The sequence below is a fragment of the Pseudomonas sp. ICMP22404 genome (assembly GCF_006227205.1).
In the GTDB taxonomy this organism is placed as follows: Bacteria; Pseudomonadota; Gammaproteobacteria; order Pseudomonadales; family Pseudomonadaceae; genus Aquipseudomonas.
On the sequence record NZ_VCNG01000001.1, the window covers coordinates 398,210 to 455,225 of the forward strand.

Below are 57,016 nucleotides of genomic sequence, written 5' to 3' on the forward strand. Positions count from 1 at the left end.
CAACCGCGAAGGCCTGTGCGATCACGACCCGGCCACCGGCCTGGCTCCGCCCAAGGGCGAGCGTCGCCTGCCGAAAACCCTCGACACCGACCGCGCCCTGCAATTACTTGAAGGCGCAGTCGAGGATGATTTCCTGGCGCGACGGGACCAGGCGATTCTCGAACTGTTCTACTCCTCCGGCCTGCGGCTTTCCGAACTGACAGGGTTGAACCTGGATCAACTGGACCTGGCCGACGGCATGGTCCAGGTGCTCGGCAAGGGCAGCAAGACCCGCCTGCTGCCCATTGGCCGCAAGGCCCGGGAAGCACTGGAGCTGTGGCTGCCGTTGCGCGCCCTGAGCAATCCTGCCGATGACGCGGTATTCGTCAGCCAACAGGGGCGGCGCCTCGGTCCGCGGGCGATCCAGGTGCGGGTCAAGGCTGCCGGCGAACGCGAGCTGGGGCAGAACCTGCATCCGCACATGCTCAGGCACTCCTTCGCCAGCCATGTGCTGGAGTCCTCCCAGGACCTGCGCGCCGTGCAAGAGCTGCTGGGCCACTCGGACATCAAGACCACTCAGATCTATACCCATCTGGACTTCCAGCACCTGGCGACGGTCTATGACAGTGCCCATCCCCGGGCCAAACGCATCAAGGGCGACGAATCATGACCATCGAGCTCATCACTTTCGACCTCGACGACACCTTGTGGGACACCGCCCCGGTGATCGCCACGGCCGAAGCCGTTCTCCGCCAGTGGCTGACCGACAACGCACCTAACCTGGGCGGCGTGCCGGTGGAGCATCTGTTTTCGATTCGCGAGCAGGTATTGCGCGAAGAGCCCGGCCTGAAGCATCGCATCAGCGCATTGCGGCGGCGGGTGCTGTTCCGTGCGCTGCAAGAAGCCGGCTATGACCAGTGGCAAGCGTCCGAGCTGGCGGACCAAGGGTTCGAGACGTTCCTGCATGCCCGCCATCAATTGGAGGTGTTTCCCGAGGTGCAGCCCACCCTGGAAATCCTCGCCAACCACTTCGCCCTTGGCGTGGTCACCAATGGCAACGCCGATGTGCGTCGCCTCGGGCTGGCGGATTACTTCAAGTTCGCGTTGTGTGCCGAGGACATCGGCATCGCCAAGCCTGATGCGCGGCTGTTCCACGAGGCCCTGCAACGCGGCGGCGCCACGGCGCAGACCGCCGTGCACGTTGGCGATCATCCCGGTGACGATATTGCCGGCGCCCAACAGGCCGGCCTGCGGGCGGTGTGGTTCAACCCGGCAGGCAAGGCCTGGGATGCCGACCATGTACCGGATGCGGAGATTCGCAGCCTGACCGAGTTGCCGGGGTTGTTGGCGGGATGGCACAGCCAGGGCTGAATCCGAGAACACCACCAAACCCTGTGGCCTGTGGGAGCGAGCCTGCTCGCGATGAGGGCGTCCCAGTGACGCTCATGTAACAGACACACCGCCATCGCGAGCAGGCTCGCTCCCACAAGGGCCGGCGCAACAGTTTTATGCCCACGAAAAAGCCCGCGACGACGGCGGGCTTTTTCGGCAAGCAGGAAGCAGAACTCAGATAGGGCGGCTGCCGTACTTGTTGTCAGGCTTCTTGGGCGGATCGGCGACCACATTGGCCTCCACTTCCTGCACCTTTCCGCCCCTGGCCAGGAATTCTTCCATGGCCTTGGCGAGCGCATCACGCTCCTTGTTCTTGGCCTCAACGCTCGGCAACTCGTCGACCGACACCGCAGCCTTGGCCTTACCCTTGGCGGTCGGGGCCGGTATATCGGCGCCATCGTCGTCGGCAACGTCTTCGGCTGCCGCTTCCAGGCCGTCTTCGGCCTCGTCTTCTTCACCTACTTCGAGGTCGTCGTTTTCCAGATCATCGTCGCTCATGTTCTACCTCATGACTTGCGAAAAGCAGATTAGTTATAGCCCAGCTACGCCATCTGTCGAAGGCTGCCAGAAAAAATTCAACATCCACCGGCAATCGGCGGTCATGCCCCTTCACCGTACAAGGTGGCGAGGACTTTACGAGCACCGCCATGATCACGGTGCTCGCCCAGATAAACACCTTGCCAGGTACCCAGTGCCAGTCGCCCGTCCGTTACCGGAAGGCTGAGCTGACATCCCAGCACGCTGGCCTTGAAGTGCGCCGGGAGGTCGTCCAGGCCTTCGTCGTTGTGCTCATAATCGGCAGTTCCTTGTGGGATCAGCCGATTGAAAAATCGTTCGAAGTCTCGACGTACCGCCGGATCGGCGTTCTCGTTGATGGTCAACGAGGCCGAGGTATGCTGCAGCCACAGATGCAACAGACCGACGCGACACGCCCGTAGTTCAGGCAGGCCGGCGAGCAACTCGTCCGTCACCAGATGAAAGCCCCGGGGCCTTGCCCGCAGGGTAATCAGCGTCTGTTGCCACATACAGTTCTCCGCACGCTCGGCGCGCATTCTAGCGCGCTCAGGAAAAAAACAAAGAGCCTAATATTCCACCTTCGATGTAAGCCTTTGGCGCTGGAAAACCCCTGCCACCCGCCAGACAAAAAGGCCTCGGAAAAACTGGCTCTTCCTGTGAGCGTTGACAAATCGCAGGCAAAAAAATGCCCGGCGAACCGGGCATATTTTTTTGCGTGGATTTACAGATTGTAGCCACGCTCGTTGTGCTGGGCCAGATCCAGGCCAACAGCCTCTTCTTCCTCGGAGACACGCAGACCCATGACGGCGTCCAGGACCTTGAGGATGATGAAGGTGACGATCGCGGTGTAGATCACCGTGAAGCCCACGCCTTTGACTTGAATCCACACTTGCGCACCGATATCGGTCACGGTGCCGAAGCCACCCAGGGCCGGCGCAGCGAACACACCGGTGAGGATCGCGCCGAGGATACCGCCGATGCCGTGCACGCCGAAGGCATCCAGGGAGTCGTCATAGCCGAGTTTGCGTTTGAGGGTGGTTGCGCAGAAGAAGCACACCACGCCCGCCGCCAGGCCAATCACCAGAGCGCCCATCGGGCCCACGGTGCCAGCCGCCGGAGTGATCGCAACCAGACCCGCCACCACGCCCGAGGCGATGCCCAGTGCGCTTGGCTTGCCGTGGGTGATCCATTCGGCAAACATCCAGCCCAATGCTGCGGCAGCGGTAGCAATCTGAGTGACCAGCATGGCCATGCCGGCCGTGCCGTTGGCGGCGACGGCGGAACCGGCGTTGAAGCCGAACCAGCCGACCCACAGCATGGCGGCGCCCATCAGGGTGTAACCCAGGTTATGCGGTGCCATTGGCGTGGTCGGGAAGCCTTTGCGCTTGCCCAGTACCAGGCACGCCACCAGGCCTGCGATACCGGCGTTGATGTGCACCACGGTGCCGCCGGCGAAGTCCAGCACGCCCCAGTCCCACAGCAGGCCACCGTTACCGGACCAGACCATGTGCGCAATCGGCGCATACACCAGGGTGAACCACACGCCCATGAAGATGAGCATGGCGGAGAACTTCATCCGCTCGGCAAAGGCGCCGACGATCAGGGCCGGGGTGATGATGGCGAAGGTCATCTGGAAAGTGACAAACACCGCTTCAGGGAACAGCGCTGTCGGACCGGTGATGCTCGCCGGAGTCACGCCCGCCAGGAACGCCTTGCCCAGGCCACCGACGAAGGAGTTGAAGTTGACGACGCCCTGCTCCATGCCGGTGGTGTCGAACGCAATGCTGTAGCCATAAATGACCCACAGGATGCTGATCAGACCGGTAATGGCGAAACACTGCATCATCACGGAAAGAAGGTTTTTCGAGCGAACCATGCCGCCGTAGAACAGCGCCAGGCCGGGAATGGTCATGAACAGTACAAGAATCGTGGCTGTCAGCATCCAGGCGGTGTCGCCAGAGTTGAGGACAGGGGCTGCCGCTTCTTCTGCCATGGCCAGGCCAGGCATTACGAAGGACAACAGGGCTCCTAGCCCTGCGAATTTACGCAGAGTCATATTGTTTTCTCCTGGGGCGTTGGGTTTGGCGGCTTAGATGGCGTCGGTATCGGTTTCGCCGGTACGGATGCGAATAGCCTGTTCCAGATTGACCACAAAGATCTTTCCGTCACCGATCTTGCCGGTGTTGGCGGCCTTGGTGATTGCCTCGATCACCCGGTCAAGATCCTTGTCGTCAATGGCGACGTCGATCTTCACCTTGGGCAGGAAATCGACCACGTATTCCGCGCCGCGATACAGCTCGGTGTGACCTTTCTGCCGGCCGAAGCCTTTGACCTCAGTGACGGTAATGCCCTGCACGCCGATCTCGGACAACGACTCGCGCACGTCGTCCAACTTGAACGGCTTGATGATGGCAGTGACTAGCTTCATGAAACTTTCTCCCGAATTGGTGGACTTGCCCCAGGAAAACAAACCCGACTCAAGTCTAAGCGCAGTGCCTGGCTTTGTAACGCATCGTCGGCCCAAGTTGCCCGACCAGCGCCAGTCAACCGTGCCAGCCGCAGCTCCCCGCTTCGCCTGGCTGCACTGCATCGTCACAACGACTGCATCAGTGCATGGGTCATGAGCCTCTAAGCAGAAACCTTGCCATCTGCACCAAAACCCCGTGATTTCAACTCTTTAACCGTCGAGCCCACCTCTCTCACGCCACCAACCGCCGCGATACGCACAACAACAGTGCGACAACCTCCAGCTCCGTGCGCGAAAAGCGTGCATCCGATGCATGCGAATTGACTATAGACACTGCGTGATACACTGCCGCCATCGTTTTCAGGATTGCTGCCATGCTCGCCCCCAAAGACCTGCTCGACGCCCTCAGTGGCCACGCCTCCCGCCTCTTGAGCGGCGACACTCCGCTGCCCAAAAGCGAAATCGAAAGCCAGTTCAAGGCACTGCTGCAAAGCGGCTTCAGCAAACTGGACTTGGTGAGCCGGGAAGAATTCGACAGTCAGATGGTCGTGCTGGCCCGCACCCGGGCGCGCCTCGAAAGCCTGGAGGCGAAGGTCGCGGAGTTGGAAGCGCGATTGGCTCCAACCCAGGAATAAGCAGGCTCGGGATACGCCTGGTACTGGCCCAGGCGTAATCACTCCCAGGCGTCAGAGGCGAAAGCGGCCGACCAGGGTATTGAAGGACAGCGCCAGGTTGGACAGTTCCTGGCTCGATGCGTTGGTCTGGTTCGCCCCCGCCGCGGTCTGGGTCGAGAGATCCTGGATATTCACCAGGTTGCGATCCACCTCACGGGCCACGTGGGCCTGCTCCTCGGACGCCGTGGCGATCACCAGGTTGCGGTCGTTGATCTGCGAAATGCCGTCAGCAATCTGCTCCAACGCCTCGCCGGTCGCCCGAGCCAGGCCCTGGGTCTCGGTAACCAGTGCCTGGCTGTTGCTCATCGCATCGACCGCGCTATCGGCACGATCCTGGACCGCGTGGATCATGCTTTCGATTTCGCCGGTAGACGACTGGGTACGCGCCGCCAGTGCGCGAACCTCATCGGCCACCACGGCAAAGCCGCGACCCTGCTCCCCTGCCCGCGCGGCCTCGATCGCTGCGTTGAGCGCCAGCAGGTTGGTTTGCTCGGCGATCCCGCGGATCACATCCACCACCTTACCGATATCCCGGACCTGCCCGGCAAGAACACTGACCAGTTCGGTGGATGAGGTGAGTTCCCGGGTCGCATTGTTGATCGCCTGCACTGCATTGCGAGCCTGATCGCGCCCATTGCTGGCTTGCGAGCTGGTCGCTTGGGACGCCTGCGAGGTGGAAACGGCATTGCGAGCCACCTCCTCCACGGCAGAGGTCATCTCGGTCACAGCCGTGGCCGCCTGTTGGATTTCGTCGTTCTGCCGGATCAGGGCACGACTGCCATCGTCAGTGACCGCGGTGAGCTCCTCGGCGGCGGAAGCCAACTGTTCCGAGGCGCAGGCAATCTGTTGGATGGTGGTTTTCAAGCTGGCTTGCATATCGCCCAGGGACCTGAGCAGTTGACCGGCCTCGTCGCGACTGTTGCTGTTGATGTGCTGGGTCAGGTCACCCTGGGCAATGCGTTGCGCGCAGTCGACCGCCACGGCAATCGGTCGGCTGATCAGGCGGCTGATGAACATGCCCAGCAGCAGCGCCGCAATAAAGGCGATGGCAATGCCGCTGTACAACACCGTCTTGGCCGTCGCTTCCTGAAGCGTGGCAGCCTTGGCGTCTTCGCTGATCTGGCGGTCGTTGGAGTCGATCATGATCGTCAACTGATCCATCACCTTGCGGTAGGCCTTCTGCAAATCCCCCAACAGCAGCGTGCGACCGTTCTCCAAGTCTCCCGCCGCCATCAGTGCCAAGTACTGCTGCACCATCGCCTGGTAGACGGGCCAGTCGCGCGCCATCTGGTCACCGGCCAGGCGCTCGTCCTCAGCCAGGTTCCCCTTGCGGTAATCGGCAAACGCCTTTTCGCTGGCCAACTGGTTGGCTTTCATCGAGGCGAGAAACTCATCCTTCACGCTCTGTGGGGCGTTGCCTGCGGTCGCCACGTACAGCCGGTACATATCGCGGGTCTGTCCGACGGCCTTGGTCTTGGTCTGCGAGGTATTGGCGACCGAGACCAGGTTGTTGTTGAACACTGCCTGCAGGCGGGCCGACAGCGCGGAAACGCCGCTGACGCCCAGCATGCCCACGGCGAGCGTAATCAGGGCGCAGAGGAAAAACGAAATGATCAGTTTGGTCGAAAGTTTTGCGTCATTGAGCCAGTTCATTAGCGGATCCCTACGGAGCAATGGCCCTTCGCCATATCAGCCGGGGAATGCTAATCATGTGAAATATTGATCACAATGCAGGGAGTCGCATGACCGTTTGGATTATTCAACGATAATGCGTCGCTGTCGTCGCTGCTCAACCACCCGCGGCTTGCAGGGACTGCTCCTGATCGAGCGCAATCGGCAGCTCCAACGCAAACAATGCTCCCTGTCCCGGCCCGGCACTCTGTACGGTCAGCTCGCCGCCCATTTCATGAGCCGCCAGGATGCAGCTGTGCAGGCCAAAACCATGGCCGTCGACCCGTGTCGTGAAACCGTGTTCGAACAACCGGGGGAGGTTGTCCATGGCGATACCCTCGCCGTTGTCCTCGACCTCGATCCGTACGCGCTTGTCGTCAATGGCCTTCAGGCGCAGGGTGATCCGGGACGGACGATCCGAGACCGGATCGAGCGCCTGCTTGGCGTTGTTGATCAGGTTGATCAATATCTGCAGCACTTTGTGCTTATCCAGCGCCATGATCGGGATATCGTTGAGCTCCTTGACCACCGTCACCTGATGGCGGGCCAGGGACACATGGCAGATGCGCACCACATCCTCGATCAACTCTCGCAACGAGCCCGGCTCCAGCACGCTGGAATTGCCGGCATAGGACTGCTGGGTAGCGACGATTTCCTTGATATGGTCAATGCTCTTGGTCAACTGCGCCAACTCGTTGATCATGCTCTGCTGCTCGATTGCCAGCGACTCGGCCAGCTTGCCGAGGTAGTCCGGCAATGCGCGACCTTTCGGATTGCTGCTGAAGAAGTCACCGAGATCATCGGAATGCTCCTTCATTAATTGAACAACCTTGGCGACCCCCTGCCCTTTGGACGTATGCACTTTGTCATACAGAACCTGGGCCGACACATTGACGCTATTAAGCACGTTGCCCACATTGTGCAGCACGTTAGTGGCAATTTCCGCCATGCCCGCCCGGCGCGCGGTGGTAACCAGTTCGGCCTGGGCCTCGCGCAATTCGTCGTTGACCCGGGCCAATTGCTGCGGGCTGGGAATCTTCAGGGCCGCGGGCACCAGCCGAACCAGCAGGATGGCGGTAATCACCGAAGCAATCGCGGTGATCACCTTAACCAGCGCCGATAGCCAGTAGTAAGGTTGCCAGATGGTCAGGATTTCCATCACATGGCTGGTCCCGCAGGCCAGGATGAAGACGCCGAAGGCCGCCAGCATCCAGTCGAAAGGCACGTCCTTGCGCTTGTGGATAAAGTAGATGAGCGTGAAGGGAATGGTGACGTAAGAGAACGTGATCAGCCCATCCGCAATCACGTTGGTCCAGAGCAGATCCGGGCGCCACAGATAGCAATGCCCGTGGGGCATGAAGCGGTTATCGGTCAACAGCGCCAGCAGATCGTTCACGACCGCGTCCTCCCTGTGCTATTGGATTGCCACAGATCGCAGTCTAGCAGAGGCCTAATCCCCCACCTCCCAGGCCGCCATTCCACCTGCAACATCCTGCCAAGATTTCGCTCATCATTTGCCACGCCGGTCCCCCTCCCCACGACTAACCTTCAGACACCGCAGGATGCGGTCTTTATATCCCTTTCAAGGAACGATTCATGTCGCTCGCCATTGTCCATAGCCGCGCCCAGGTGGGGGTGGAGGCTCCCGCCGTTACCGTTGAGGTCCATCTTGCCAATGGCTTGCCGTCATTGACGATGGTCGGTTTGCCGGAGGCGGCGGTGAAGGAAAGCAAGGACCGGGTGCGCAGTGCGATTATCAATTCGGGGCTGAACTTCCCGGCGCGGCGTATTACCTTGAACCTGGCACCGGCGGACCTGCCGAAGGACGGCGGGCGGTTCGACCTGGCCATTGCCCTGGGCATCCTGGCGGCCAGCGTGCAGGTGCCGACCCTGACGCTGGACGACGTGGAATGCCTTGGTGAGCTGGCGTTATCCGGCGCCGTGCGACCGGTGCGCGGGGTATTGCCCGCTGCGCTGGCGGCGCGCAAGGCCGGACGCACGCTGGTGGTGCCGCGGGCGAACGCCGAGGAGGCCTGCCTGGCCTCGGGCCTGAGAGTGATCGCCGTGGATCATCTGCTTGAAGTGGTAGCGCATTTCAACGGCCACGCTCCGGTCGAGCCTTTCGTTTCGAACGGACTGCTTTCAGCCAGCAAGCCCTACCCCGACCTGAACGAAGTGCAAGGCCAGGTCGGGGCCAAGCGTGCCTTGCTGATCGCTGCCGCCGGAGCGCACAACCTGCTATTCAGCGGACCACCGGGTACCGGCAAGACATTGCTGGCGAGTCGTTTGCCGGGACTGCTACCGCCACTGGCCGAGAGCGAGGCCCTGGAGGTCGCGGCGATCCAGTCGGTCGCCAGTTGCGTGCCCTTGAGTCATTGGCCACAACGGCCTTTTCGCCAGCCCCATCACTCGGCTTCGGGTCCGGCGCTGGTGGGTGGAGGATCCAAACCGCAGCCAGGCGAGATCACTCTGGCCCACCATGGCGTGTTATTCCTGGATGAATTACCGGAGTTCGACCGCAAGGTACTGGAAGTCCTGCGGGAGCCGCTGGAATCGGGCCACATCGTCGTATCTCGTGCCCGCGACCGCGTGCGCTTTCCGGCGCGCTTCCAGCTAGTGGCGGCGATGAACCCCTGCCCCTGCGGATACCTGGGCGAGCCCAGCGGCCGTTGCTCCTGCACACCCGACATGGTGCAGCGCTACCGCAACAAGCTCTCAGGTCCCTTGTTGGACCGCATCGACCTGCACCTGACGGTCGCACGGGAAGCCACGGCACTGAATCCCCGGCGCGAACCGGGTGAGGACACCGCCACCGTGGCCGAACAAGTGGCCGAAGCCCGTGAACGCCAGCAGACGCGACAAGGCTGTGCCAACGCTTTCCTGGATCTGCCCGGTCTGCGTCGGCACTGCACGTTATCCACAGCCGATGAAACGTGGCTGGAAACGGCCTGCGAGCGACTGACCCTGTCACTGCGGGCCGCCCATCGCTTGCTCAAGGTTGCCCGGACGCTGGCAGACCTAGAGCAAGCTGGCCGTATCAGCCGGGAGCACCTGGCTGAAGCCTTGCAGTATCGCCCTGCGACGGCCTGAACCGGGTCACGGTTTGCTCAGGTCCACCAGCGGCGTATTCCGCACCTCGGTTTTTCGATCGCCCTGGATCTCATCGACCCGTTTGAGCGCTTTATCCACGGCGCCCTTGTCCGCCAGCAGGCTGTAACGGATCTGGAAGTGCTTCTGCTCTTTCGGCGCGATAGTGGGTACCAGGCCCAGTGGCCGCTGGTAATGGCGGTTATAGGAGAAACTGGTGCCAGGCTCCAGCCCGGTCACGTACCCCTGCCCTTGGGTATCGGTGTTTTTCCACAGGGAGAACACGGGAAGCGTTGCCGTGTTGAAGCCCACCGATACACCAAGGCTACCGGCCTTGTTGTGCAGCACGGTGAGCGTGTCACCCTTGGCGTCGGCGTAGGGCACGACGTTATAGACGGTTTCGTCGTAATCCTTGGTGGGAGCCCGGTAGGTTTGCCAATCGGCCAGGTCGCCCTTGGCCTTGTCATTGAATGGCGAGACCTGCTTGACCGGCGCGGCGAAACGGGCGCCCTGCTCCAGGAACGGCGTGCTGAAGTTGCTGTGGTAGAGCGCCTGGTATTCCTTCGGATAGTCGCCGTTGTTGGTCAACGTGTCGTTGAGGGCGAAAGTTACGCTGCCAGGTTCGGTGACCAGCTCGGTCTGCACCGAAAAATCGACCTTCTTGAAAGCCTGCTCTTTCAACTCGCCCCTCAGGGTAATGGCATAAGGGGCTTTTTCATCGATGTGCAGGGTGACCTTGTTGGCCGGGATATTGGCGGCGCGACCGTGCAGCGTCAGCAGTTCGCCATTGTCCATGCCAGGGTGCCCCACCCACTCGTAACCACAACGGGTGACCAGCTCGTTGAAACCTTCGAGCCATCCCAGCCCGCCGCGACCGTTGAGTTCGATGAAGGCCGGATTGACCACTTCCTTGACCGGCGAATCCCAACCCATCCGCGCATTTCCGACCGACGCCTGCAACACGTTCATGCCCCGGGTCGGAACGACCGACAGTTTCATGGTGCCGTTGTCGATGTCGACGATGCTGACGCCTTCCTGGCGACCGCCGTGCAGGGTGCGCATCGTCACGGAAAAGGGTTTGTCGGTCTTCACGCCGAGCTGCTGGCTGGTGATCTGCCAAGGCTGGGCGGCTTTATCGGTGTCGAGCAGGACATAGTCCCAGGCCATGGCATGGGAGGCAGCGCCCAGGGCGCCGAGGGTAGCAAGGAGTTTGAGCGGAGTCATGGACTTGGCCTTTTATTGGAGTTGTGCGGTTTTTATAGACTTGAAGAAACGTTTCAGCAAGCTTAAAAACGGCAATAACTCTAAAAAAAGCAGACCGGAGAAATTAGCGACACAAAGTGTGTGGGAGCCGAGCTTGCTCGCGATGGCATTGGATCGGGCGATATCTCTGTCGCCTGACATGATGCTATCGCGAGCAAGCTCGGCTCCCACAGTGGCCGGGGCAATTAGATATTGGCGGTTGAAGCCATCGCGAGCAGGCTCGCTCCCACAATGATCCGGGGCGAGCCTGCTGCGGTGGTTGTAAGGGACTCAGCGGAACCGATCGACTTCCTGGCGCAGGTCCTGCGCCAGTTTTTCCAGTTCCTTGGCAGTGACCGCCAGGTTCGAGACCACTTCGCGCTGCTCGCTGTTGGCCATGGCGATACTCTGCAGGTTGCTGCTGAGCAGGGTTGCCGTGCTGCTTTGTTCTTGGGTAGCGGTGGTAATTGCCGCGAACTGCTGGCCAGCCGAACGGCTCTGCTCATCGATGCGAGCCAGCGCCGAGGCCACGTTGGCGTTGCGCGACAGGCCTTCTTGCATCAACAGGTTGCCCTGCTCCATCGTACTGATGGCGTTGCCGGTTTCCTGCTGGATGCTGGTGATCATGCTGGAAATCTCGTCAGTGGCCTGACGAGTACGGGAGGCCAGGCTACGGACCTCATCCGCCACCACGGCGAAACCACGCCCCTGCTCACCCGCGCGAGCGGCTTCGATGGCAGCGTTCAGGGCCAGCAGGTTGGTCTGCTCGGCGATCGAGGTGATCACGCCGACGATCCCGCCGATTTCCTGGGAACGCTGACCCAAGGTGTTGATAACCGTGGCAGTGCTGTTCAGTGCGCCGGCGATCTGTTCCAGGGACGAAGAGGCTTCATCCATCGATGTCCGACCGATACGCGTCTGCTGGGCGTTTTCCTGGGCCAGGCGCTCGGTATTGCCCATGTTGTCGGCAATGTTCAACGAGGTAGCGCTGAACTCTTCCACCGCGCCGGCCATGCTGGTGATTTCGCCGGACTGCTGCTCCATCCCCTCATAAGCACCGCTGGACAACCCGGACAGGGCCTGGGCACGACTGCTGACCTCCTGGGAGGCCTTGCGGATATGCTCGACCATGGTCGACAACGCCTGGCTCATCTGATTGAAGGCACGGGACAGTTGGCCGATTTCGTCATGGCTCGACACGCTCAGGCGCACACTCAGGTCACCGGCGCCCAATGCTTCGGCCTGGCGCACCAGATCGCCCAGGGGCGCCAGCTTGCTGCGCAACAGCCACATCGCTGCGCCAACCGCCAGCAGCATTGCCAGCAAGCTGCCAATGGCCAGTTGCGTACCGACGCTCCAGGTCACCTCGCGAATCTCGGCCTTCGGCATGCTCGCCACCACCGCCCACGGCCCGCCCTCGAACGGTACGGCGACGCTATAGAAATCTTCGGCGGTGTCGCTCCAGAACGCGCCCTTGCCCGGTTCTTTCACCAGGCCAACGACGGTCGTGACAGCGGCATCCAGCGCCTGGACGCCGGCCGGCGGTACCAGCCATTTGCTTTGTTCATCCAGCAGGGCCAGCGAGCCGGTCTTGCCAATGCGGAAGCGCTTGAGGTTCTCGAACTGGGCATTCTGCGCATCGGTGTAGTCGAAACCGACGTACAGCGCGGCGATGATCTTGCCACCGCTGTCACGAACCGGGCTGTACTGGGTCATGTAGTAACGGCCAAAGAGCAAGACCCGGCCAATATAGCTCTGCCCACTCATCAAGCGGGCGTAAGCCGGGCTGGCGTGGTCCAGCATGGTGCCAATGGCTCGCGAACCGTCCTGCTTGGCCACCGACGTACTGACGCGGATGAAATCGTCGCCGCTGCGCACGAACACCGTGGCGGTCCCGGCGGTCATCTGCTTGAACTCGTCAACTTCCTTGAAGTTGTTGTTCAGCACTTCGCTACCCAGGCTCAGGCTCGGCGTCTGTATGCCCGCCACCGCAACCGGCTGGTCCGGGTGCACGTTCAGGCCCGCGCTGAAGCGCTTTTCGAACAGGCCAGCCAGGCGCTGGGTGCTCTCGCGCAAGGTGCCGTGGAAGGTATTGAGCTGATCGGCCATCAGACGCGCTTCACTGGCCAGATGCTCTTCACGAGTGGCAAGGTTGGCGGCGTCCAGCGAACGCAAGGCGAAGACGGTACTGCCGGAGATCACGATCGCCAATATCACGGCGAGGGCAAGGCCTAGCTGTGAGGCGATCCGGGCACGGGGTTGAGACATGACGGCTCCTGGCCGAGACACCGGATCATCCTGATCACGTCGCACGCTCGGCATTTTATTCAAGGTAGGTATATGTTTTGCCCTTTCTGAACGAGGGTTCCATGTCACGGGTTCGGCCGCAAAGCGAGATACTTGAGCGGCCAGCAAGGATTAATACAGGCTGCTATCACCCTTACTGCAACGTTTCAGCCAAGACGCTCCACCGCGGGCAATTGCATGGCCTTGACTTCACCTTGCAGAAAATCGCTGAGCCGACGCAAACGTTCACCTCCCGGACGGGTTTTGGGCCAGACCAGGTAATAATGCTCGCCACTGGCGACGGCGGTCGGCCACGGCAGGCTCAAGCGCCCCTGAGCCACATCTTCGGCCACCATCAACAGGTCGCCCATGGAAACACCGTAACCGCGCGCCGCTGCAATCATGCCCAGCTCCAGCGTATCGAACACCTGCCCGCCCTTGAGCGAGACCTTGTCGGACAAGCCCATGCGCTCCAGCCAACTGCGCCAGTCGCGACGGTCTGGCGTGGGATGGAGCAGTTCGGCGTTGGCCAGCCGCTGCACATCCCACGGTTGATCGTTCAACAGGTTCGGCGCGCCCACGGGAATCAGCTCCTCGGGAAACAGGAAACTGGCCTCCCAATCCGCTGGAAAATGTCCATTGCCCAACAACACCGCACAATCGAAAGGCTCGGTGTTGAAGTCCACCGAATCGACGTCCATCCAGGCGCTGGTCAACTGCACCTCATTGCCCGGCTGCAAATGTCGAAAGCGACTCAGGCGCGCCAGCAGCCAACGCATGGTCAGGGTCGAGGGGGCCTTCATGCGCAGGATGCCGTCCTCACCCGACAGCGTATGGCAGGCCCGCTCAAGTGCCATGAACCCATCGCGGATACCTGGCAGCAGCAACCGCGCCGCTTCGGTCAATTGCAGATTGCGACCGCTGCGCCGGAACAGCCGGCAGGCAAAATGCTCCTCGAGCGTGCGGATGTGACGGCTCACCGCACTCTGGGTAATCGATAACTCTTCTGCGGCCCGGGTGAACGAGCTGTAGCGCGCCGCTGCTTCGAATGCCCGCAGCGCATAAAGAGGTGGGAGACGACGCGACATCGGGAAACGCTCCAGTGACGAGGGCCTGGCAGAAAGAACCCTTACATGAGTTTTAATCATATCTGCCATCGTTTTTATCCTTTTGTGCGAAGCGTCGCAAGCACCGAGAATCGACGATTTACAGCCTCGTCTGAACATGGAGCGTGATGATCATGCAGCATCCTGTGCGTACCGAACTCCGGGCCATCCTGCGGCTGGCGGGGCCGTTGATTGCCTCGCAGTTGGCGCACATGTTGATGGTCCTCACCGACACCTTGATGATGGCGCGCCTGAGCCCCGAAGCCCTGGCCGGCGGTGGACTGGGGGCGGCGAGTTATTCGTTCGTGTCGATTTTCTGCATCGGCGTGATCGCGGCAGTGGGTACCCTGGTGGCGATCCGTCACGGTGCCGGCGACATCGAGGGGGCCACCCGTTTGACCCAGGCCGGGTTGTGGCTGGCCTGGCTGATGGCGCTGGCAGCCGGGTTACTGTTATGGAACCTCAAGCCGGTGCTGCTGATGTTCGGCCAGACCGAAACCAACGTGCTGTCCGCCGGACAGTTCCTGCTGGTGTTGCCGTTTGCCCTGCCGGGCTATCTGAGCTTCATGGCCCTGCGCGGCTTTACCAGCGCCATCGGCCGGGCCACGCCGGTCATGGTGATCAGTCTGGGCGGCACGGTGGCCAACTTCCTGCTCAATTACGCGCTTATCACCGGTATGTTCGGGCTGCCGAAACTGGGCTTGATGGGCATCGGCCTGGTTACTGCCATTGTTGCCAGTTGCATGGCCCTGGCGCTGGCCTGGCATATCCACCGGCATCCGGCATACCGCGCGTACCCACTGCTTGAGGGGCTGTTCCGGCCGAATCGCCAGTACCTCAAGGAGCTGTGGCGCCTGGGCCTGCCGATTGGCGGCACCTATGCCGTGGAAGTCGGGCTGTTCGCGTTCGCCGCGCTGTGCATGGGCACCATGGGCAGCACGCCGTTGGCGGCCCATCAGATCGCCCTGCAGATTGTGTCTGTGGCATTCATGGTTCCGGCAGGGATGTCGTACGCCATCACCATGCGCATCGGCCAGCACTACGGCGCCGGACAACTGCTGATGGCCCGACTGTCCGGACGGGTCGGCATTGGCTTCGGCGCTGCGGTGATGCTGGCTTTTGCCATGGTGTTCTGGCTGTTGCCGAATCAGTTGATCGGTTTGTTCCTGGACCACAACGACCCGGCGTTCCGTCCGGTGATCGACCTGGCGGTGAGCCTGCTGGCCGTGGCGGCGTGGTTCGAACTGTTCGACGGCACGCAGACCATCGCCATGGGCTGCATTCGTGGGCTCAAGGACGCCAAGACCACGTTCCTGGTGGGCCTGGGTTGTTATTGGTTGATTGGCGCGCCGGCGGCCTGGTGGATGGCGTTTCACCTGAGCTGGGGACCGACCGGCGTCTGGTGGGGGCTGGCCCTGGGGCTGGCCTGCGCGGCGGTGAGCCTGACGTTGGCGTTCGAAGGGAAGATGAAGCGGATGATCAGGGGCGAGCCGGGACAACAGGGTTTCGAGAACGTCCAGACTGAATGAACCCCCTGTGGGAGCGAGCCTGCTCGCGATAGCGGTGTGTCTGATACATCGATCTGACTGATCGACCGCCATCGCGAGCAGGCTCGCTCCCACCGGGGATTGTGTCAGCCCGCGGGGTGGGGTCAGCCCACCACGTCCCGCGTTGCCTGATGACCATCGAACGTCAGGTATTCCACCAGTTCAGGCAGCGGCAACGGTTTGCTGATCAGGAAGCCCTGCACCTGATCGCAACCGAAACCGCGCAACAGGTCCAACTGCTCGCGGGTTTCCACACCTTCGGCCACCACCTCCAGGTTGAGGTTGTGGGCCAGGTTGATCATCGCGTGCACCAGCTTGCGGTTCTCTTCGCGTTGCTCCATGCCGCCGACGAAGCTCTTGTCGATCTTCAGCAGGGCGATGGGAAGGCTGTTGAGGTGCACGAACGAGGAAAATCCAGTGCCGAAATCGTCCAGGGAGAAACGCACCCCCAACCGGCCGAGGGCATCCATCGTCTGCTTGACCAATTCGCTGCGACGCATGACCGCGGTTTCGGTGAGTTCGAACTCCAGCCATTGGGCTTCGACGCCCCGCTCGCTGATCAACCGACTCAGGGTCGACAGCAACTGGCTGTCCTGGAACTGCCGGAACGACAAGTTGACCGCCATGTGCAGCGGCGCCAACCCGCGCTCGCGCAGGGCCTGCATATCCCGCAGCGCACGGGAAATCACCCAGTAGCCCAGCGGTACGATCAGGCCACTCTGCTCGGCCAGCGGCACGAATTCACTCGGCGGCAGCAGCCCGCGCTCACCGTGACGCCAACGCACCAGGGCTTCGAGGCCGACGATGCGACCGCTTTCGAGGTCCAGGCGGGGCTGGTAGTGCAGCTCCAGTTCATCGCGACGCAGCGCCCGGCGCAGTTCGCTTTCCAGATCGGCGAGACTGCGGGCGTTGCGGTTGATGCGCTCGTTGAAGACATGAAAGGTGCAACCCTGGGTGCTCTTGGCCTGCTGCATGGCGATGTGGGCATGCCACATCAACGGATCGGCACCCGCCTGGGCCCGAGCATGGGCGATGCCCAGGCTGCAGCCGATCAGCAGGCTTTCCCCGTCCACCCAATAGGGCTCGGCCATGGCTTGGGTGATGCGCTCGGCCATCCATTCGGCCCGCTGAGGTGCCCGGCGGGTATCGATCAGCAAGGCGAACTCGTCGCTGCCCAGCCGTGCCAACTGATCGCCGGCTTCGAGCGCCCCCTTGAGACGCGATACCACCTGCAGGATCAAGCGGTCGCCGGCTTGATGCCCGAGGGCGTCGTTGGCGTGACGGAAGTTGTCCAGGTCCAGGTGACCGAGCGCCAGGCCACGGCCTTCGCTTTCAGCCAGGCGCGCCGCCAGCAGGGTCTGGAACCCCTGGCGGTTCGCAATGCCGGTCAACGGGTCCTGTTCGGCGAGACGTTGCAAGGTGTTTTCCAGTACCCCGCGCTCACGTACATGACGCAGGCAACGACGCAGGGTCGCACTGTCGAGCAGATCACGCACCAGCCAGTCGCTGGCGCCGTCGGGCAGCGACGCGGGCTCGTGATCAAGCAGCAGGATGGTCGGCAGAGGGCAGCGGCCGGGCGCTGGTTGCAAGGCCGCGACCGTCAACAGGACCGCGTTGCGGTTGTCTTCGAACAGACTGTTGACCGACTCCCAGCTCGGGGCAATGATCAACACGACCGAGCCCGCCATAGGCGCCAGGCACTCGCGTAATATCGCTGACCACTCAGGCTCTTCGGCCAATAACAGCAAACGCAAGGGTTCGACAGGCGTGGACAAGCTGACTCCGTAGACTCTGCAAGGGGGGGTGCGCTGGGCATTATGACCTGCCGACCGACAATGACCAGTGCCAATAGTTCTCAAAAACGGGCTTCTGGCGATTTTTTTCCATTCCCAGGCCGAACATCAGCGCCAATCCACTCCAAATCCCTGGCTCAAGGCAGCGAAGCCTCGTCATACCGCGTCACAAGTCGGACAGAGCAGCACAATTCTCCAAGCCTGTTAAAATGCCGGCCCATTTTCGCAAACGACTCCCTGACCCTGTCATGTCCCGACTCAATCCCCGGCAGCAAGAAGCCGTGAACTATGTCGGCGGCCCTCTTTTGGTGCTCGCCGGTGCAGGCTCCGGCAAGACCAGCGTGATCACCCGCAAGATCGCGCACCTGATCCAGAACTGCGGCATCCGCGCCCAGTACATCGTCGCCATGACCTTTACCAACAAAGCCGCCCGGGAAATGAAAGAACGGGTCGGCGGCCTGCTGCGCGCCGGCGAAGGCCGTGGCCTGACGGTCTGCACCTTCCACAACCTGGGCCTGAACATCATCCGCAAGGAACACGTGCGACTGGGCTACAAGCCGGGCTTCTCGATTTTCGACGAGACCGACGTGAAGGCCCTGATGACCGACATCATGCAGAAGGAGTACTCGGGCGACGACGGCGTCGACGAGATCAAGAACATGATCGGCGCCTGGAAGAACGACCTGGTGCTGCCCGCCGAAGCCCTGGAAAACGCCCGCAATCCCAAGGAACAGACAGCCGCCATCGTCTACACCCATTACCAGCGCACGCTCAAGGCGTTCAATGCGGTGGACTTCGACGACCTGATCCTGCTGCCGGTCAAGCTGTTCCAGGAACACGCCGACATCCTCGAAAAATGGCAGAACAAGGTTCGCTACCTGCTGGTGGACGAATACCAGGACACCAACGCCAGCCAATACCTGCTGGTGAAGCTGCTCATCGGCAAGCGCAACCAGTTCACCGTGGTGGGCGACGACGACCAGTCGATCTACGCCTGGCGTGGCGCGCGTCCGGAAAACCTGATGCTGCTCAAGGAAGATTATCCGTCGCTCAAAGTGGTGATGCTGGAACAGAACTACCGCTCCACCAGCCGTATCCTGCGCTGCGCCAACGTGCTGATTTCCAACAACCCCCACGAGTTCGAAAAGCAGCTGTGGAGCGAGATGGGTCACGGCGACGAGATCCGCGTGATCCGCTGCCGCAACGAAGACGCCGAAGCCGAGCGCGTGGCCATGGAAATCCTCAGCCTGCACCTGCGCACCGACCGGCCGTACAGCGATTTTGCGATCCTGTACCGCGGCAACTACCAGGCCAAGCTGATCGAGCTGAAGTTGCAGCATCACCAGGTTCCCTATCGCCTGTCGGGGGGCAACAGCTTCTTCGGCCGTCAGGAAGTGAAGGACCTGATGGCCTATTTCCGCCTGATCGTGAACCCGGACGATGACAACGCCTTCCTGCGGGTGATCAACGTCCCGCGTCGGGAAATAGGCTCGACCACGCTGGAAAAGCTCGGTAATTACGCCACCGAGCGCAAGATCTCGATGTACGCCGCCACCGACGAAATCGGCCTCGGCGAACACCTGGACAGCCGCTTCACCGACCGCCTGGCGCGCTTCAAGCGCTTCATGGACCGGGTCCGCGAGCAGTGCGCCGGGGAAGATCCGATCGCGGCACTGCGCAGCATGGTCATGGACATCGACTACGAGAACTGGCTGCGCACCAACAGCTCCAGCGACAAGGCCGCTGACTACCGCATGGGCAACGTCTGGTTCCTGATCGAGGCCCTGAAGAACACCCTGGAAAAAGACGAAGACGGCGAAATGACCGTCGAGGACGCCATCGGCAAGCTCGTGCTGCGGGACATGCTCGAGCGTCAGCAGGAAGAGGAAGACGGTGCCGAAGGCGTGCAAATGATGACGCTGCACGCCTCCAAGGGCCTGGAATTCCCTTACGTGTTCATCATGGGCATGGAAGAAGAAATCCTGCCGCACCGTTCCAGCATCGAGGCCGACACCATCGAAGAAGAACGGCGCCTTGCCTACGTGGGTATTACCCGGGCCCGTCAGACGCTGGCCTTCACCTTCGCCGCCAAGCGCAAGCAATACGGTGAAGTGATCGACTGCGCGCCGAGCCGCTTTCTCGATGAGCTGCCGCCGGACGACCTGGCCTGGGAAGGCAACGACGACACCCCGACTGAAGTAAAAGCCGTTCGCGGCAACAGCGCTTTGGCCGATATACGAGCGATGCTAAAGCGCTAGAATCGACTACTTTTTTCCGCCTTCAGAGCCCTTGAGGCGTTATCAGAGGAGGCTTCATGGAAGCCCTGCACCAGAAAATCCGTGAGCAAGGCATCGTGCTTTCCGATCAGGTCCTGAAAGTCGACGCTTTCCTGAACCACCAGATCGACCCGCAGTTGATGAAACAGATCGGCGATGAATTCGCCGCGCTGTTCAAGGATTCGGGCATCACCAAGATCGTCACCATTGAAGCCTCGGGTATCGCCCCGGCCATCATGACCGGCCTGAACCTTGGCGTGCCGGTGATTTTCGCCCGTAAGCAACAGTCCCTGACCCTGACGGAAAACCTGCTGTCGGCGACCGTGTATTCGTTCACCAAGAAGACCGAGAGCACCGTCGCCATCAGCCCTCGTCACCTGACCAGCAGCGACCGGGTGCTGATCATCGATGACTTCCTGGCCAACGGCAAAGCCTCCCAGGCGCTGATTTCCATCATCAAACAGGCCGGCGCCACCGTGGCCGGACTGGGGATCGTGATCGAGAAGTCGTTCCAGGGTGGCCGCGCGGAACTGGACGCCCAAGGCTATCGTGTCGAGTCCCTGGCGCGGGTGAAATCCCTGGCGGATGGGGTGGTGACCTTCATCGACTGACCGCACAGTTCCCCCTTTGTGGGAGCGAGCCTGCTCGCGATGAGGCCTGCACATCCAACATCAGTGTTGGCAGGTAGTCCGTCATCGCGAGCAGGCTCGCTCCCACAGGAAGGTCAGGTTGATTGTTGTTGCGCCGTGGCTTTGAGACCCGCCAGCAACAAGCGCTGGAACAGATCTTCCTTCAGCCCCTCCGTGCTCGCCAGTTGCATCCGCTCCAGATGCTCGGGGTACAACGAGGGCTCCGGGGCATCCAGCGCAGCCTTGCCCAACTCGAGTATTTCGGTGAGCTTGAACTTGCTCTTGAGCCAGTTCAGCGCCCGCAACAGGTCCCGCTCCACTCCGTCGAAATCAGCACCCAACGGATACTCTGGAAACAGATTCGGATGCCGCGCCTGGATCGCCTGCAAGCGCTCCGATGTGTTGTCGGCGAACCGCGGATCGAGGCGAAAATCCTTCGGTAGCTTTCCGGCATTCTGCGCCTGCTCGATCAACCCCGGTTGGAAGCGTGAATCACTGATGTTCAGCAACGCCTCGATCACCGCGGCATCGGTCTTGCCCCGCAGATCGGCGATGCCGTATTCGGTCACCACAATGTCCCGCAGGTGCCGAGGAATCGTGCAATGGCCATACTCCCAGACAATGTTCGAGCTGATCTCGCCCCCGGACTCCCGCCAACTGCGCAGGAGCAAAATGGAACGCGCACCTTCCAGCGCATGCCCCTGGGCGACGAAGTTGTACTGCCCGCCGACACCGCTGAGCACCCGGCCGTCCTCCAACTGATCGGACACCCCGGCGCCGAGCAGAGTCATGGTGAACACGGTATTGATGAAGCGGGCATCGAGACGCTGCAAGCGCTTGAGGCGCTCCTGGCCATACAACTCGTTGATGTAGCTGATGCGGGTCATGTTGAATTCGAGCCGACGGCTCTGCGGCAACTCGTGCAAGCGCTGGTAAAAACTGCGTGGCCCGAGAAAGAAGCCGCCATGGATACAGACACCGTCGGGCTGGGCCGCCTCGTCGAGCGTGCCCGCGTTGGACTGCTCCTGGGTCGGCTCATCGGGGTAGACCTTGCGCCGGATGATCCCGGCCTCCGCCAGCACCAGCAGACCGTTGACGAACATTTCACTGCAACCGTACAACCCCTTGGCAAATGGCTCGACCCCACCCTCACGCTCGATCAGTTGCGCCCACTGGCTGAGGTTCAGGTCCGCCAGTAACGCCCGATATCCGGCGTTATCCGCCTGACGCGCCAGCAGCGCCGCCGTCAGCGCATCGCCCATGGAACCAATACCGATTTGCAGCGTGCCGCCGTCACGCACCAGGCTGCTTGCGTGCAGGCCGATGAAATGGTCCTGGAACCCCACCGGCATGTTCGGCGTGGAAAACAGCGTGTGGTTGTCCTTCTCGTCGATCAACAGATCGAAAGCGTCGATGCCGATTTCAGCATCCCCCGGCATGTAGGGCAGATCGCTATGAACCTGGCCGACCATGAGGATGGTCTCCCCCGCCGCCCGCCGCTTCTCGATCATTGGCAACAGGTCGAGGGTGATGTCGGGGTTGCAACTCAGGCTCAGGCGATCCGGGTGCTGTGGATCGCTCGCCACCAGTTGCGCGATCAGGTTCAAGCCTGCGGCGTTGATGTCCCGGGCGGCGTGACTGTAGTTGCTGCTGACGTAGTTCTGCTGGGCCGATGCGCTGTGCAGCAGGCTGCCCGGCTGCATGAAGAACTGCTCGACCCGAATGTTGGACGGCAGGCTGTCCCGCTGCAAGTCGGCCAGGTAATCGAGTTCAGGATAGTCGCCGAAAACCCGTTCAATGAAAGGCTCGAGAAAGCGCTTTTGCAAACCGTCGCCCAGGTTCGGCCGACCCAGGCTCAGGGCTGTGTAGACGGTCAGTTGTCGTTCGGGCAGTTGGGCAACGCGCCGGTACAGCGCGTTGGCGAACAGATTGGGTTTGCCCAACCCCAGGGGCATGCCGAGGTGGATATGCGCCGGCAGGCGTTCCAGGACGTCATCCACCGCCTGCTCGATTGAACACAATTGCACCATCCTACCCTCCGGGCCATTCCGTGAATGTGGATTGGACCGAGCTTGCCGGGTCTTGGTTGCGATGAACAGCCCTGAGTGGTCGTTTCCGAGGCGCAAAAAAGCCGCTCGTAAGCGGCTTTTTTGAAGGATGCTGGCTTTATTTCAGGCCGGACATCTTCTGGATGGCGCCTTTGAGCTCTTCATCCGAGCAATCGGCGCAGGTGCCTTTAGGTGGCATGGAATTGATACCAGTAATGGCTTTCGCAAGAATGCCATCCAAACCACCTTGATGGTCAGCGCGCTCTTTCCAGGCTGCTGTATCACCTATTTTTGGAGCGCCCAGCAGGCCGGTGCCATGGCAAGCGTTACAGTGTTTTGCAATCACGTCATCGGGCGTTTTCTTAGCGCCACCACCCGCCGCAACGGCAACTTCCATGCCCTTGCATTCCTTCCCCGCAACGCAAACCTGGCCGACCGGCTCGAGGCGCTTGGCGATTTCGTCGTTGGTCGCCGCTTGGGCACTGACTGCCCAAAGGGCCAATACGGTTGCTGGTGCAGCCAGCATTTTCATAATTAGGTTCACGCGTACACCCTCATGGTGGCTAGTCACGCCTGCGGCCACGGTTGCAGGCGGGCGCAAGTATAGCGGTAAGCCTGTCACACTGAAACAACCCTAAAGTCACAAGGGTCTTGTTTGTTGTGACAGCTTCCCCCCCTGGCCGCCGCTGCCCGTGCGGGCTTGGCGCCTCTTCCTTAGAAATTGGCCGGTGTGGCTGCGCTGATCAGTCGCGCCGGCACATCGAACGGATTACGGAAACGGTGTGGCTTGGTGCTTTCGAAATAGTAGCTGTCCCCGGCTTCGAGCACGAACGTTTCGGCGCCGACGACCAGCTCCAGACGCCCTTCCACCAGAATCCCGGTTTCCTCGCCTTCATGGGTGAGCATCTCGTCACCGGTATCGGCGCCAGGCGGATAGATTTCGTTCAAAAAGGCAATCGCCCGACTCGGGTGTGCCCTGCCCACCAGCTTCATGGTCACGGCGCCGTCGGAGATATCGATCAGTTCGTTGGCTTTGTAGACGATCTGGGTCGGCTTCTCCTGGAGGATTTCTTCGGAGAAAAACTCGACCATGGACATGGGGATGCCGCCAAGGACCTTGCGCAGCGAGCTGATCGAGGGGCTCACGCTGTTTTTCTCGATCATCGAAATGGTGCTGTTGGTGACGCCCGCACGTTTGGCGAGTTCACGCTGGGAAAGGCCTTTGAGTTTACGAATGGCTTGCAGTCGTTCACCGACGTCCAATGCTGGAACCTCCAGGGGATCAGGTTGTGTGGAAAGTGAGCGTTATCATGGCGACAGCGTTCAGTATTTACAACACTTTGACCCGAATCCTGCGCGGTGAAGCGACCTTCGGTCGATCCCGCGTTGCGTCAGCCCCCGGAATAGAGCCGCGGCACCCGCCGCAGGTTGCAGAAAATCTGATAGGGAATGGTGCCGGCAGCCTTCGCCACATCGCTGGCGAGCACATGCTTGCCCCACAACTCGACGGTCGAACCGAGTCCGGCATGGGGGACATTCGTCAGGTCGACACACAGCATGTCCATCGACACGCGTCCGAGCAATTGGCTGCGCTGGCCGTCCACCAGCACCGGAGTACCGCTCGGAGCCTGGCGCGGGTAGCCGTCGGCATAGCCCATGGCGACCACCCCGACCCGGGTCGTCTGGGTGGTCACGTAACGGGCGCCATACCCCACCGGCTCGCCGGCCGGCAGCTCGCGCACGCAGATGATCTTCGACTCCAGGGTCATCACCGGCTGCAGGCGCGAAGCGGTGGCGTTGGCTTCATCGAAAGGCGTCGCGCCATACAGCATGATGCCCGGACGAACCCAGTCACTCGGCATCTGTGGCCAGCCCAAGACTGCCGGGGAGTTGCGCAGGCTGGTCTCGGCCGTCAATCCCTGGCAGGTCGCTTCAAATACTTCCAGTTGCCGGGTGCTGCTAGGATCATGCAGCTCATCGGCACGGGCAAAGTGGCTCATCAGCACGATTTTCGCCACTTTGCCGCTGGCCAGCAGCCGACGATAGGCGGCCTGGTAGTCTTGCGGATGCAGGCCGACCCGGTGCATCCCAGAGTCCAGCTTGAGCCAGACCGTGATCGGCTTGCCCAGCGCCGCTTTTTCAATCGCTTCGAGCTGCCACAACGAATGCACGACGCACCAGAAATCGTGCTCGACGATCAACGACAGCTCATCGGCTTCGAAAAACCCTTCCAGCAGCAACACCGGCGCACGAATACCGCCGGCCCGCAGCTCCAGGGCTTCCTCGATGCATGCCACGGCAAATCCATCCGCAGTGTCCTGCAAGGCTTGGGCGCAACGTACCGCGCCATGCCCGTAGGCATCGGCCTTGATCACTGCAAGGGCCTTGGCCCCCGTGACGTCACGAGCCAATTGGTAGTTGTGGCGCAGGGCTTGAAGATCGATAAGGGCACGGGCAGGACGCATGACGGCACGCTTCTAGGCAAACATGAAAAAAACCGGCGCGGGCTGATGGCGTGAACCACCCACAGCGCCGGGAGAGGGATCGTTTCGACAGCTTTAAGGCAGCGCGGCCACGACTGACAGCTCCACCAGGATTTCCGGCTCGCACAGCTTGGCCTCTACCGTGGCGCGGGCCGGAGCCACCCCCTTGGGCAGCCATTTGTCCCAGACCGAGTTCATGCCTGCAAAGTCGGCCTCGATGTCTTTCAGGTAGATCGTGACCGACAGCAAGCGGCTCTTGTCAGTCCCGGCCAGGTCCAGCAAACGCTCGATATTGGCCAGGGTTTCGCGGGTCTGCTGCTCGATACCGGCGCCCATGTCGTCGCCGACTTGCCCGGCCAGGTAAACGGTGCCGTTGTGCACAACCACCTGGCTCATGCGGTCATTGGTGAGCTGGCGCTGGATTGACATGTTTTGCAGACTCCTGATGTTTGCTGCCATAACGGGAAATATCGAGACCTTCGGCGCTGATCTGCGGCTTTTTCTTCGCCATCAGGTCCGCCAGCAGGCGACCGGAACCACAGGCCATGGTCCAGCCGAGGGTGCCATGGCCAGTGTTCAGGAACAGATTCTTGAACGGGGTGGCGCCGACGATCGGCGTGCCATCGGGCGTGGTCGGGCGCAAGCCGGTCCAGAAACTGGCCTGGGCCAGGTCGCCGCCCAGAGGATAAAGGTCGTTGACGATCATCTCCAGGGTTTCACGGCGACGGGGATTGAGCGACAGGTCAAAACCGGCGATTTCCGCCATGCCACCCACGCGAATACGGTTATCGAAACGGGTGATCGCGACCTTGTAGGTTTCATCGAGAATGGTCGAGGTCGGCGCCATCGCCGGGTTGGTGATCGGCACGGTCAGGGAATAGCCCTTGAGCGGATACACCGGGGCACGGATACCCAGAGGCTTGAGCAATTGCGGGGAATAACTGCCCAGGGCCAGGACGTAGCGGTCGGCGGTTTCCAGCTTGCCGTCGATCCAGACGCCGTTGATACGGTCACCGGCCTGGTCCAGCCGCTGGATATCCTGGCCGAAACGGAACTCCACACCCAACTTCACAGCCATTTCCGCCAAGCGCGTGGTAAACATCTGACAGTCGCCGGTCTGATCGTTGGGCAGACGCAAGGCACCGGCCAGAATGTCGGTGACATTCGCCAACGCCGGCTCGACCCGTGCGATGCCTTCGCGGTCGAGGACTTCGAACGGCACACCCGATTCTTTCAATACGGCGATGTCCTTGGCCGCGCCGTCGAGCTGTGCCTGGGTGCGGAACAATTGTGTGGTTCCCAGGCTACGGCCTTCGTAGGCAATACCGGTTTCGGCGCGCAGTTCGTCGAGGCAGTCGCGGCTGTACTCGGACAGGCGCACCATGCGTTCCTTGTTGATGGCGTAGCGGCTGGCGGTGCAGTTGCGCAGCATCTGCGCCATCCACAGGTACTGGTCGATGTCGGCGGTGGCCTTGATGGCCAGCGGCGCGTGTCGCTGCAAGAGCCATTTGATGGCCTTGAGCGGCACGCCCGGCGCGGCCCACGGCGAGGCATAGCCTGGCGACACCTGGCCGGCGTTGGCGAAACTGGTTTCCATGGCGGGCGCCGGCTGACGGTCGACCACCACCACTTCGAACCCGGCACGGGCCAGATAGTAAGCACTGACGGTACCGATGACGCCGCTACCCAAGACCAGAACGCGCATGTTGTTGCCCTCATCGCGGGTGAACCGCTGACGTTTGTTGTACAGAACCGTAATGAGCGCAGTGTAAAAAAGAATAGGCAGTGCTTTTCACTATATAACTGCCTATATTTGGCGAGAATTCTCGGCAAAAACCCTTTTCACGGAGGCGCATCCCCTGTGCGTACCAATACCCAGACCAAGCGCGAGCTGGACAAGATCGACCGCAACATCCTGCGTATCCTTCAGGCGGACGGGCGGATCTCCTTCACCGAACTGGGGGAAAAGGTCGGTCTCTCGACAACGCCCTGCACCGAGCGGGTACGGCGCCTGGAGCGCGAAGGGATCATCATGGGCTACAACGCCCGGCTCAACCCGCAGCATCTGAAGGGTAGCCTGCTGGTGTTTGTCGAGATCAGTCTCGATTACAAATCCGGCGACACCTTCGAAGAATTCCGACGTGCCGTGCTGAAATTGCCTCACGTGCTGGAATGCCACCTGGTGTCGGGGGACTTCGACTACCTGGTCAAAGCACGGATTTCCGAGATGGCCTCATACCGCAAGCTGTTGGGCGACATTCTGCTCAAACTGCCCCATGTGCGGGAGTCCAAGAGCTATATCGTGATGGAAGAGGTGAAAGAGAGCCTGAACCTGCCGATTCCGGATTGATCGCTCCCGCGCGGAGCGTAGATCGTTCCCACGCTCCGCGTGGGAATGCAGCCAGGGACGCTCCGCGTCCCGAAAAAGCCAAACGCGGAGCGTCCGATGAGGCATTCCCACGCAGAGCGTGGGAACGATCTCGCTAGACCAACACCTGCCGATTGGCAGCCATGTACTCATGAATCTGCTGCTCGACCCGGGGATGGATCAACTCCACCGGTCGCCGCCCATTGGGGCACGGCAGCGTCGCCGTGGTGCCGAACAACCGACAGATCAGCGGCCGCTCGTCATACACGGTGCAGCCGTTCGGCCCCAGGTGCACGCAGTCGAGAGCCTCCAGGGCAGCGTCCTGCTCGGCGCGGGTTTTGCGCGGCAGGCGGGCCATCTCCTCGGGTGACGTGGTCACCGGCCCGCAGCAGTCGTGGCAGCCCGGTACGCACTCGAACGAGGGAATCTGCTGGCGCAGCGTGCGGATTTTCTGACTGTTGCAGCTCATCGAGGCGTCACCTGGTGGGATTGCTCCGGATTCTGCCCTAAAAGCCCTGTACCAGACAGCGCCAGCCGACCACTGTTGCCCACGGAGGAATCCGCGGCTTATGCTCCGTAAAATTTCTCAAACACAATAATCAGGATTACGCACATGAACGCCCGTGTTCAGCAACCTGTCCCGAGCCACGCGCACGCCGCCTCCTACTACGCCGCCAGCAGCCTGCCGCAACCGGACCATCCGTTGCTGCAGGGCGAGCTGGTGGCGGATGTCTGCGTGGTCGGTGGCGGGTTCTCAGGGTTGAACACGGCCATCGAACTGGCCGAACGCGGCATGAGCGTAGTGTTGCTGGAAGCACACCAGATCGGCTGGGGAGCCAGTGGGCGTAACGGCGGCCAGTTGATCCGCGGTGTCGGCCATGGCCTGGATCAATTCGCCCCAGTCATCGGCGCCGAAGGCGTCCGCCAGATGAAGCTCATGGGCCTTGAGGCCGTGGAAATCGTCCGGCAGCGCGTCGAGCGTTTCCAGATCGCCTGCGACCTCACCTGGGGTTACTGCGACCTCGCCAACAAACCCGCCGACCTGGAAGGCTTCGCCGAGGACGCCGAGGAACTGCGCAGCCTGGGCTATCGTCACCCGACCCGGCTGCTGCAAGCCCATGAGATGCACAGCGTGGTGGGCTCGGACCGCTATGTCGGCGGCTTGATCGACATGGGCTCTGGCCATCTGCATCCACTGAACCTGGCTCTGGGCGAAGCCGACGCCGCGCAGCGGCTGGGGGTCAGGCTGTTCGAGCAATCGGCGGTCACCCGGATCGATTACGGCCCTGAAGTGAAGGTGCATACCCGACAAGGCTCGGTTCGCGCCAAGACCCTGGTGCTCGGTTGCAACGCCTATCTCAACGGCCTCAACCAGGAATTGAGCGGCAAGGTACTGCCCGCTGGCAGCTACATTATCGCCACTGAGCCTTTGAGCCAGGCTCAGGCCCAGGCGTTGTTGCCACAGAACATGGCGGTCTGTGACCAGCGGGTGGCTCTGGATTATTACCGGCTTTCGGCGGATCGCCGCTTGCTGTTCGGCGGGGCTTGCCATTATTCGGGCCGCGATCCACAGGACATCGCCGCTTATATGCGTCCGAAAATGCTCAAGGTCTTCCCGCAGTTGGCACACGTGAAGATCGACTATCAATGGGGCGGGATGATCGGCATCGGCGCCAACCGCCTGCCGCAGATCGGCCGCCTCAAGGACCGGCCCAACGTGTATTTCGCTCAGGCCTATTCCGGCCACGGCGTGAACGCCACGCACCTGGCCGGCAAGCTGTTGGCCGAAGCCATCAGTGGGCAGCAAGGCGGTGGGTTCGATCTGTTCGCCCGGGTCCCGCACATCACCTTTCCCGGCGGCAAGCACTTGCGCTCGCCGCTGTTGGCGTTGGGGATGTTGTGGCACAGGTTGAAAGAGCTGGTCTGATCCGAATGACACTGTAGGTAAGCCTGATGCTGTTTTTGTGGCGAGGGGATTTATTCCCTCGCCACCTTTTGGTTGGATCAACCCCGCCAGAACGGCTTGAGGGCCTCCTCCCGCGCCTGCTGCGGATCCATCCCGATATCACGCAACTGTTCGGGTGTCAGCTCCAGCAAGACTCGACGTGTATGCAGACGATGCCAGAACAGGCCCCAGCGGCCCAGGCAGGTCGGAGCATTTCGAAACCTTGCGCCTCGAAGTTCCTTTTCCTGCCCAGCCTCCAGTTCCTGACTGTGTAACGTCAGCCGCACATCGCTCAAGCCGTTCATTTTCATTGCTCCTGTTTACTTGGGTAGCCAGAGGTTTCATGATGCGCGGACGGCCAAAATCGATACAGATTCAACGCCTGTATTTTATTTGCATACAGATAAAGCCTTTTTGCCACTGAATGCTGTTTTTACCGGCCAACTGTATTGGTTACCTGCTTCCCAACTTATCGAGAGCGCGCCATGACCCTCTACGTGAACCTCGCCGAATTGCTCGGCACCCGCATCGAACAGGGTTTCTACCGCCCCGGCGACCGGCTGCCGTCGGTGCGGGCACTGAGCACGGAACATGGGGTCAGCCTGAGCACGGTGCAGCAGGCCTATCGCGTGCTGGAAGACAGTGGGTTGGCGATGCCGAAGCCCAAATCCGGCTATTTCGTCCCGGTCAGTCGCGAATTGCCAGACCTGCCGGCGATAGGCCGTCCGGCCCAACGGCCGGTGGATATCTCACAGTGGGACCAGGTGCTGGAGCTGATACGCGCCGTGCCGCGCAAGGATGTGGTGCAACTGGGACGCGGCATGCCGGACATCCACTCTCCAACCATGAAACCGCTGCTGCGCAGCCTGGCGCAGATCAGCCGTCGGCAGGACATGCCTGGCCTGTACTACGACAATATCCACGGCAACCTTGCGTTGCGCGAACAGATTGCCCGCCTGCTGCTGGATTCGGGCTGTCAGTTGGGGGCCAATGACCTGATTGTCACCACCGGCTGCCACGAAGCGCTGTCGGTCAGCATTCGCGCCACCTGTGAACAAGGCGACATCGTCGCGGTGGACTCGCCCAGCTTCCATGGCGCCATGCAAACCCTCAAGGGTCTGGGCATGAAGGCCATGGAAATCCCTACCGACCCACTCACCGGCATCAGCCTGGAGGCATTGGAACTGGCGTTGGAACAATGGCCGATCAAGGCCATACAGTTGACGCCCAGCTGCAACAACCCCCTGGGCTACATCATGCCGGAAGCGAACAAACGTGCGCTGTTGACCCTGGCACAGCGCTTCGATGTGGCAATTATCGAAGACGATGTGTACGGGGATCTGGCCTACAACTACCCACGACCCCGCACAATCAAATCCTTCGATGAAGATGGCCGCGTCCTGCTGTGCAGTTCGTTTTCCAAGACCCTGGCGCCGGGCCTGCGAGTGGGCTGGGTTGCGCCGGGCCGGTACTTGGAGCGGGCGCTGCACATGAAGTACATCAGCACCGGCTCCACCGCGCCGCAGCCGCAGATCGCCATCGCCGAGTTCCTCAAGAACGGGCATTTCGAACCCCATTTGCGGCGGATGCGCACACAGTACCAGCGTAATCGCGACATGATGATTGACTGGGTCAGCCGCTACTTTCCAGCAGGCACCCGCGCCAGTCGCCCCCGGGGCAGCTTCATGCTGTGGGTCGAATTACCCGAAGGTTTCGATACCCTGAAGCTCAATCGGGTCTTGCACGACCAAGGTGTTCAGGTTGCGGTCGGGAGCATTTTTTCGGCATCGGGCAAGTACCGCAACTGCCTGCGGATGAACTACGCTGCCAAGCCAACGGCACAGATCGAGGACGCCGTGCGCAAGGTCGGGGCAGCCGCTATCGCGCTGTTGAACGAAACCCAGGACGGCGGCGTCTGAATGCTAAGCAGGGAAGCAGCACCCGACAGCCAATCAACGCCAACAAGCGGAACGATCCTACGTGAGATCCAAACCGATCCTGCCTACGCTACTGCTTGTCGCCTCACTGTTGGGAGGCTGTGCCAGCGTTGATATCACCCGCGAGCCTTCCCAGACATTGCCGGCTTCCGAATCGTCATTCGGACGCTCGGTCCAGGCCCAGGCCCTGCCACATGAAGGACGCTCGGGGTTTCGCCTGCTCTCCGACAGCACCGATGCCTTTACTGCCCGGGCCGAGCTGATTCGCAACGCCCAACGCAGCCTGGACTTGCAGTACTACATCGTTCACGACGGCATCAGCACCCGGATGCTGGTGGATGAATTGCTCAAGGCCGCCGACCGGGGCGTGCGCGTGCGGATCCTGCTGGACGACACCACCAGCGATGGCCAGGACCAGATCATTTCGACCCTCGGCGCTCACCCGCAGATCCAGATCCGCCTGTTCAACCCATTGCACCTGGGGCGCGCCACCGGCGTGACCCGCAGTCTCGGCCGGCTGTTCAACCTGTCGCTGCAACACCGGCGGATGCACAACAAGCTATGGCTGGCGGACAACAGCATGGCCATCGTCGGTGGGCGCAACCTGGGAGACGAATACTTCGATGCCGAACCTCACCTGAACTTCACCGATATCGACCTGCTCGGCGTCGGCCCGGTGGCCGAGCAACTGGGACACAGTTTCGACCAGTACTGGAACAGCGCCCTGAGCAAGCCCATTGAACAATTCCTGTCCCATCGGCCCACCGCCAAGGACTTGGCCAACAGCCGCCTGCGCCTGCAAGAGTCCCTGGAACAAACGCAAAAGGAAAACCACGCGCTGTACCAGCAGTTGACCACCTACCGGACCCAACCGCGCCTGGATATCTGGCGCAACGAATTGATCTGGGCCTGGAACCGGGCGCTGTGGGATGCGCCCAGCAAGGTGCTGGCCAAGGACGAGCCGGATCCGCACCTGTTGCTGACCACGCAACTGGGCCCTGAGCTGACGGGGGTCAGCAAGGAGCTGATCATGATTTCGGCTTACTTCGTGCCGGGACAGCCCGGATTGGTGTACCTCACCAGCCGCGCCGATGCCGGCGTGTCGGTCAGCTTGTTGACCAACTCCCTGGAGGCCACCGATGTGCCAGCGGTGCACGGCGGTTACGCGCCCTACCGCAGGGCCCTGCTGGAGCATGGTGTACGGCTGTTCGAGTTGCGGCGCCAGCCCGGGGACACGGGAGGCAGCAGCCCGCACCTGTTCTACAGCAAGTCCTACGGCGAATCGGACTCGAGCCTGCACAGCAAGGCGATCATTTTTGACCGGCAGAAGTCGTTCATCGGCTCATTCAATTTCGACCCGCGCTCAGTGCTGTGGAACACCGAGGTCGGCGTCTTGGTGGACAGTCCCGAACTCGCTGGCCAGGTCCGCGACCTCGCCTTGCAAGGCATGGCACCTGCCCTGAGCTATCACGCGCGACTGGAGGATGGAGCGCTTATCTGGACCACCGAAGACAACGGCAAACTCCACGACCTGGACCGCGAGCCCGGCAGCTGGTGGCGCCGGTTCAATGCCTGGTTTGCGACGACCATCGGGTTGGAAAAAATGTTGTAGGGCTGCCCCGCTCTTGTGGCGAGGGGATTTATCCCCTCGCCACAAGAAGCTCCCTCGCCACAGGTTTTTTCAGGCAGGCTGCGTAGCCCCGAACGCACCCTGGCGCAGCAACAGAATCACCAGCCCAAACGCACCCGCCGCCATGAACAACGGCAGCGCGTGCCCGCTGATCCATTGGCTGCCCGCACCCGCCACCAAGGGGCCGATCAGGCAACCGATTCCCCATAACTGGGCAATATGGGCGTTGGCCCGCACCAGCGCATCGTCGCGGTAACGCTCGCCGATCAGGATCAACGACAAGGTGAACAAGCCACCCGCGCTGGCTCCGAACAGCACCCACAAAGGCCAGATCAGTACGGTATCGATCAGCAACGGAACCGCCAGGCTGGATAAGGTCAGCGCCACCGCGCAGCCCGTGAGCAAGGTTCGCCGAGACAAATGGTCGGCCAAGGCGCCAATGGGCAGTTGCAGCAACGCATCACCGACCACCACGGTGCTGACCATCGCCAGCGCGACGTCGGCACTGAACCCCTGGCGCAGGCAATACACCGGCAGCAACGTCAGGATCATCGCCTCGAAGGCCGCGAACAACGACACCGCCCAGGCGATCGCTGGCAGCCCTCGGCAAAATGCCCACAAATCGCCCAAGGTAACGCTGCCGGCTTCACTGGTCGGCGCGCCGCTGCGACCGAGCAACAGCAGGGGCGCCACCAGTAGCAGGCCGACGCCCACCCAGAATCCGTAGTCGTGAACCGTACCCAGCGCACCGAGCAACAGCGGGCCGGACAACTGGCTGAGGGCATAACTGGCGCCGTACAGCGCCACCAGCCGGCCGCGCCATTGTTCGACGACCAGTTGATTGATCCAGCTCTCACCGAGGATGAACACCAGGGTCAGGACCACCCCGATCACCAGCCGCAGCACCAGCCAGACCGGGTAACTGGGCAACAGCGCCAGCAACCCGATGGACACCGCCCCGCCCCACAGGCACAAGCGCATCAAGGTCGCGGTCCCAAACCGCGCCGCCAGACGGCTGGACACCTTGGCCCCAAGCAACACCCCAACGGCCGGCATGGCCGCCATCACACCAATGGCGAACGAACCATACCCCCAGCCCTCCAGGCGCAGCGACACCAGCGGCATGCTGACCCCCAGGGCAAGGCCGACGCTCAGGACAGAGGCCAACACGGCGAAATAAGTCGCCCAACGCATTTCCACGCTCCTGTGGGTCGTCATCGATTATGGGTATCCCTCAAAACAATGTGGGAGCGAGCCTGCTCGCGAAGCGGCGCAACATTCAACAAAGCTGTCGACTGTCATACCGTTATCGCGAGCAGGCTCGCTCCCACAGGGATCAGCGCTGTGCTGTTACAGCTTGATCCAGGTCGACTTCAGCTCGGTGTATTTGTCGAAGGCATGCAGCGACTTGTCGCGGCCGTTACCCGACTGCTTGAAGCCACCGAACGGCGCGGTCATGTCGCCGCCGTCGTACTGGTTCACCCACACGCTGCCGGCGCGCAAGGCCTTGGCGGTCAGGTGGGCCTTGGAGATGTCCCGGGTCCATACCGCCGCCGCCAGGCCATATGGCGTGTCGTTGGCAATCTGGATGGCTTCTTCGGCGGTATCGAAGGCAATCACCGACAAGACCGGACCGAAAATCTCTTCCTGGGCAATTTTCATGGCATTGCTCACACCGTCGAAAATCGTCGGCTCGACATACGTACCACCGGTTTCCTCGAGGATCCGCTTGCCACCGGCCACCAGCTTGGCGCCGTCGCTGTGACCGGCTTCGATGTAGGACAGCACGGTATTCATCTGCTGTGTGTCCACCAGGGCACCGACATTCGTCGCCGGATCCAGCGGGTTGCCGGGCTTCCAGCCCTTGAGGGCTTCGATCACCAGCGGCAGGAAGGTGTCCTTGATGGAGCGCTCCACCAGCAGTCGCGAGCCGGCGGTGCAGACTTCGCCCTGGTTGAACGCAATGGCGCTGGCCGCGGCTTCGGCGGCGGCTTGCAGGTCCGGGGCGTCGGCGAACACGATGTTCGGGCTCTTGCCGCCGGCTTCCAGCCAGATGCGCTTCATGTTGGATTCGCCGGAGTAGATCATCAGTTGCTTGGCGATCTTGGTGGAACCGGTGAATACCAGCGTGTCGACATCCATGTGCAGGGCCAGGGCCTTGCCGACGGTATGGCCGTAGCCTGGCAACACGTTGAGCACGCCTTTCGGAATCCCGGCTTCGAGGGCCAGTGCGGCGATGCGGATGGCGGTCAGCGGGGATTTTTCCGACGGCTTGAGTACCACCGAGTTACCGGTGGACAGTGCCGGACCGAGCTTCCAGCAGGCCATCAACAGCGGAAAGTTCCACGGTACGATGGCGCCCACCACACCGACCGGCTCGCGGGTGACCAAGCCCAGTTGGTCGTGCGGGGTCGAAGCCACTTCGTCGTAGAGCTTGTCGATCGCTTCGCCGCTCCAGCTCAACGCTTGGGCCGCACCGGGCACATCGATGTTCAGGGAATCGCTGATCGGCTTGCCCATGTCCAGGGTTTCGAGCAGGGCCAGCTCCTCGACGTGCTGCTTGAGCAGGCCGGCGAAACGAATCATGGTGGCTTTGCGCTTGCTCGGCGCCAGGCGCGACCAGGCGCCGGAATTGAAGACCGCGCGAGCGTTTTCGACGGCACGCTGGGCGTCGGCAGCATCGCAGCTGGCGACCTTGCCCAACAGGCGGCCATCGACCGGGCTGAGGCAATCGAAGGTTTCGCCGGACACCGCATCGGTGTATTCGCCGTTGATGAAGGCGCGGCCCTCGATGGTCAGATCGCGAGCGCGTTGTTCCCAGTCGGCACGAGTCAGGGTGGTCATGCGAGTGTCCTCCTCTTATTGGGGTATGAGCGTCGCAGAGGTGCGCCCGCTCAGGAATTCTGCCCGGCCAGCCGGTTTTCGCGCATATTTTCGGCACAGGGCACCCACCACCCTAAACCAGCCGCCCCTCAAGTTTCAATATATTTGACACAAGGCCAGCAAACAGCCTTGCGATGTTCGTTTTAATAAACATAGACTCGAGCCTTCCAAGCAATCACCGGGGGATTACGGAAATGAGCATCCAGGACATCGTCGACTTCAGTCAGGCCAGCACCGTCGCCGATCGCTATCGCCCGGACCCGGCCAAGGTTCTCAAGGGTGATCCCGAACAAGCCGTGTACAACCACTACAACAGCCCCTGCGGACAAATGAATGCCGGCGTCTGGGAAGGCGCGGTCGGCCAGTGGACAGTCAATTACACCGAACATGAATACTGCGAGATCGTCCAGGGTGTCTCCGTGCTGCGGGACAGCGACGGCAATGCCAAGACATTGCGCGCAGGCGACCGCTTTGTGATTCCAGCGGGCTTCAAGGGTACTTGGGAAGTGCTGGAGCCGTGCCGCAAGATCTATGTGGTGTTTGAGCAGAAGGCTTGAGTTTTCATTGGCCGGGGCTGGCCCCATCGCGAGCAGGCTCGCTCCCACAGGGATTGAATCAGGGCTGGAAGCCAGCCACAAAAAAGGCCCGTATCTCGCGATACGGGCCTTTTTTGTAAGAAGGAAAATCAATTACTTGATTTTGCCTTCCTTGTAGATCACGTGCTTGCGAACAACCGGATCATATTTCTTGATCTCGATTTTGTCCGGGGTAGTACGCTTGTTCTTGTCGGTAGTGTAGAAGTGACCAGTACCGGCGCTCGAGATCAAACGAATCAATTCACGCATGATTAGCTCCCTTAAACCTTGCCATCGCGACGAAGTTCGGCCAGCACGACACTGATGCCACGCTTGTCGATGATACGCATGCCCTTGGCAGATACGCGCAGACGCACAAAACGTTTCTCTTCTTCAACCCAGAAGCGGTGATGCTGCAGGTTCGGCAGGAAACGACGACGGGTTTTGTTGTTTGCGTGGGAAATGTTATTCCCAGTCACCGGACCCTTACCGGTAACTTGACAGACTCTAGACATGCCTCAGCCCTCTAAAACCACATGCCCAACCCGGCATGGGTTGGCCGCTTAATCTCTCAGTCATTTGGCGCCAGGCGCCGCGTTTCTTTAAGGGTCTTACCGGCTACACCTACAGTGAAGGAACCGGGCCCCTAGAAAAGAGCGCTGCTTTATACCAGAAAGACCTCGGTGCAACAACAGCCTGTGTGATTTGTCTTTGCTGGGAATCCTCGGGCAGCCGTGCCGAACGGCTGCGGCAAAGGCTGGCGATGGCTGCGACCGCTCGTCGCTGCATCCAGTTTTTTTCAACGCCGACCGCTTCCAGTGCATCGATGCGCGAGCGCAGGGTGCCGGAAAAAGCAAAAAGGGGATAGTCATTTGGCAGCGAGCCCACTAGGGTAGGCCTTTTCCAGACTGCACTCGCAGATGGGCCTTCGACCTGACAAGGAAACCGATCATGCGCCTCGCTGCCCTCTCACTGTTGCTCGCCCCCTTGCTGATCAGCCCATTGGCCCAGGCCGCCGCCCTGAGCGTCTGCACCGAGGCCAGCCCGGAGGGGTTCGATGTCGTCCAATACAATTCGCTGACGACCACCAACGCCTCCGCCGACGTCCTGATGAACCGACTGGTGGAGTTCGACACCGCCAGCGGCAAGGTGGTCCCCAGCCTGGCCGAGCGCTGGGACGTCTCGACCGATGGGCTGACCTACGTGTTCAACCTGCGCCCAAAGGTCAGGTTCCATCAGACCGAATATTTCACGCCCCATCGCGACCTGAGCGCCGAAGACGTGAAGTTCAGCTTCGAACGTATGCTGGACCCTGCCAATCCCTGGCATAAAGTTGCCCAGAGCGGCTTCCCGCATGCCCAATCCATGCAACTGCCGGCGCTGATCAAGAAAATCGATGCACTGGACCCGCTGACCGTGCGTTTCACCCTCGATCACGCGGACTCCACCTTCCTGGCCACCTTGAGCATGGGATTCGCCTCGATCTATTCGGCTGAATACGCCGATCAATTGATGAAGGCCGGCACCCCGGAAAAACTCAACAACCAGCCCATCGGCACCGGCCCGTTCATCTTCAACCGGTTCCAGAAGGACGCCTCGATTCGCTACAAGGCCAACAATGATTACTTCGGCGGCAAGCCCCAGGTAGACCCGCTGATCTTCGCCATCACACCGGATGCAAACGTGCGCCTGCAAAAACTGCGGCGCAACGAATGCCAGATCGCCCTGTCGCCCAAGCCTTTGGACGTGCAGGCCGCCCGGCAGGAAGCGACCCTGAAGGTGGAACAGACCGACGCCTTCATGACCGCCTTCGTGGCAATCAACAGCCAGCATCCGCCCCTGGACAAACCCGAGGTGCGCCAGGCCATCAACCTCGCCTTCGACAAGGCCAGCTACCTCAAGACCGTCTTCGAAGGCACCGCCGAAGCGGCCAACGGCCCCTACCCGCCAAACACCTGGAGCTACGCCAAGAACCTGCCCGGCTATGCCCATGACCCGGCCAAGGCCCGCGACCTGCTGGCCAAGGCCGGCTTGAAAGAGGGTTTCCAGACCACGATCTGGACCCGCCCTTCCGGCAGCCTGCTGAACCCCAACCCCAGCCTCGGCGCACAACTGCTGCAATCCGACCTGGCGGAAATCGGCATCCAGGCCGAAATCCGGGTGATCGAATGGGGGGAGCTGATCCGTCGAGCCAAGGCCGGCGAGCATGACCTGCTGTTCATGGGCTGGGCCGGCGACAACGGCGATCCGGACAACTTCCTGACGCCGCAGTTTTCCTGCGCGGCGGTCAAGTCCGGCACCAACTTCGCCCGTTATTGCAACCAGGACCTGGACAAGCTGATCAGCGCCGGCAAGACCACCGGCGAACAGGGCGTGCGTACCAAGCTCTATGAGCAGGCCCAGGCACAGATCCAGCAACAGGCCCTGTGGCTACCGCTGGCGCACCCGACCGCGTTCGCTCTGGTTCGCAAGGACCTGCAGGGTTATGCGGTCAGCCCGTTTGGGCGCCAGGATTACTCGAAGGTCAGCCTCAAGTAATGCGGTGAACCTTGTGGGAGCGAGCCTGCTCGCGATTGCGGCGTGTCAGAACAGACAATGTCACTGACGAACCGCTATCGCGAGCAGGCTCGCTCCCACAAAGGATTTCTCTGGGCACCAGATTTCGCTCACATCCACCCATACTCCGCCATCGACAGCGGTTCCCCATCGCCAACGATGAAGTGATCGAGCACTCGCACGTCAATCAGCTCCAACGCCTCTTGAAGTCGCTCAGTGAGTAACCGATCGGCCTGGCTGGGCTCGGTGTTGCCGGAAGGATGGTTGTGGCACAGGATCAGCGCGGCGGCGTTGTGGGCCAGGGCGCGCTTGACCACTTGCCGGGGATGAACGCTGGCATTGTCGATGGAGCCGCGAAACAGCGTCTCGAAGCCCAGCACCTGATGCCTGGAATTGAGAAACAGGCAGCCAAACACTTCATGGGGCTCGTGGCGCAGCATCGATTTCAGGTACTCACGGACGATGCCCGGGCTTTCCAATGTCGTTCTTTGCCGCGCCCGTTCGGCCAGATGCCGCCGGCTCATCTCCTGCGCCGCCTGCAACTGCGCGAACTTCGCCGGTCCCAGGCCCATATGGCTGCTGAACGTGATCTGGTCGGCCTCCAGCAGCGCGCGCAGGCTGCCAAATTGAGTCAACAGTTGTCGCGCCAGATCCACCGCGCTTTTCCCCGACACGCCGGTTCGCAAGAAAATCGCCAATAGCTCGGCGTCAGAAAGACTCCCTGCCCCCGAAGCCAACAACCTCTCCCGCGGCCGCTCGGCCACGGGCCAATCCCGAATACTCATAGGCTCTCCCTGATGGTGGGCACCGCTGTTCCATAGCGGTCGCTGTGATATCGTAGCCCATCTTTTTTGCAGGCGATTTGCACCCCGGCAGGCTGCTGTCGAGAGGTTCGCCCTGCATTGACCACTGAAATCCAAAGGCAGGCTTATGCAGCGGCTGTATCGGAAACGCATCGTTCTGGGCGTCGGCGGCGGCATTGCCGCCTACAAGAGCGCCGAGCTGGTTCGCCGACTCATCGACCAGGGCGCGGAAGTGCGGGTCGTCATGACCCGTGGCGGCAGTGAATTCATAACCCCGCTGACCATGCAGGCCCTGTCCGGGCACCCGGTCCACCTGGATCTGCTCGACCCGGCGGCCGAAGCCGCCATGGGCCATATCGAACTGGCCAAGTGGGCCGACCTGGTACTGATCGCCCCGGCCACCGCCGATCTCATTGCTCGCCTGGCCCAAGGCATCGCCAATGACCTGCTGACCACCCTGGTGCTCGCCACCGACGCGGTGGTCGCTGTCGCACCGGCCATGAACCAGGCCATGTGGCGCGATCCGGCCACCCAGGCCAACCTGCAACTGCTCGAAAGCCGCGACCTGAAAGTCTTTGGTCCGGCCTCCGGCAGCCAGGCCTGCGGCGATGTGGGCATGGGCCGCATGCTCGAAGCCACCGACCTGGCCCAATGTGCCGCCGACTGCTTCCAGCGCCACGCCCTGACCGGAAAACATGTGCTGATCACCGCCGGGCCGACCCAGGAAAACATCGACCCGGTGCGCTACATCACCAACCACAGCTCCGGAAAAATGGGCTTCGCCTTGGCCGAGGCCGCAGTGGAAGCCGGCGCCCGGGTGACATTGATCACCGGCCCCGTACACCTGCCGACGCCGGATCGGGTGACCCGCATCGACGTGGTCAGCGCCCGGGACATGCTCGCGGCCTGCGAAGCGGCCATCCCCTGCGACCTGTTCATCGCCTCGGCAGCGGTAGCGGACTACCGTCCTGAAGTCATCGCCCCGCAAAAATTGAAGAAAGACCCTACGAGCGGCGACGGCCTGCTATTACAAATGGTCCGCAACCCGGACATCCTGGCCACCATCGCCACCCGTCCCGACCGCCCCTTCAGTGTCGGCTTCGCCGCCGAAACCGAAAACCTGCTCGATTACGCCGCGCGCAAACTCAAGGACAAGAATCTGGACTTGATCGTCGCCAACGACGTCGCCAACCCGAGCATCGGCTTCAACAGCGAAGAAAACGCCTGCAGCGTGATCGACCGCCAGTTGCACGCCACCCTTTTCGCTCAGACCAGCAAGGGCAAGATCGCCCGCCAACTGATCACTTTCATCGCCGAACGGCTGAACCAGGTTTAATTTTCCATGCACGCTCTACAAGCCAAGATCCTCGATCCTCGCATCGGCAACGAATTCCCACTGCCGCAGTACGCCACGCCGGGCTCCGCCGGCCTCGACCTGCGGGCCATGCTCAAGCAGGACACCGTCCTGGAGCCGGGCCAGACCCTGCTGATTCCCACCGGCCTGTCGGTGTACATCGGCGATCCGGGCCTGGCCGCGCTGATCCTGCCGCGTTCGGGCCTGGGTCATAAGCACGGTATCGTGCTGGGCAACCTGGTGGGCTTGATCGACTCCGACTACCAGGGCGAACTGATGGTGTCGTGCTGGAACCGTGGTCAAACGGCATTCAACATCGCGGTGGGCGAACGCATCGCCCAACTGGTGCTGGTACCGGTGGTCCAGGCCCACTTCGAACTGGTCGAGGAGTTCGACGAGAGCCAGCGCGGCGCAGGCGGTTTCGGGCACTCCGGCAGTCACTGACAGGCGGGATCGGGCCGGGCATGCCGCCCGGCCGGTTTATTAAGCTTCTGTTTCAGGGCAAAAAATGCGCAATGGCTTTCTGCTAGGTTTCCCATCCGGAATCAAGGTATTAGGCGAGCGAGGCCAGGGTAACGCTGTCTCATGGCATTTTCCCACCACGAACTCTCTGTCAAAAACGCCGTCATACCCTTCAGCTTGAGCCTGCCGACGCTGATCGTCGGCCTGTCCAGTCACTTCTGAATAGAGCGTCCCGCCCATGAACACCCCAGCCGCAATCGCACCGATCTTTCCTGACAGCATCTTCCGCGCCTACGACATCCGTGGCGTGGTGCCGGAAACCCTGACCGGCGAAACCGCCTACTGGATCGGCCGCGCCATTGGCTCCCAGAGCCTGGCCCAGGGCGAACCGAACGTGTGCGTCGGCCGCGATGGCCGCTTGTCCGGCCCCGAGCTGGTCGAGCAGCTGATCAAGGGCGTTGCCGACAGTGGCTGCCACGTCAGCGACGTCGGCCTGGTCCCGACCCCAGCGCTGTATTACGCCGCCAACGTATTGGCCGGCAAATCCGGCGTGATGCTTACCGGTAGCCACAACCCGTCGAACTACAACGGCTTCAAGATCGTCATCGCCGGCGACACCCTCGCCAACGAGCAGATCCAGGCCCTGCACACCCGTCTCAAGACCAACGACCTGAGCAGCGGCAAGGGCACCGTCACCAAGGTCGATATCCTCGAGCGCTACAGCGACGAAATCGTCAAGGACGTGAAGCTGGCCCGTCGCCTGAAAGTGGTGGTCGACTGCGGCAACGGCGCGGCCGGCGTGATCGCCCCGCAACTGATCGAAGCCCTGAACTGCGAGGTCATCCCGCTGTTCTGCGAGGTGGACGGCAACTTCCCCAACCATCACCCGGACCCGGGCAAGCTGGAAAACCTTGAAGACCTGATCGCCAAGGTCAAGGAAACCAACGCCGACCTGGGCCTGGCCTTCGACGGTGACGGCGACCGCGTGGGCGTGGTGACCAATACCGGCAGCGTCGTGTTCCCTGACCGCCTGCTGATGCTGTTCGCCAAGGACGTCGTGGCCCGCAACCCCGATGCGGAGATCATTTTCGACGTTAAATGCACCCGTCGCCTGGTGCCGCTGATCAAGGAATACGGTGGTCGTCCGCTGATGTGGAAGACCGGCCATTCGTTGATCAAGAAAAAAATGAAGCAAAGCGGCGCGCTGCTGGCCGGCGAGATGAGCGGCCACATCTTCTTCAAGGAGCGCTGGTTCGGTTTCGACGACGGCATCTACAGCGCCGCACGCCTGCTGGAGATCCTCAGCAAGGAAAAATCCAGCGCCGAAGACCTGTTCGCGACCTTCCCGAACGATATTTCTACGCCAGAAATCAATATCCATGTGACCGAAGAGAGCAAATTCAGCATCATTGATGCACTGCACGACGCTCAATGGGGCGAAGGGGCCGAACTGACCACCATCGACGGTGTGCGGGTCGACTATCCCCACGGCTGGGGCCTGGTTCGCGCGTCCAACACCACACCGGTGCTGGTCCTGCGTTTCGAGGCCGATAACGAAGCCGAGCTGCAGCGCATCAAGGATGTGTTCCACACCCAACTCAAACGTGTTGCACCCGATCTTCAACTACCGTTTTGATTTTTTGAAGCGCCACTGGAGCCCTGAATGACCCTCGAACGCGAAGCCGCCACCAACACCGCCAAGGTCCTGTCCGAAGCGCTGCCTTATATCCGACGCTACGTCGGCAAGACCCTGGTGATCAAATATGGCGGCAACGCGATGGAAAGCGAGGAGCTGAAGACCGGCTTCGCCCGCGACATCGTGCTGATGAAGGCCGTGGGCATCAACCCGGTGGTGGTGCATGGCGGTGGCCCGCAGATCGGCGACCTGCTCAAGCGCCTGTCGATCGAAAGCCACTTCATCGATGGCATGCGCGTCACCGACGCGCAGACCATGGATGTGGTGGAAATGGTCCTCGGCGGCCAGGTCAACAAGGACATCGTCAACCTGATCAACCGTCATGGCGGCAGCGCCATCGGCCTGACCGGTAAGGATGCCGAGCTGATCCGGGCGAAGAAACTCACCGTCACCCGCCAGACGCCGGAAATGACCCAGCCGGAAATCATCGACATCGGCCATGTGGGCGAAGTGGTCGGCATCAACACCGACCTGCTGAACCTGCTGGTCAAGGGCGATTTCATCCCGGTGATCGCGCCTATCGGCGTGGGCGCCAACGGCGAGTCGTACAACATCAACGCCGACCTGGTGGCCGGCAAGGTCGCCGAAGCACTGAAAGCTGAAAAGCTGATGCTGCTGACCAACATCGCCGGCCTGATGGACAAGTCGGGCAAGGTCCTGACCGGTCTGTCGACCCAACAGGTCGACGATCTGATCGCGGACGGCACCATCTACGGCGGTATGCTGCCGAAGATCCGTTGCGCACTGGAAGCGGTGCAAGGCGGCGTCGGCAGCTCGCTGATCATCGACGGCCGGGTGCCGAATGCGATCCTGCTGGAGATCTTCACCGACACTGGCGTGGGTACGTTGATCAGCAATCGCAAGCGTCCATAAGCCACACCCCAAAAAAGACCCCGCTCAGCCTGGCTGAGCGGGGTCTTTTTTTTGCACCGGCCACCTGCGAAATACCCCATGTGGGAGCGAGCCTGCTCGCGATGGCGGAATGGGCTTCAACACTGATGTTGACTGATCCGCCGCTATCGCGAGCAGGCTCGCTCCCACAGGGGATTGTGCAAGCCGATCAGACGCCGAACTGCGCCCGATAAGCCTCGACCGCCGGCAAATGCTGCTTGAGCTGCGGGTCGTCGGCCAAAAACTCCAGGACCTGGGTCAGCGAAACGATGCTGATGACCGGAATGCCGAAGTCGCGCTCCACTTCCTGGATCGCCGACAGCTCGCCGTTGCCACGTTCCTGACGGTTCAGGGCGATCAGCACACCGGCGGCCTTGGCGCCGTCCTGGGAAGCGATGATCTGCATCACTTCGCGGATGGCGGTGCCGGCGGTGATCACGTCGTCGATGATCAACACGTCACCGGTCAGCGGCGCGCCCACCAGGCTACCGCCTTCACCGTGGGCCTTGGCTTCCTTGCGGTTGAAGCACCAGGGCAGGTCGCGGTCGTGGTGTTCGGCCAGGGCGACGGCGGTGGTGGCGGCCAGCGGGATGCCTTTGTAGGCCGGGCCGAACAGCACGTCGAACGGAATCCCGCTCTCGACGATGGCCGCCGCATAGAAACGACCCAACTGGGCCAGGGCGGAACCGCTGTTGAACAGGCCGGCGTTGAAGAAGTACGGGCTCGTGCGCCCGGACTTGAGGGTGAACTCACCGAAGCGCAAAACCCCGCGATCGATGGCAAAGCGAATGAAATCGCGCTGATACGCCTGCATGAAAAAAAGCCTCAAATACCGCGGATTTAGCTAAATAGGTACACGGCGTGTATCATACACGCACGTGATTTTTGGGGCCATTTATGCGGATCATCAGTGTGAACGTCAATGGTATTCAGGCTGCAGTGGAGCGAGGTTTGCTCAGTTGGCTGCAAGCACAGAATGCCGACGTCATCTGCCTGCAGGACACCCGCGCCTCCGCCTTTGAACTGGACGATGCAGCCTTCCAACTGGATGGTTACTTCCTTTATGCCTGCGATGCCGAAGTCCCCGCCCAGGGTGGCGTGGCTCTGTACTCGCGGCTGCAACCGAAGGCTGTCATCAACGGTCTCGGTTTCGAGACGGCGGACCGCTACGGGCGCTACCTGCAGGCCGATTTCGACAAGGTCAGCATCGCGACCTTATTGCTCCCATCGGGGCAGAACGGCGATGAAGATTTGAATCAGAAATTCAAGTTGATGGACGATTTCGCCCGTTACCTGGATAAGCAGCGGCGCAAACGTCGCGAGTACATCTATTGTGGCTCGCTGTACGTGGCGCAACAGAAGCTGGACATCAAGAACTGGCGCGACAGCCAGCAGTCCCCGGGTTTCCTGGCGCCTGAACGGGCCTGGATGGACGAGATCATCGGCAACATGGGCTATGTCGACGCCCTGCGCGAAGTCAGCCGCGAAGGCGATCAGTACAGCTGGTGGCCGGACAACGAGCAGGCCGAGATGCTCAATCTCGGCTGGCGCTTCGACTACCAGTTGCTGACGCCCGGCCTGCGCCGTTTCGTGCGCAGCGCCCGCTTGCCGCGCCAGCCACGCTTCTCGCAGCATGCGCCGCTGATCGTGGATTACGACTGGACGCTGACGATCTAAGCATCGTTTCGCACCCACAAAAAAACCGACAGCACTGTCGGTTTTTTTGTGGGCAATCCCTTTCCCCTGTGGGAGCGAGCCTGCTCGCGATGGCGGAATGGGCTTCAACACTGATGTGACTGATCCACCGCTATCGCGAGCAGGCTCGCTCCCACACGGGCCATGCGTTGATCGTTATTTGATCAACCGCCAGGTAAACGGGTATCGGTACGGCTGCCCTTCATTGGCCTTGATCCCGCCGATGATGGTCAACACCAGCGCGCCGATGGCGATCAGCCCGAACAGGAAGAAGCCGATCACCACGATCATCAACAGGAAGCTGATAAGCGAGGCAATCGCCACGGTAATCTGGAAGTTCAGCGCTTCCTTGCCCTGGGCATCGATGAACGGATCGGACTCGCGCTTGATCTGCCAGAGCACCAGCGGCCCGATCAGCGTACCGAACGGAATCACCAGGCCCGACAAGGCGGACAAGTGACAAAACATCGCCCATTGACGCGCCTCCCTGTCCGGCTGGGGCAGTAGCACTTGTTCATCACTCATGACGCTCTCCTTGTCTGAAGCGCTGTGGATCAATCGGCCAGGGCGGCCTTTTGCAGTTCGAAAATTTCGCTCATGCCTTTCTTCGCCAGCTCCAGCATAGCGTTCAGCTCTTCAGGCTGGAACGGCGCGCCTTCGGCTGTGCCCTGGACTTCGATGAAGCCGCCAGCACTGGTCATGACCACGTTCAGGTCGGTCTCGGCGGCGGAGTCTTCCAGGTAATCCAGGTCCAGCACCGGCTCGCCCTGATACATGCCTACGGACACCGCGCCGATCATCTGCTTGAGCGGGTCGCCGCCCTTGAGGCCGCCGCGCTTCTTGATCACCTTCAAGGCGTCGACCAAGGCCACCATGGCACCGGTGATGGACGCGGTGCGGGTGCCGCCGTCGGCCTGGATCACATCACAATCGACGTACAGCGTCACGTCACCCAGCTTGGACATGTCCAGGGCAGCACGCAGCGAACGGCCGATCAGGCGCTGGATTTCCAGGGTGCGCCCGCCTTGCTTGCCACGGCTGGCCTCGCGCTGGTTCCGCTCACCGGTGGCGCGCGGCAGCATGCCGTATTCAGCCGTCAACCAGCCCTGGCCCTGGCCCTTGAGGAACCGTGGCACGCCATTTTCGACGCTGACGGTGCAGATGACCTTGGTATCACCGAATTCGACCAGTACGGATCCCTCGGCGTGTTTGGTGTAGTTGCGGGTAATGCGGATCGAGCGGAGCTGATCGGCAGCGCGACCACTTGGACGTTTCATAGGGAACACCTGTACAGAGGACGGAAAACTGCCGGCATTATAAAGCCGCGAATCGTCCTAGGGCAGTTTAAAACGTCGCGACGCTTTGAAACCGCCGCGCCGCATGCCGCTCAAAGGCCCGCCCGACGGGTTGCAGCGCTTTGTCACAGGCACGGTTTGGGGGCACGCGCCTCACTGCGCTACAATCCTGCGCCTTTGCTGCCCGTCGGCTTTTTATCCACAGACCCCAGGCGCCACGACCCCGGTCGTGCCCGGCCTGCATTGCGAGGAACCTCCATGGTGCACAGCATGACCGCCTTCGCCCGCGTCGAAAAGGCCGGCGCCCAAGGCACCCTGAGCTGGGAACTGCGCTCGGTCAACAGCCGCTACCTGGAGCCGCACCTGCGCCTGCCCGAGTCCTTCCGCGACCTGGAAGGCGGCGTGCGCGAAGCACTGCGCCAGGGCCTGTCCCGGGGCAAGCTGGAATGCACCCTGCGCTTTACCGAAGAAAGCACCGGCAAGCCATTGCAAGTGAACCGCGAGCGCGCCGCGCAATTGGTGGCAGCGGCCGAAACCGTTGCCAGCCTGATCAAGAACCCCGCCGCCCTGAACCCGCTGGAAGTTCTGGCCTGGCCTGGCGTGCTGGTGGGCGATGCCAGCGATCCCCAGGCCCTGAACGCCGAGGCGCTGGCGCTGTTCAACCAGGGGCTCAAGGAACTCAAGGCCGGCCGTGAGCGCGAAGGCGCGGAACTGGCCCGGCTGATCAACGAGCGCCTGACCTCCATCGAAGAAGACGTGGCGACCCTGCGCGAACTGGTTCCGCAGATGCTCGCCACCCAACGCCAGAAAGTCCTGGATCGCTTCGCCGACATGAAGGCCGAGCTGGATCCGCAGCGCCTGGAACAGGAAATGGTCATGCTCGCGCAGAAAAGCGACGTGGCCGAAGAACTGGATCGCCTGAGTACCCACATCATCGAAGTCCGCCGGGTGCTCAAGTCCGGCGGTGCGGCCGGTCGCCGCCTGGACTTTCTGATGCAGGAACTCAACCGCGAAGCCAATACACTGGGCTCCAAAGCCTTCGACCCGCGCAGCACCCAGGCTGCGGTCAACCTCAAGGTGTTGATCGAGCAGATGCGCGAACAAGTGCAGAACATTGAGTAAGGCTAACCCGACATGACCCACAGCACCGGCACTCTCTACATCATTTCCGCGCCCTCGGGCGCCGGCAAGACCAGCCTGGTCAAGGCCCTGATCGACGCCGAGCCGCAGATCCGCGTCTCGGTCTCCCACACCACCCGCGCCATGCGCCCGGGTGAAGTGAACGGCGTGAACTACCACTTCGTCGACCGCGAAGAGTTCGTGAAGATGGCCGAGCACGGCGACTTCCTGGAGCGCGCCGAAGTCTTCGGCAACCTCTACGGCACCTCGCAGAGCTACTTGCAGCAGACCCTGGACGAAGGCCACGACCTGATCCTGGAAATCGACTGGCAAGGCGCCGAACAGGTGCGCAAGCTGATGCCACAGGCCCGTTCGATCTTCATCCTGCCACCGAGCCAGCAAGCCTTGCGCCAGCGCCTGAACAACCGTGGCCAGGACAGCGACGAGATTATCGAAGGCCGGATGCGTGAAGCCGTCAGCGAAATGAGCCACTACGTGGACTACGATTACCTGATCATCAACGATGATTTCGCCCACGCGCTGAACGACCTGAAGGCGGTTTTCCGCGCCAATCAGCTGCAACAGAAACGCCAGCAGCAACGTTTCGGTAAATTATTGGCCGAACTGCTGGGCTGACCGCCCCTTCCCAAAACCGCTGCAACGGCTTTACATTGGTACTTGCAGCGCGCCGAGGGGTTTGGTTAAAAAATCAGCGCTTCCCTAAACGCTGGTGTTTTTTTAAACTGTCGAGTCCGCTCGCCCAACCGGGCAGCGCGCATATCGCATTCGCTCCGAGGAATACCATGGCCCGCGTAACCGTTGAAGACTGCCTAGAACACGTGGAAAACCGCTTTGAGCTGGTCATGCTCTCTACCAAGCGTGCCCGTCAACTGGCCACCGGCGGCAAAGAGCCATTGGTCCAGTGGGAAAACGACAAGCCTACCGTGGTAGCGCTGCGTGAAATCGCCGAAGGCCTGATGAGCTACGAGTTCATCGCCAACGCTGAAATCGTTGAAGACGAACCGCTGTTCGCAGCGTTCGAGGACGAGTCCAACGAGGCGGTCTAAATCTATGCCTGGTCGACGTAGCACGGCGCGGGGTCACAGCAAACGGCAGGAGTCATCATCATGCCGAGCATAGACGCCCTCGCCGATCGCTTATCGGCCTACCTCGGCACGGACCAGGTCAATCTGGTCCGCCGAGCCTACTTCTACGCCGAACAAGCCCACGACGGCCAACGCCGCCGCAGCGGCGAGGCGTATGTCACGCACCCGCTCGCGGTGGCGGGCATCCTTGCCGACATGCACATGGACCATCAGAGCCTGATGGCGGCCATGCTCCATGACGTGATCGAAGACACCGGCATTGCCAAGGAAGCGCTGCAAGCGCAGTTCGGCGAAACCGTGGCCGAACTGGTCGACGGGGTCAGCAAACTGACCCAGATGAACTTCGAGACCAAGGCCGAGGCCCAGGCCGAAAACTTCCAGAAAATGGCCATGGCCATGGCCCGCGACATTCGCGTGATCCTGGTCAAGCTCGCCGACCGCCTGCACAACATGCGCACCCTGGAAGTGCTGTCCGGCGAAAAACGCCGACGCATCGCCAAGGAAACCCTGGAAATCTACGCGCCCATCGCCAACCGCCTGGGCATGCATGCGATCCGCATCGAATTCGAAGACCTCGGCTTCAAGGCCATGCACCCGATGCGTTCGGCGCGCATCAACCAGGCCGTCAAGCGCGCCCGGGGCAACCGCAAGGAAATCGTCAACAAGATCGAAGAGTCTCTGAGCCACTGCCTGGCCATCGACGGCATCGAAGGCGAAGTCAGCGGGCGGCAGAAACACCTCTACGGCATCTACAAGAAAATGCGCGGCAAGCGCCGGGCCTTCAACGAGATCATGGACGTCTACGCGTTCCGGATCATCGTCGACAAGGTCGATACCTGCTACCGCGTGCTGGGTGCTGTGCATAATTTGTACAAACCGCTGCCGGGACGCTTCAAGGACTACATCGCGATTCCCAAGGCCAACGGCTACCAGTCGCTGCACACCACGCTGTTCGGCATGCACGGCGTACCGATCGAGATCCAGATCCGTACCCGTGAAATGGAAGAAATGGCCAACAACGGCATCGCTGCCCATTGGCTGTACAAATCCAGCGGTGACGAACAACCCAAGAGCACCCACGCTCGGGCCCGACAGTGGGTCAAGGGTGTGTTGGAAATGCAGCAGCGGGCCGGCAACTCCCTGGAGTTCATCGAGAGCGTCAAGATCGACCTGTTCCCGGACGAGGTCTACGTCTTCACGCCCAAAGGCCGGATCATGGAGCTGCCCAAAGGCTCCACGGCGGTGGACTTCGCCTACGCGGTGCACACCGACGTCGGCAACAGCTGCATCGCCTGCCGGATCAACCGTCGTTTGGCACCGTTGTCCGAACCGCTGCAAAGCGGCTCCACGGTGGAAATCGTCAGCGCCCCCGGTGCGCGGCCGAACCCGGCGTGGCTCAACTTCGTGGTCACCGGCAAGGCCCGCACCCACATCCGCCACGCCCTAAAGCTGCAACGCCGCTCCGAATCCATCAGCCTCGGCGAACGCCTGCTGAACAAGGTGCTGAACGGTTTCGACAGCTCGCTGGAAAAAGTCCCGGCCGAGCGCGTGCAAGCGATGCTCCAGGAATACCGCCTCGAACTGGTCGAAGACCTGCTCGAAGACATCGGCCTGGGCAATCGCATGGCCTATGTCGTCGCCCGCCGCCTGCTGGGCGAAGGCGAACAACTGCCAAGCCCTGAAGGCCCACTGGCGATCCGCGGCACCGAAGGCCTGGTGCTCAGCTACGCCAAGTGCTGCACGCCGATCCCGGGCGACCCGATTGTCGGCCACCTGTCTGCCGGCAAGGGGATGGTGGTGCACCTGGACAACTGCCGCAACATCAGCGAAATCCGCCACAACCCGGAAAAATGCATCCAGCTCTCCTGGGCCAAGGATGTCACCGGCGAATTCAACGTCGAGCTGCGGGTCGAGCTGGAACACCAGCGTGGCCTGATCGCCCTGCTGGCCAGCAGCGTCAACGCCGCCGACGGCAACATCGAGAAAATCAGCATGGACGAGCGCGACGGCCGCATCAGCGTCGTCCAACTGGTGGTCAGCGTGCACGACCGCGTACACCTGGCCCGCGTGATCAAGAAACTGCGAGCCCTGACCGGCGTTATCCGCATCACCCGCATGCGCGCATAACCCCCAATAGCCCAGCCATTACAAGGAGTCATACATGACCAAAACCGTCATCACCAGCGACAAGGCCCCGGCCGCCATCGGTACTTATTCCCAGGCGATCAAGGCGGGCAACACCGTGTACATGTCGGGCCAGATCCCCCTGGACCCGAAAACCATGGAGCTGGTGGAAGGCTTCGAAGCCCAGACCGTACAGGTCTTCGAAAACCTCAAGGCCGTGGCCGAGGCCGCCGGCGGGTCGTTCAAGGACATCGTCAAGCTCAACATCTTCCTCACCGACCTGAGCCACTTCGCCAAGGTCAACGAGATCATGGGCAAGTACTTCGACCAGCCCTACCCTGCCCGCGCCGCCATTGGCGTAGCGGCCCTGCCAAAGGGCGCGCAGGTCGAGATGGATGCCATCCTGGTCATCGAGTAACAAGGCCGGCGCAGCGTCCCCCGCTGCGCCGTTTTCGTTTTGAAAGGATTCCACCATGCGCAAAGCGCTTGCTCTCCCGCTGCTCGCCCTCCTCCTGGCCGGCTGCGCCAGCGACCCTGCCGACCGTGACATCAGCGGCACCTGGATCAACCAGGCCGCCATCGACGCTGCCGCCAAGGGTGGCCCCCTGCGCGAAGCGCTGCAGGCCTATGGCCCCAACCTGGAATGGGACATCAACACCCGAGCCGGTCAGGCGCGCTACACCAACGGTTTTGAAAACGTCGAAGGCAAGTTGCTGGCCGAAGAAGACGGCCTGTGGAAAGTCGACATCTACGGCAGCGCCGCCAGCGAACTCAAGCGCGACGGCAACCAACTGAGCCAGGCCGCCACCGAGAACGAGCCACAGCAAGTATTCAACCGCGCACAAGTCCAGGTCCCAGAAGGTGCCCCCATCGGTGCCAGTTTCGAGCGAGCGCTGTACGCCGCCTACCTGGACGGCACCTGGAACATCGTCAACGGCCCCGGCCAAGGCGCCACCGTACAGTTCCAACCCGACGGCCAAGTCAGCGGCCTGCCGGGCGCCGACCGCTACGCCCTATGCCTGGCAGGCGACTGCGCCACCATGAGCAACGGCAACGACACCATCTGGCTGCAGCAGAAAGGCCATGGGAATACTTGGATCTTTGCTCGCGATGGGAAGCAGCTGGAAATCTTCCAGACGGTGAATGCGTCGTTGGCGGATGAGATACCGTCGTATACGGCGGGGCCTCGGCAGTGGGTGTTGGAAAAGCAGTAGCCTGCTCCCTCTGCACTAGCCCGCCGGCTTCAGCGGCGGGCGCCTCCGTCACCACGAAGCTCAGTGCCCACCAATTTGACCTTTCTGCCCACATGCCTCGGAGTGCTACAAAGCTAATTTGTAAGAGGCGCGCCCAACACAATGACATCGGCTAACTTGTTCAACGCAAGGATAGTGATGTGCATACCCAGCTTGATGTCGACAGTTTTTAATCGATATCAAAATGGAAGTCGCCATTCGTAATCTCTTCCCAGCTTTCCTGCCCGCGAGCAGGTCATTGAGGGCCATCGTTGCGCCTCCAGCGGCCGCTCTTGTGCTTTTTCTTCAGGCAAAAAAAAGCCCAGGACCGCCGAGCAGGTTCTAAAAATTACCTGCGAGCTGTACTGAGCTGTTGGTCAATTTTGGTCAACGTTGTCACCTCCGTCAACCCCGAATAACTGGAATAACCAGATCATAGGAAACCAGAGATGACTGAACGGATTCGACCCGAAGCAGCCCTTCGCGGAAGGCTGCTATCGGCCAAAAGCGGACAGTGATAGAAAAATAAATCTGTCCCCTTTTCTGTAGTGTGGAATGCGGTTTATGGAGCGGCTTTTTAGGAACTCAAGAATAATTTGGACCAAGAAAAATAGGGGTTAGGAATACTCGTCTTGGTATTCGCCGTTAATCTCAAGCAGGATCTCAAGAAAGGGACTATCAGGCAGGATTCGAATTTCTTGGGCTATATCATATCTTTTTACGAGTGAATACAAAGATCCCAGAGGGTCATCTAACCTAGCCTCATAAGCCCCATAAATTGAAATAAGAATAGCAGCCTCATCAGTCAGATGAGCCTTGACAATATCCGCATATACCCGCTCACTTCGTGTCGGATAGGGAGCCTCTTCAAGATTACCTATATAGGATGGGCCAATATCACCACCAGGGGCGTTATAAAAGTTAAACTTAAGGAGCTCCCTAGCTATATTAATATAGTTAATTACTTTCCGAAAAATAAAATAATGCTGATCACCACCGTCAGCAATACCCACTCCAGTTGCGGTAGCGTTCAAAAGCGTTTTTTCTATTATCGACTCATACAGAACGCTCGATTTGCTGATATCACTCAATAAGCGATTATGCTGATCAAGTAGTGCAAAAAAAGTGCCCTCAAACTGTTGTTTTATCTGCGTATTAGACTGCTCATCAAGCACTTCTTGCGTGCGCTCCTGCGCCTCTGCGGAACGCTGTAGCTCTCGCCTTGTTAACTCCAACTCCTTCCCTTGCAACACGATGGTTAAAAGCAAGGCGATCAACCCAAAAAAACTTAGAATCGGATTGAGGGTACCACCTAAATAGTCGCCAAACGTGCCCCAATCACCACGGTCCGCACTTAAAGAGTAGGCACCAAATTTGTAAAAGTAAAAAGAAAACACAGCAAACACTACTACGACAGCGCTACAAACAATTCCGTACAGAAGCTTTACCACTCCGTCAGCAGTTTGACTACTCTTCTTATCCATATGATATATTTCTCACTTCCATAAAAAAATACAAAATTTTGTAAGCTAGGCTCGTTCGCATGATGCACGACAATCCCACCACTGTTAATGCCTATTACACAACAATATTTTAGGGGCGACATAAGATGCCTGTAGGGCATACTTTATGCCGCCCAATAAAACCGTAGACGCTAATCTACAGGGTTTCTAAGAGTGGAGACCGAGGTCGGAATCAAACCGGCGTAGGCGGATTTGCAATCCACAATATTTTACTTATCAATCAGTAGGTTGTATTGATATAAATTCCGCAACACTGCTATTTTCGACCGAACGTAACCTAGGCAGGACAAGCATGCCTAGCTGGGTTGCGGAGCTTTTTTGGGCAACTCACTTATCCCCACTACCCCAACGAAGTGCATTGAAGGACAGATCGATCTGGTTGAAAACATAGATCCACCGTAAGAACGTTCTCACGTTCGCCGGTTTTCAAGACTAATATGCAAAGCGGAAAGCCGCCATGAAGGAAGTAATTTTCGTTGCCATCAGGCACACTCCTCAAGCTATCAAATACGAATTGAACAGATTCTGTCATCGCCACCTGATCAATCTGTCCTGAATCCTGTTATTACGATCTTTCGAACTACTCAACTATCTTCCTTTTTTTCTTGCACGCAGGAAGCGAGCATCGTCGATATCTCAGTAGCCTCCTCGGGTCGAGATTTTCTTAGTTCCTCCAAGCACTTGGATAAAAAATCCACCGAAAAAGCAGTCACTTGCCTTTGCGTGGCAACGAAATCCTCCGTCAGTACTTTTTTGATTTTTTTTACGAAGTTATCGATACTCCATTCATCGTTCCTTTTTATTGCAGAATTCAACCCCTCAACTGAAGCAATTAGTACATTGCCTGGGACTTTCTTCAACTCCCAAATATTGATTTCCAATCTACTTATCTCTGTAGCAGTCCTGAGCTGGTGTTCTTGAATCTTATCAAAATTAACTTCAGCTCGAGCAGCTGACTTCAACATCTCTGAAACCTTCTCCTCTAGTGCAGTTCGAAATTGGTCGAACTGAAATCGAATCTCTGTAGCGTGAGCCAACATCCTATCGAGATCCTGCTGACTTCTTGCTTCATGCTTAGTATCAATTTCTCTACTTGCCCTTTCAAGCTTTGAGTCAACTTCGGAATTAAAAACCTCAAGCTTTGCAGCATAATCTTCTTGAATCCGCTTAATATCGCGCTCATGAACTTTAAAACTTGTAAAAAAGCTAGCCGTTACTAAAATCAGTACAATACTGACAGCTACTCCAAGCGCCCAAATAACGACAGTTATAAATGTGCTCTGAAACTCTGCTGTTATTAAGTTTTTTTCTTTAAGGATAGCCAACTCGGATGCTAAAGCCGCCTCTCTCTTTACGCGTTCGATGCCACTTTCGGAATCACTATCTGATTGATAATCAAATTTCGGATTTTGCTTAGTTTCAACGCCACTATGGACTGAAGCAGCAATCACCTTCCTCTCTTGCTCCTTCGCAATAGAGGACGTCGCAAAAGCACCCACCGCAAAAAGCATGGCGCACATCACTACGCCTAATATTTTCGAACTCATATTGTCTTCCCTGAAAAACCTATCATAGATAGCAGTAAGCCACCATTGTACTTCTTTTTAGCTCGAATGCGTGTTTTGCCTGATGCTTTTGAATTTCCCTGGTCGCTGAACACGCAGGCGACCATTGTGTGGCATATATCTGTCTCAGTGATCGCCTTAAAATTTTAGCGGCTATCCAAATTTGCGGCTTGATAGGAAGTGAAAAGCGCCTTCAAGGTAAGTCCTTTGACAAAATATCCTCCATCCCCCGTATTGGCCTAATTACGCCATGTCCCTACCCCCCATTCAGCCTTCGCTTTTCCGTACCCCCGATGATGGATTGGGAGGAGCCCTTCCCCAGAACCCCGGCCTCCCTGACTCAGCCGCTATAATCCTTTCGCGTTGTAGCAATTTCTAAGCACGTTGAAATCACTGCCTGCCAAGGGCACTACCGGCACTATGCTTCTATCTCGTTTGGAGGAAGCCGACGCCATGCCTGATGATTATTCGCTGTGCGATGTACTTGAGAGGATGTACTCCAACCAGCTGGCCTTGGAGGCAGCTTTAATGGAGTTGACACTACACCTAGAGCAGCAAGGCTCGTCATAGGTAGGGAATAACGTTCGTGGCGCGCTTGACACGATTGGTGAAAACGCCGGCTACATTAAACAGGGCTTAGCCAAACTCAAGGGTTCGAGTTCCGACCAAGCCTAAGCCATCTCAGGTTTGCAGCAGGGGATCCCAACTCCGGCAGCGTAAGGAGGTGCTGGCAGGAAGCAATCGGCCGAACACGGTCGTTCGTGAGCGTCAGCTATCGGCCAGAAGCGGACAGTCACTGAGCTCTCAGTTTTCGGAAGCGTCCGCCGGTTATGGTCTAGCTTATGTTTGGCTCATACTCATCATTGTAATGGGCATACTCTGAGCACCTATCGCAGAGCACCCCATTCTCTGACTCGTAACCTTCAAGCGTCCGATTGCAACCTCCGCACCGTGGTGGTTGATAGCTATACCCGCAGAGATGACAGTGGCCCTCGGTTAAGTCAAACATAGGTGCGCCACAACTACCGCAGTCTGTAATAACCTCCTCCTCGCTGAAAGGG

53 protein-coding genes and 4 pseudogenes (2 of these 57 cut by a window edge) are annotated in these 57,016 nt (G+C 60.4%); 25 read left to right on the top strand and 32 right to left on the bottom strand.

Annotated elements, in window-relative coordinates:
• Positions 1–649 carry the 3' portion of a tyrosine recombinase XerC gene (xerC, locus tag FGE05_RS01855; RefSeq protein WP_055127496.1) on the top strand. 251 nt of this gene lie to the left of the window's left edge, so 649 of the gene's 900 nt are visible here — the last part of the coding sequence; its start codon lies beyond the left edge, outside the window; its stop codon occupies positions 647–649.
• A complete protein-coding gene (locus tag FGE05_RS01860) occupies positions 646–1,350 on the top strand; it encodes an HAD family hydrolase (RefSeq protein WP_139641106.1) in 705 nt (234 codons plus the stop codon). Before xerC ends, FGE05_RS01860 begins: the two co-directional genes overlap by 4 nt.
• A 195-nt stretch (positions 1,351–1,545) precedes the next feature.
• On the opposite strand, the gene sutA is transcribed toward FGE05_RS01860, so the two are convergent.
• The 4 genes from sutA to glnK all read right to left on the bottom strand — a co-directional run bounded on the left by sutA (position 1,546) and on the right by glnK (position 4,315).
• Entirely contained in the window at positions 1,546–1,869 is a 324-nt protein-coding gene (sutA, locus tag FGE05_RS01865; RefSeq protein ID WP_024780560.1) for a transcriptional regulator SutA, read from the bottom strand.
• A gap of 101 nt (positions 1,870–1,970) precedes the next feature.
• Positions 1,971–2,396, bottom strand: a complete 426-nt coding sequence (locus tag FGE05_RS01870; RefSeq protein WP_024780561.1) for a secondary thiamine-phosphate synthase enzyme YjbQ — start codon at positions 2,394–2,396, stop codon at positions 1,971–1,973.
• Positions 2,397–2,608: 212 nt separating this feature from the next.
• A complete protein-coding gene (locus FGE05_RS01875) occupies positions 2,609–3,943 on the bottom strand; it encodes an ammonium transporter (RefSeq protein ID WP_139641108.1) in 1,335 nt (444 codons plus the stop codon).
• 33 nt (positions 3,944–3,976) lie between these two features.
• Positions 3,977–4,315, bottom strand: a complete 339-nt coding sequence (gene glnK / locus FGE05_RS01880) for a P-II family nitrogen regulator (RefSeq protein WP_002555808.1) — start codon at positions 4,313–4,315, stop codon at positions 3,977–3,979.
• Positions 4,316–4,728: 413 nt separating this feature from the next.
• On the opposite strand from glnK, the gene FGE05_RS01885 reads away from it, so the two are divergent.
• Positions 4,729–4,989 carry an accessory factor UbiK family protein gene (locus FGE05_RS01885; RefSeq protein WP_053148583.1) on the top strand — a complete coding sequence of 87 codons (261 nt, stop codon included), beginning with the start codon at positions 4,729–4,731 and terminating at the stop codon, positions 4,987–4,989.
• 51 nt (positions 4,990–5,040) lie between these two features.
• On the opposite strand, the gene FGE05_RS30250 is transcribed toward FGE05_RS01885, so the two are convergent.
• The 3 genes and pseudogenes from FGE05_RS30250 to FGE05_RS01895 all read right to left on the bottom strand — a co-directional run bounded on the left by FGE05_RS30250 (position 5,041) and on the right by FGE05_RS01895 (position 8,095).
• Positions 5,041–5,904, bottom strand: a complete 864-nt coding sequence (locus FGE05_RS30250; protein WP_373682426.1) for a methyl-accepting chemotaxis protein — start codon at positions 5,902–5,904, stop codon at positions 5,041–5,043.
• Positions 5,899–6,681, bottom strand: a pseudogene (locus FGE05_RS30255) (MCP four helix bundle domain-containing protein); the annotation flags it as partial. The pseudogene FGE05_RS30255 and the gene FGE05_RS30250, both read right to left, overlap by 6 nt.
• A gap of 136 nt (positions 6,682–6,817) precedes the next feature.
• The gene (locus FGE05_RS01895; RefSeq protein ID WP_139641113.1) at positions 6,818–8,095 is read right to left on the bottom strand and encodes a sensor histidine kinase; all 1,278 of its coding nucleotides are present in this window, start codon (positions 8,093–8,095) and stop codon (positions 6,818–6,820) included.
• Positions 8,096–8,295: 200 nt separating this feature from the next.
• On the opposite strand from FGE05_RS01895, the gene FGE05_RS01900 reads away from it, so the two are divergent.
• Complete coding sequence (locus FGE05_RS01900; RefSeq protein ID WP_139641115.1) at positions 8,296–9,789, top strand: YifB family Mg chelatase-like AAA ATPase; 1,494 nt, start codon at positions 8,296–8,298, stop codon at positions 9,787–9,789.
• Between the two features lie 6 nt (positions 9,790–9,795).
• Here the strand turns inward: FGE05_RS01900 and FGE05_RS01905 are convergent, their stop codons facing one another.
• The 4 genes and pseudogenes from FGE05_RS01905 to FGE05_RS01920 all read right to left on the bottom strand — a co-directional run bounded on the left by FGE05_RS01905 (position 9,796) and on the right by FGE05_RS01920 (position 14,402).
• On the bottom strand, positions 9,796–11,010 hold the full coding sequence (locus FGE05_RS01905; RefSeq protein ID WP_139641117.1) for an aldose 1-epimerase family protein: 1,215 nt from the start codon (positions 11,008–11,010) through the stop codon (positions 9,796–9,798).
• 309 nt (positions 11,011–11,319) lie between these two features.
• On the bottom strand, positions 11,320–12,180 hold the full coding sequence (locus FGE05_RS30260; protein ID WP_373682427.1) for a methyl-accepting chemotaxis protein: 861 nt from the start codon (positions 12,178–12,180) through the stop codon (positions 11,320–11,322).
• 42 nt (positions 12,181–12,222) lie between these two features.
• Positions 12,223–13,350, bottom strand: a pseudogene (locus FGE05_RS30265) (Cache 3/Cache 2 fusion domain-containing protein); the annotation flags it as partial.
• A 131-nt stretch (positions 13,351–13,481) separates the two neighbouring features.
• Positions 13,482–14,402, bottom strand: a complete 921-nt coding sequence (locus FGE05_RS01920) for a LysR substrate-binding domain-containing protein (protein ID WP_139641119.1) — start codon at positions 14,400–14,402, stop codon at positions 13,482–13,484.
• A 146-nt stretch (positions 14,403–14,548) separates the two neighbouring features.
• On the opposite strand from FGE05_RS01920, the gene FGE05_RS01925 reads away from it, so the two are divergent.
• Positions 14,549–15,949, top strand: coding sequence for a NorM family multidrug efflux MATE transporter (locus FGE05_RS01925; RefSeq protein ID WP_139641120.1), 1,401 nt, complete (start codon positions 14,549–14,551; stop codon positions 15,947–15,949).
• Between the two features lie 122 nt (positions 15,950–16,071).
• Here FGE05_RS01925 and FGE05_RS01930 read toward each other — a convergent pair whose 3' ends face one another.
• Complete coding sequence (locus FGE05_RS01930) at positions 16,072–17,742, bottom strand: bifunctional diguanylate cyclase/phosphodiesterase (protein WP_139641122.1); 1,671 nt, start codon at positions 17,740–17,742, stop codon at positions 16,072–16,074.
• A 266-nt stretch (positions 17,743–18,008) separates the two neighbouring features.
• On the opposite strand from FGE05_RS01930, the gene rep reads away from it, so the two are divergent.
• Both rep and FGE05_RS01940 read left to right on the top strand, forming a co-directional pair.
• Positions 18,009–20,018 carry a DNA helicase Rep gene (gene rep, locus FGE05_RS01935; RefSeq protein WP_139641125.1) on the top strand — a complete coding sequence of 670 codons (2,010 nt, stop codon included), beginning with the start codon at positions 18,009–18,011 and terminating at the stop codon, positions 20,016–20,018.
• Between the two features lie 56 nt (positions 20,019–20,074).
• The gene (locus tag FGE05_RS01940; RefSeq protein WP_139641127.1) at positions 20,075–20,647 is read left to right on the top strand and encodes a xanthine phosphoribosyltransferase; all 573 of its coding nucleotides are present in this window, start codon (positions 20,075–20,077) and stop codon (positions 20,645–20,647) included.
• A 113-nt stretch (positions 20,648–20,760) separates the two neighbouring features.
• Here the strand turns inward: FGE05_RS01940 and FGE05_RS01945 are convergent, their stop codons facing one another.
• From FGE05_RS01945 to dadA, 6 genes are all read right to left on the bottom strand, one after another.
• Entirely contained in the window at positions 20,761–22,695 is a 1,935-nt protein-coding gene (locus FGE05_RS01945; protein WP_139641129.1) for an acetyl-CoA hydrolase/transferase C-terminal domain-containing protein, read from the bottom strand.
• 136 nt (positions 22,696–22,831) lie between these two features.
• Positions 22,832–23,245 carry a cytochrome c5 family protein gene (locus FGE05_RS01950; RefSeq protein WP_047702807.1) on the bottom strand — a complete coding sequence of 138 codons (414 nt, stop codon included), beginning with the start codon at positions 23,243–23,245 and terminating at the stop codon, positions 22,832–22,834.
• A gap of 182 nt (positions 23,246–23,427) precedes the next feature.
• The gene (locus FGE05_RS01955; protein WP_024780576.1) at positions 23,428–23,976 is read right to left on the bottom strand and encodes a cupin domain-containing protein; all 549 of its coding nucleotides are present in this window, start codon (positions 23,974–23,976) and stop codon (positions 23,428–23,430) included.
• A gap of 128 nt (positions 23,977–24,104) precedes the next feature.
• Entirely contained in the window at positions 24,105–25,178 is a 1,074-nt protein-coding gene (alr, locus tag FGE05_RS01960; RefSeq protein ID WP_139641131.1) for an alanine racemase, read from the bottom strand.
• 93 nt (positions 25,179–25,271) lie between these two features.
• A complete protein-coding gene (locus FGE05_RS01965) occupies positions 25,272–25,625 on the bottom strand; it encodes a RidA family protein (RefSeq protein ID WP_139641132.1) in 354 nt (117 codons plus the stop codon).
• Positions 25,597–26,901, bottom strand: coding sequence for a D-amino acid dehydrogenase (gene dadA, locus FGE05_RS01970; protein WP_139641134.1), 1,305 nt, complete (start codon positions 26,899–26,901; stop codon positions 25,597–25,599). The genes FGE05_RS01965 and dadA overlap by 29 nt, the downstream gene beginning before the upstream one ends.
• A gap of 156 nt (positions 26,902–27,057) precedes the next feature.
• Between dadA and FGE05_RS01975 the strand changes: the two genes are divergently transcribed.
• On the top strand, positions 27,058–27,546 hold the full coding sequence (locus FGE05_RS01975; protein WP_003206849.1) for an Lrp/AsnC ligand binding domain-containing protein: 489 nt from the start codon (positions 27,058–27,060) through the stop codon (positions 27,544–27,546).
• A gap of 133 nt (positions 27,547–27,679) precedes the next feature.
• Here the strand turns inward: FGE05_RS01975 and FGE05_RS01985 are convergent, their stop codons facing one another.
• Complete coding sequence (locus FGE05_RS01985) at positions 27,680–28,033, bottom strand: YkgJ family cysteine cluster protein (RefSeq protein ID WP_139641138.1); 354 nt, start codon at positions 28,031–28,033, stop codon at positions 27,680–27,682.
• Positions 28,034–28,177: 144 nt separating this feature from the next.
• Here FGE05_RS01985 and FGE05_RS01990 point away from each other — a divergent pair, with 144 nt between their 5' ends.
• A complete protein-coding gene (locus FGE05_RS01990) occupies positions 28,178–29,491 on the top strand; it encodes an FAD-binding oxidoreductase (RefSeq protein ID WP_139641140.1) in 1,314 nt (437 codons plus the stop codon).
• A 77-nt stretch (positions 29,492–29,568) separates the two neighbouring features.
• Here the strand turns inward: FGE05_RS01990 and FGE05_RS01995 are convergent, their stop codons facing one another.
• The gene (locus FGE05_RS01995; protein WP_041024408.1) at positions 29,569–29,814 is read right to left on the bottom strand and encodes a DUF1127 domain-containing protein; all 246 of its coding nucleotides are present in this window, start codon (positions 29,812–29,814) and stop codon (positions 29,569–29,571) included.
• A 180-nt stretch (positions 29,815–29,994) separates the two neighbouring features.
• Between FGE05_RS01995 and FGE05_RS02000 the strand changes: the two genes are divergently transcribed.
• Positions 29,995–31,428, top strand: coding sequence for a PLP-dependent aminotransferase family protein (locus FGE05_RS02000; protein WP_139641142.1), 1,434 nt, complete (start codon positions 29,995–29,997; stop codon positions 31,426–31,428).
• 61 nt (positions 31,429–31,489) lie between these two features.
• Entirely contained in the window at positions 31,490–33,058 is a 1,569-nt protein-coding gene (locus FGE05_RS02005; protein ID WP_139641143.1) for a phospholipase D family protein, read from the top strand.
• Positions 33,059–33,127: 69 nt separating this feature from the next.
• Here the strand turns inward: FGE05_RS02005 and FGE05_RS02010 are convergent, their stop codons facing one another.
• Both FGE05_RS02010 and FGE05_RS02015 read right to left on the bottom strand, forming a co-directional pair.
• On the bottom strand, positions 33,128–34,270 hold the full coding sequence (locus FGE05_RS02010; protein WP_139641145.1) for an MFS transporter: 1,143 nt from the start codon (positions 34,268–34,270) through the stop codon (positions 33,128–33,130).
• A gap of 156 nt (positions 34,271–34,426) precedes the next feature.
• Positions 34,427–35,920, bottom strand: coding sequence for an aldehyde dehydrogenase (locus FGE05_RS02015; RefSeq protein ID WP_139641147.1), 1,494 nt, complete (start codon positions 35,918–35,920; stop codon positions 34,427–34,429).
• Between the two features lie 233 nt (positions 35,921–36,153).
• On the opposite strand from FGE05_RS02015, the gene FGE05_RS02020 reads away from it, so the two are divergent.
• Positions 36,154–36,516, top strand: a complete 363-nt coding sequence (locus tag FGE05_RS02020; RefSeq protein ID WP_139641149.1) for a cupin domain-containing protein — start codon at positions 36,154–36,156, stop codon at positions 36,514–36,516.
• Positions 36,517–36,648: 132 nt separating this feature from the next.
• Here the strand turns inward: FGE05_RS02020 and rpmG are convergent, their stop codons facing one another.
• From rpmG to FGE05_RS02035, 3 genes are all read right to left on the bottom strand, one after another.
• Positions 36,649–36,804, bottom strand: coding sequence for a 50S ribosomal protein L33 (gene rpmG, locus FGE05_RS02025; RefSeq protein WP_003177274.1), 156 nt, complete (start codon positions 36,802–36,804; stop codon positions 36,649–36,651).
• A gap of 11 nt (positions 36,805–36,815) precedes the next feature.
• Positions 36,816–37,049, bottom strand: coding sequence for a 50S ribosomal protein L28 (rpmB, locus tag FGE05_RS02030; RefSeq protein WP_003177273.1), 234 nt, complete (start codon positions 37,047–37,049; stop codon positions 36,816–36,818).
• Positions 37,050–37,158: 109 nt separating this feature from the next.
• The gene (locus FGE05_RS02035; protein WP_139641151.1) at positions 37,159–37,422 is read right to left on the bottom strand and encodes a hypothetical protein; all 264 of its coding nucleotides are present in this window, start codon (positions 37,420–37,422) and stop codon (positions 37,159–37,161) included.
• A 63-nt stretch (positions 37,423–37,485) separates the two neighbouring features.
• Between FGE05_RS02035 and FGE05_RS02040 the strand changes: the two genes are divergently transcribed.
• Positions 37,486–39,072 carry an ABC transporter substrate-binding protein gene (locus FGE05_RS02040; RefSeq protein WP_139641153.1) on the top strand — a complete coding sequence of 529 codons (1,587 nt, stop codon included), beginning with the start codon at positions 37,486–37,488 and terminating at the stop codon, positions 39,070–39,072.
• Positions 39,073–39,200: 128 nt separating this feature from the next.
• Here FGE05_RS02040 and radC read toward each other — a convergent pair whose 3' ends face one another.
• Positions 39,201–39,875, bottom strand: a complete 675-nt coding sequence (radC, locus tag FGE05_RS02045) for a DNA repair protein RadC (protein ID WP_139641155.1) — start codon at positions 39,873–39,875, stop codon at positions 39,201–39,203.
• A 145-nt stretch (positions 39,876–40,020) separates the two neighbouring features.
• On the opposite strand from radC, the gene coaBC reads away from it, so the two are divergent.
• The 4 genes and pseudogenes from coaBC to argB all read left to right on the top strand — a co-directional run bounded on the left by coaBC (position 40,021) and on the right by argB (position 44,278).
• Positions 40,021–41,229: a bifunctional phosphopantothenoylcysteine decarboxylase/phosphopantothenate--cysteine ligase CoaBC gene (coaBC, locus tag FGE05_RS02050; RefSeq protein ID WP_041022862.1), complete on the top strand. Its 1,209-nt coding sequence runs from the start codon at positions 40,021–40,023 to the stop codon at positions 41,227–41,229.
• A 6-nt stretch (positions 41,230–41,235) separates the two neighbouring features.
• Positions 41,236–41,691 (top strand): dUTP diphosphatase, encoded by a 456-nt coding sequence (gene dut, locus FGE05_RS02055; protein WP_047702584.1) that lies wholly within the window; start codon positions 41,236–41,238, stop codon positions 41,689–41,691.
• A gap of 250 nt (positions 41,692–41,941) precedes the next feature.
• Positions 41,942–43,345: pseudogene (locus tag FGE05_RS02060) on the top strand (phosphomannomutase/phosphoglucomutase); the annotation flags it as partial.
• A 27-nt stretch (positions 43,346–43,372) separates the two neighbouring features.
• Entirely contained in the window at positions 43,373–44,278 is a 906-nt protein-coding gene (gene argB / locus FGE05_RS02065) for an acetylglutamate kinase (protein ID WP_053192101.1), read from the top strand.
• 187 nt (positions 44,279–44,465) lie between these two features.
• On the opposite strand, the gene pyrE is transcribed toward argB, so the two are convergent.
• Positions 44,466–45,110 (bottom strand): orotate phosphoribosyltransferase, encoded by a 645-nt coding sequence (pyrE, locus tag FGE05_RS02070; protein ID WP_047702586.1) that lies wholly within the window; start codon positions 45,108–45,110, stop codon positions 44,466–44,468.
• Between the two features lie 83 nt (positions 45,111–45,193).
• On the opposite strand from pyrE, the gene FGE05_RS02075 reads away from it, so the two are divergent.
• Positions 45,194–45,973 (top strand): exodeoxyribonuclease III, encoded by a 780-nt coding sequence (locus tag FGE05_RS02075; protein WP_013694557.1) that lies wholly within the window; start codon positions 45,194–45,196, stop codon positions 45,971–45,973.
• 174 nt (positions 45,974–46,147) lie between these two features.
• Here FGE05_RS02075 and FGE05_RS02080 read toward each other — a convergent pair whose 3' ends face one another.
• Positions 46,148–46,516, bottom strand: coding sequence for a DUF4870 domain-containing protein (locus FGE05_RS02080; protein WP_024780255.1), 369 nt, complete (start codon positions 46,514–46,516; stop codon positions 46,148–46,150).
• A 29-nt stretch (positions 46,517–46,545) separates the two neighbouring features.
• On the bottom strand, positions 46,546–47,268 hold the full coding sequence (rph, locus tag FGE05_RS02085) for a ribonuclease PH (RefSeq protein WP_024780256.1): 723 nt from the start codon (positions 47,266–47,268) through the stop codon (positions 46,546–46,548).
• A gap of 276 nt (positions 47,269–47,544) precedes the next feature.
• On the opposite strand from rph, the gene FGE05_RS02090 reads away from it, so the two are divergent.
• From FGE05_RS02090 to FGE05_RS02115, 6 genes are all read left to right on the top strand, one after another.
• Positions 47,545–48,408, top strand: a complete 864-nt coding sequence (locus FGE05_RS02090) for a YicC/YloC family endoribonuclease (protein WP_139641158.1) — start codon at positions 47,545–47,547, stop codon at positions 48,406–48,408.
• A gap of 12 nt (positions 48,409–48,420) precedes the next feature.
• Positions 48,421–49,041 (top strand): guanylate kinase, encoded by a 621-nt coding sequence (gene gmk / locus FGE05_RS02095; protein WP_139641160.1) that lies wholly within the window; start codon positions 48,421–48,423, stop codon positions 49,039–49,041.
• A gap of 167 nt (positions 49,042–49,208) precedes the next feature.
• On the top strand, positions 49,209–49,472 hold the full coding sequence (rpoZ, locus tag FGE05_RS02100) for a DNA-directed RNA polymerase subunit omega (RefSeq protein ID WP_003177259.1): 264 nt from the start codon (positions 49,209–49,211) through the stop codon (positions 49,470–49,472).
• Positions 49,473–49,532: 60 nt separating this feature from the next.
• Positions 49,533–51,638 (top strand): bifunctional GTP diphosphokinase/guanosine-3',5'-bis pyrophosphate 3'-pyrophosphohydrolase, encoded by a 2,106-nt coding sequence (gene spoT, locus FGE05_RS02105; protein ID WP_055135215.1) that lies wholly within the window; start codon positions 49,533–49,535, stop codon positions 51,636–51,638.
• A 34-nt stretch (positions 51,639–51,672) separates the two neighbouring features.
• Entirely contained in the window at positions 51,673–52,053 is a 381-nt protein-coding gene (locus tag FGE05_RS02110) for a RidA family protein (RefSeq protein WP_014340863.1), read from the top strand.
• Between the two features lie 55 nt (positions 52,054–52,108).
• On the top strand, positions 52,109–52,849 hold the full coding sequence (locus FGE05_RS02115) for a hypothetical protein (RefSeq protein ID WP_139641162.1): 741 nt from the start codon (positions 52,109–52,111) through the stop codon (positions 52,847–52,849).
• A gap of 635 nt (positions 52,850–53,484) precedes the next feature.
• On the opposite strand, the gene FGE05_RS02125 is transcribed toward FGE05_RS02115, so the two are convergent.
• Entirely contained in the window at positions 53,485–54,351 is an 867-nt protein-coding gene (locus FGE05_RS02125; protein ID WP_139641164.1) for a hypothetical protein, read from the bottom strand.
• 623 nt (positions 54,352–54,974) lie between these two features.
• Positions 54,975–55,937, bottom strand: a complete 963-nt coding sequence (locus FGE05_RS02130; RefSeq protein WP_139641166.1) for a hypothetical protein — start codon at positions 55,935–55,937, stop codon at positions 54,975–54,977.
• Positions 55,938–56,408: 471 nt separating this feature from the next.
• Here FGE05_RS02130 and FGE05_RS30005 point away from each other — a divergent pair.
• Positions 56,409–56,630, top strand: a pseudogene (locus FGE05_RS30005) (hypothetical protein).
• A gap of 160 nt (positions 56,631–56,790) precedes the next feature.
• Here FGE05_RS30005 and FGE05_RS02140 read toward each other — a convergent pair.
• Positions 56,791–57,016 carry the 3' end of a hypothetical protein gene (locus tag FGE05_RS02140; RefSeq protein ID WP_139641168.1) on the bottom strand. The gene runs 806 nt beyond the window's last position, so the window shows 226 of its 1,032 coding nt (coding positions 807–1,032); its start codon lies beyond the right edge, outside the window; the stop codon is at positions 56,791–56,793.

Coding starts and splice junctions, on each gene's coding strand:
- FGE05_RS30260 (WP_373682427.1), bottom strand. CDS start 12,180: ATGAGCCAGGCGTTGTCGACCATGGTCGAGCATATCCGCAAGGCCTCC.
- FGE05_RS01940 (WP_139641127.1), top strand. CDS start 20,075: ATGGAAGCCCTGCACCAGAAAATCCGTGAGCAAGGCATCGTGCTTTCC.
- argB (WP_053192101.1), top strand. CDS start 43,373: ATGACCCTCGAACGCGAAGCCGCCACCAACACCGCCAAGGTCCTGTCC.
- FGE05_RS01965 (WP_139641132.1), bottom strand. CDS start 25,625: ATGTCAATCCAGCGCCAGCTCACCAATGACCGCATGAGCCAGGTGGTT.
- alr (WP_139641131.1), bottom strand. CDS start 25,178: ATGCGTCCTGCCCGTGCCCTTATCGATCTTCAAGCCCTGCGCCACAAC.
- pyrE (WP_047702586.1), bottom strand. CDS start 45,110: ATGCAGGCGTATCAGCGCGATTTCATTCGCTTTGCCATCGATCGCGGG.
- FGE05_RS02040 (WP_139641153.1), top strand. CDS start 37,486: ATGCGCCTCGCTGCCCTCTCACTGTTGCTCGCCCCCTTGCTGATCAGC.
- radC (WP_139641155.1), bottom strand. CDS start 39,875: ATGAGTATTCGGGATTGGCCCGTGGCCGAGCGGCCGCGGGAGAGGTTG.
- FGE05_RS01925 (WP_139641120.1), top strand. CDS start 14,549: ATGATCATGCAGCATCCTGTGCGTACCGAACTCCGGGCCATCCTGCGG.
- FGE05_RS01870 (WP_024780561.1), bottom strand. CDS start 2,396: ATGTGGCAACAGACGCTGATTACCCTGCGGGCAAGGCCCCGGGGCTTT.
- FGE05_RS02015 (WP_139641147.1), bottom strand. CDS start 35,920: ATGACCACCCTGACTCGTGCCGACTGGGAACAACGCGCTCGCGATCTG.
- dadA (WP_139641134.1), bottom strand. CDS start 26,901: ATGCGCGTTCTGGTCTTGGGTAGCGGCGTCATCGGTACCGTCAGTGCT.
- FGE05_RS01950 (WP_047702807.1), bottom strand. CDS start 23,245: ATGAAAATGCTGGCTGCACCAGCAACCGTATTGGCCCTTTGGGCAGTC.
- rep (WP_139641125.1), top strand. CDS start 18,009: ATGTCCCGACTCAATCCCCGGCAGCAAGAAGCCGTGAACTATGTCGGC.
- rpmB (WP_003177273.1), bottom strand. CDS start 37,049: ATGTCTAGAGTCTGTCAAGTTACCGGTAAGGGTCCGGTGACTGGGAAT.
- FGE05_RS01945 (WP_139641129.1), bottom strand. CDS start 22,695: ATGGTGCAATTGTGTTCAATCGAGCAGGCGGTGGATGACGTCCTGGAA.
- FGE05_RS02000 (WP_139641142.1), top strand. CDS start 29,995: ATGACCCTCTACGTGAACCTCGCCGAATTGCTCGGCACCCGCATCGAA.
- FGE05_RS02125 (WP_139641164.1), bottom strand. CDS start 54,351: ATGGATAAGAAGAGTAGTCAAACTGCTGACGGAGTGGTAAAGCTTCTG.
- FGE05_RS01860 (WP_139641106.1), top strand. CDS start 646: ATGACCATCGAGCTCATCACTTTCGACCTCGACGACACCTTGTGGGAC.
- FGE05_RS01905 (WP_139641117.1), bottom strand. CDS start 11,010: ATGACTCCGCTCAAACTCCTTGCTACCCTCGGCGCCCTGGGCGCTGCC.
- FGE05_RS02090 (WP_139641158.1), top strand. CDS start 47,545: ATGGTGCACAGCATGACCGCCTTCGCCCGCGTCGAAAAGGCCGGCGCC.
- FGE05_RS02115 (WP_139641162.1), top strand. CDS start 52,109: ATGCGCAAAGCGCTTGCTCTCCCGCTGCTCGCCCTCCTCCTGGCCGGC.
- FGE05_RS02130 (WP_139641166.1), bottom strand. CDS start 55,937: ATGAGTTCGAAAATATTAGGCGTAGTGATGTGCGCCATGCTTTTTGCG.
- dut (WP_047702584.1), top strand. CDS start 41,236: ATGCACGCTCTACAAGCCAAGATCCTCGATCCTCGCATCGGCAACGAA.
- FGE05_RS02020 (WP_139641149.1), top strand. CDS start 36,154: ATGAGCATCCAGGACATCGTCGACTTCAGTCAGGCCAGCACCGTCGCC.
- FGE05_RS01885 (WP_053148583.1), top strand. CDS start 4,729: ATGCTCGCCCCCAAAGACCTGCTCGACGCCCTCAGTGGCCACGCCTCC.
- rpmG (WP_003177274.1), bottom strand. CDS start 36,804: ATGCGTGAATTGATTCGTTTGATCTCGAGCGCCGGTACTGGTCACTTC.
- FGE05_RS01990 (WP_139641140.1), top strand. CDS start 28,178: ATGAACGCCCGTGTTCAGCAACCTGTCCCGAGCCACGCGCACGCCGCC.
- FGE05_RS01985 (WP_139641138.1), bottom strand. CDS start 28,033: ATGAGCTGCAACAGTCAGAAAATCCGCACGCTGCGCCAGCAGATTCCC.
- FGE05_RS01900 (WP_139641115.1), top strand. CDS start 8,296: ATGTCGCTCGCCATTGTCCATAGCCGCGCCCAGGTGGGGGTGGAGGCT.
- spoT (WP_055135215.1), top strand. CDS start 49,533: ATGCCGAGCATAGACGCCCTCGCCGATCGCTTATCGGCCTACCTCGGC.
- FGE05_RS01920 (WP_139641119.1), bottom strand. CDS start 14,402: ATGTCGCGTCGTCTCCCACCTCTTTATGCGCTGCGGGCATTCGAAGCA.
- glnK (WP_002555808.1), bottom strand. CDS start 4,315: ATGAAGCTAGTCACTGCCATCATCAAGCCGTTCAAGTTGGACGACGTG.
- FGE05_RS30250 (WP_373682426.1), bottom strand. CDS start 5,904: ATGCAAGCCAGCTTGAAAACCACCATCCAACAGATTGCCTGCGCCTCG.
- FGE05_RS01995 (WP_041024408.1), bottom strand. CDS start 29,814: ATGAACGGCTTGAGCGATGTGCGGCTGACGTTACACAGTCAGGAACTG.
- FGE05_RS02075 (WP_013694557.1), top strand. CDS start 45,194: ATGCGGATCATCAGTGTGAACGTCAATGGTATTCAGGCTGCAGTGGAG.
- gmk (WP_139641160.1), top strand. CDS start 48,421: ATGACCCACAGCACCGGCACTCTCTACATCATTTCCGCGCCCTCGGGC.
- FGE05_RS02010 (WP_139641145.1), bottom strand. CDS start 34,270: ATGCGTTGGGCGACTTATTTCGCCGTGTTGGCCTCTGTCCTGAGCGTC.
- rph (WP_024780256.1), bottom strand. CDS start 47,268: ATGAAACGTCCAAGTGGTCGCGCTGCCGATCAGCTCCGCTCGATCCGC.
- FGE05_RS02110 (WP_014340863.1), top strand. CDS start 51,673: ATGACCAAAACCGTCATCACCAGCGACAAGGCCCCGGCCGCCATCGGT.
- sutA (WP_024780560.1), bottom strand. CDS start 1,869: ATGAGCGACGATGATCTGGAAAACGACGACCTCGAAGTAGGTGAAGAA.
- coaBC (WP_041022862.1), top strand. CDS start 40,021: ATGCAGCGGCTGTATCGGAAACGCATCGTTCTGGGCGTCGGCGGCGGC.
- FGE05_RS02080 (WP_024780255.1), bottom strand. CDS start 46,516: ATGAGTGATGAACAAGTGCTACTGCCCCAGCCGGACAGGGAGGCGCGT.
- FGE05_RS01875 (WP_139641108.1), bottom strand. CDS start 3,943: ATGACTCTGCGTAAATTCGCAGGGCTAGGAGCCCTGTTGTCCTTCGTA.
- rpoZ (WP_003177259.1), top strand. CDS start 49,209: ATGGCCCGCGTAACCGTTGAAGACTGCCTAGAACACGTGGAAAACCGC.